The following is a 57671-nucleotide window of genomic DNA, read 5'->3' on the forward strand; positions in this document are numbered from 1 at the left end:
CCTGAACCCATAGAGATGATGATTTGTTTGTACGGATTATTTGTACAGTCACCTGCAGCAAACACTCCTGGTACGTTTGTAGCACCGTGCTTGTCTGTTACGATTTCACCGCGAACGCGTTCAACAGTTTCGCCTAACCAGTCTGTGTTTGGCACAAGACCGATTTGAACGAATACACCTTGTAATTCAACGTGTTGAACTTCTTCAGTTTCACGATCGATGTAAGAAATACCGTTTACTTTGTCAGTACCAGTAATTTCTTTCGTTTGAACGTTTTTCAGAACAGTTACGTTTGGTAAGCTGTTAAGACGTTCTTGTAATAAAGCATCAGCTTTTAATTCTGGCATGAATTCAAGAACAGTTACATGCTTAACAATACCTGCTAAGTCGATAGCTGCTTCAATACCAGAGTTACCTCCGCCGATAACTGCTACATCTTTTCCGATGAATAATGGACCGTCACAGTGTGGGCAGTATGCTACACCTTTATTTTTGAACTCAGCTTCACCTGGTACGCCAACATTACGCCAGCGAGCACCTGTAGAAACGATTACGCTCTTACTTTTCAGAATAGCGCCGTTTTCAAGTTCCACTTCAATAAGTTCTTTTTTCTCTAAACGTTTCGCACGTTGTAGATTCATTACATCGATGTCGTATTCTTTTACGTGCTCTTCAAGGCTTGCTACTAGCTTAGGACCTTCAGTGCGTTTTACGCTGATGAAGTTCTCAATGCCCATAGTATCCATTACTTGACCACCGAAGCGCTCAGCAACGATACCAGTGCGGATACCTTTACGTGCTGCATAAATTGCTGCACTTGCACCGGCAGGGCCGCCACCAACAACAAGAACATCGTATGGATCTTTATCAGAAAGCTCTGATGCATCTGGACCGTTACCCATTTTAGCTAAAATTTCTTCAAGTGTCATACGACCGCTTCCGAAAGATTCGCCGTTTAGGTAAACAGTTGGTACTGCCATGATGTCTTTGCTTTCTACTTCCTCTTTGAATGCAGCGCCATCAATCATAGTATGTGTAATACTAGAGTTAAGAACGCTCATTACGTTAAGAGCTTGTACAACATCAGGACAGTTATGACAACTTAGGCTGATATAAGATTCAAAATGATATTCGCCTTGAATGTTTTTGATTTGATCGACTAATTTTTGTTCAACTTTTGGAGCGCGTCCACTTACTTGTAGTAAAGCTAACACTAATGAAGTAAATTCGTGTCCTAATGGAATACCAGCGAATACGACACCAGTGTCTTCACCAGGGCGGTTTACGCTAAAGCTTGGTGTTCTCTCTAATTCAACTTTTTCTACTGTAATCTTAGATGACATAGTAGCTAATTCGTCTACTAGAGCTAACATATCTTTAGATACGTTATCGTCTCCTGCACTTACTTTAAGTAAAATATCGTTCTCCATTAACTGAAGGTATTGGGATAGTTGTGTTTTTATATCTGCATCTAGTATCATTTTGATCGAACTCCTTAGATTTTGCCTACAAGGTCAAGGCTTGGTTTAAGTGTTGCAGAACCCTCTTGCCATTTAGCTGGGCAAACTTCACCTGGGTTGTTACGTACGTATTGAGCAGCTTTAATTTTGTTAACAAGAATGCTTGCGTCACGGCCGATACCGTCAGCATTGATTTCCATAGATTGGATAACGCCGTCTGGATCGATGATGAATGTACCACGAGCAGCAAGACCTTCTTCTTCCATTAAAACGTTGAAGTTTGTAGTGATTGTGCGAGTTGGGTCACCAATCATAATGTATTCGATTTTGCCGATAGTTTCTGAGCTATCATGCCATGCTTTGTGAGTGAAGTGAGTGTCTGTAGATACAGAGTATACTTCAACGCCTAAGTCTTTTAGAGTTGCATATTGGTTTTGTAAGTCTTCAAGTTCAGTTGGACAAACGAATGTGAAGTCTGCTGGGTAGAAACAAACTACACTCCATTTTCCTTTTAAACTTTCGTCAGTGACTTGGATAAATTCTCCATTATGGTAAGCATTAGCTTTAAACGGTTTTACTTCTGTGCCGATTAATAACATATTAAAATTCCTCCTAAAGGTTGGTTTTGAGCATCGGAAATTAGTTTGCTCATAAAATATATTTTTTAATTAACTATAATAATTCTAATTCAATATTAATTATCATATAGAAGTGGTTATTTTGTCAAGAGAATAAACCAACTTTATACCAATTTAATTAATATTTATTCTCAATTAAGGCTGCTAGGGAATTAAAAGGTAATTTTCAAGTCATAAATTTTCAATGAGTGCTGGAAAGAGTAGTGTGTATGTTAGAGACATGGTGTAAGTATAAATTCTTAGGAAGGAAATATTTCTTAGAAGTTGTAGATTTGAAAAGGAACTGCTTACTTCTATTTTACAAAGAATTGTGAGATAAATAAAACAAAATGTATCGGAATCTTTGTGAACAATTATTGTCATCATAAATATATATAATAAGAAGTATATTGCAATGAGAAATAGAAACATTGACGCTCATTTCTAACAAGATATAATAAAAACGAGATATGTATTGCAACAAATAAGATATAGTATAGATTGAAAAAATTTCAGTCTATTATTTTTTTATGGCTTTTAGAAAACGTTTACATTTAGTGTGGAGGGGAAACCATGTCTAAGTTCACGAAGTATTTTTTAATGGAAGCTAAAGATGTGATTGCATATGTGCAAGAGAGATTACCTAAGTTCGAACATGCAAAGGGGTTAAAGTGTAAAGAAATAGGTGATGGTAATTTAAATTATGTGTTCCGCGTTTTGGATGAACAGAAGAACATTTCTGTCATTGTAAAGCAAGCTGGGGATACAGCGCGTATTTCAGATGAGTTTAAGTTATCGACGAATCGAATTCGTATAGAATCGGATGTTTTGCGATTAGAGGGAGAGTTAGCACCTGGACTTGTACCAGATGTATATTTGTTCGATAGTGTGATGAATTGTTGTGTGATGGAAGATTTATCAAGTTATACAATATTGCGCACAGCACTCATAAATCATCAAATGTTTCCGAGGCTTGCTGATGATTTAACTACTTTTATGGTAAATACTCTTCTATTAACATCAGATGTTGTAATGAATCATAAAGAGAAGAAGGAACTTGTGAAAAATTATATAAATCCTGAGTTATGTGAGATTACAGAGGACCTCGTATATTCAGAGCCGTTTACAAATCATAATAAACGCAACGAATTGTTTCAATTAAATGAAGGATGGATTAGAGAGCATATTTATAGTGATAAAGAGCTTCGTATGGAAGTAGCAAAACTTAAGTTTTCTTTTATGACGAATGCACAAGCGCTGCTTCACGGTGATTTACATACTGGTTCTGTTTTTGTAAAAAGTGATTCTACAAAGGTTATTGATCCTGAGTTTGCTTTTTATGGACCTATGGGATATGACGTTGGGAATGTAATGGCGAATTTAATGTTTGCATGGGTGAATGCAGATGCAGTGATGCAATCTGGTATGGAGAAAAATACATATATGAACTGGTTAGAATCTACCATAATAGATGTAATTGATTTATTTAAGAAGAAGTTTTTAGATGCTTGGGATATTCATGTGACAGAGGTTATGGCGAAGGAAGAAGGCTTTAACCAAGTTTATTTACAATCTGTATTAGAGGATACAGCTGCAGTGACGGGTCTTGAGTTAATTCGCCGTATTGTTGGTCTAGCGAAGGTAAAGGATATTACTTGTATTGAGAATGATGCAGCGCGTGCTAGAATGGAGCGAATTTGTCTTCAGGCAGCGAAGAAGTTTATTTTACAAGCGAATCGATATAAAACAGGTACCAGCTTTGTAGAAACGTTAAGAAAACAAATGCATAGTGCGAAGTAAGGGGAGAAGATGATGGCAGAGCAATTAATACCAATTCAGTGGAAAGATGATACTTTAGTGTTGTTGGATCAAACGGTATTGCCGAACGAAGTAGTCTATGAATCTTTTAAAACGGCTGAGGGTGTCTGGGATGCGATTCAAGTAATGAAAGTACGAGGAGCTCCGGCAATAGGAGTTTCAGCAGCCTATGGTGTGTATTTAGGGGTAAAGGAAGTTGCTGAAAGTTCGGCGGAAGAATTCATAGAGGAAGTAAAAAATGTATGTACATATTTAGCAACATCAAGGCCGACGGCAGTAAATTTATTTTGGGCGCTTGAAAGAATGGAAAGTGTAGCGAAAGAGAATGCTCACTTATCAATTGCGCAGTTGAAAGAGAGATTATTAGAAGAAGCAAAAGAGATTCATAGAGAAGATGAAGAAATTAACCGTCAAATTGGAGAACACGCATTAACATTATTCCGTGATGGCATGGGAGTATTAACGCATTGTAATGCAGGTGCGTTAGCAACGACTAAGTACGGTACCGCGACAGCTCCAATGTACTTAGCGAAAGAAAAAGGATGGGACCTTAAAATCTACTCTGACGAAACACGTCCAAGATTACAAGGTTCAACGTTAACAGCATTAGAACTGCAGCGAGTGGGAATTGATGTAACGGTCATTACAGATAATATGGCAGCAATGGTCATGTCACAAGGGAAAATTGATGCGGTAATCGTTGGATGTGACCGCGTAGCAGCAAACGGGGATGTAGCAAATAAAATTGGAACATTAGGCGTATCTATTTTAGCTAAATACTACAACATTCCATTTTATGTAGCAGCACCAACGCCGACAATTGATTTGAAAACACCGACAGGAAAAGAAATTCCAATTGAAGAAAGAGATGCTTCTGAAGTGATCAATCGTTTCGGACAATATTCTGCTCCGAAAGAAAGTAAAGTATATAATCCGGCATTTGATGTTACGCCATATGAAAATGTAACAGCGATTATTACGGAAAAAGGGATTGTGGAAGCACCGCTTACGGAGAACTTAAAAAAGCTATTTTAGTAAGTAGATATATAGTCAGTCATCATAAGCTTCATACTTAGGGGGATGTATATGTTATTACAAAACGAAAGAGAAGAAATTGTAGCGTATGGAAAGAAAATGATCTCCAGTGGTTTAACAAAGGGGACTGGGGGTAATATTAGTATTTTTAATCGTGAACAAGGGCTTGTTGCAATTAGCCCAAGCGGTTTAGATTATTATGAAACGAAGCCTGAAGATGTAGTTATATTGAATTTAGATGGTGAAGTGATAGAAGGAGAGAGAAAACCATCAAGTGAGCTCGATATGCACCTTATTTATTATAGAAATCGTGAAGATATAAATGCGCTTGTGCACACACATTCTCCTTATGCGAAGACAATTGCATCATTAGGATGGGAACTTCCTGCTGTGTCATATTTAATTGCTTTTGCAGGTCCAAATGTTCGCTGTGCACCGTATGAAACATTTGGTACGAAGCAATTAGCAGAGGCAGCTTTTGAAGGAATGATTGATCGTCGTGCAGTTTTACTTGCGAATCATGGTTTAATGGCTGGTGCAAATAATATAAAAATGGCGTTTACTATTGCAGAAGAGATTGAGTTTTGTGCTCAAATTTATTATCAAACGAAAAGTGTTGGGGAACCGAAATTATTGCCAGAAGACGAAATGGAGAATTTGGCGAAGAAGTTTGAAGGGTATGGGCAGCAGTAAAATGAAAACACCCTCAAGAAAAAATCTTGAGGGTGTTTCTTTACGCTTTCTTAAGCAACAAATACATAAAGTAAGGAGCACCAATTAAAGCAACGACAATACCTGCTGGGATGCCATTAGGATCAACGATATTTCGTCCAATTGTATCTGCTAGTAGTAATAGCCATCCGCCTATTAAAACGGCGATTGGCATGAATATTTGATGTCTTGGACCTACTAAAGATTTCGCGATATGAGGAGCCATTAGCCCGATAAAGCTAATTCCCCCTGTTACGGAAACAGCTGCAGCTGCAAGCGCAACGGCTGCAACTAATAAGTATCTGCGTTCTTTTTCAATTTCAATTCCAACACCGATTGCGACTGGTTCGTTTAATGCTAGAATGTTTAATCGATTTGCTTTATAGAAAACGAACGGAATTAATACGATTAACCATGGGAGCATTGCTAAAACGAAGATCCAGTCATCTCCCCAAATATTTCCGGCAATCCATTTTGAAATAAAGTCTACTTTCATGCGATCTGCGGATGAAATAAGGACAATCATCGCTCCAGATAGTGCAAATGAAAATCCGATACCGGTTAATGTTAATCGCACCGGCTGAAGTCCTGTTGATTTACTATATGAAAATACATAAATTAGAACAGCAGTAAGGAAAGCACCGATAAACCCAACGACTGGTAGTAAGTAAAGAAAAGAACCTACGTCAATTGGAAAGTATAAAAAGAAAATGGAAACTGCAACACCAGCTCCAGCATTGATTCCAAGAATGCCAGGTTCAGCTAAATCGTTACGTGTAATACCTTGCAGGATAGCACCAGATAAAGCGAGCGCCATACCGGCTAATAATGTAATGACAATTCTAGGTAGTCGTAAAGAATATAAAACAAATTCTTCTTTAAATGTACCTTGTCCCATTAGTGTTGGGAGTAATCGATCATAAGATAAAGATGCTGAACCGAGCCCCATTCCAACTACAATGGTTGTAATGGTCAGTATAAGTAAAGCGAGTATGATAATACGTTGTTTTCTTAGAATAGATTGCATCATGAGAAAGTTCTTCCTCCTTTACGAACGATAAATAGGAAGACTGGTAACCCTACAATAGCGACAATTGCAGCAACTGGCGTTTCGTACGGAGCGTTAATTGTACGCCCAATTGTATCTGCGAGTAGCATAAAGGACGCACCAGCGATTGCTGACATCGGTATGACAAAACGATAGTCTGGCCCAACGATTGGACGAACCATATGAGGTACCATTAAGCCGATAAATGCCATGTTTCCGACAAGCGCTACAGAAGCACCTGCAAGCAAGATAATAATGATAAATAAAATTGTTTTAATGACGATAATTTTTTGACCGAGTCCAACGGCAACTTCTTCACTGAAACTAAGGACTGTTAATTTCTTTGCAAGTAAGATAGCGATAAATATACTTATTGAAATAACCGGAATAATAATTTTTAATTGGCTCCAACTCGTTCCAATTACGCCTCCAGCCGTCCACATTGATACATCTTGTGAAATTTTAAAGTAAATGCCAACACCTTCTGAGATTGCAAGTAGAAATGCTGAAACAGCAGCACCAGCTAATACAATTCGAAGAGGGGAAAGTCCGTCCTTTTTCACCATGCCAATTCCAAATACCATAATAGCGCCAATTGCAGCGCCGATAAAGCAAGCTAGTGTTAAGTAAAGGTAGCTTATAGAAGGGTTGAAAGCAAGTGTTAGTGCAAGTGCAGCATTTGCGCCGCCAGTTAGGCCAAGTAATCCTGGATCAGCAAGAGGGTTTCGCGTTAATCCTTGCATAATTGCACCAGAAACAGCGAGTCCAGCGCCTACAAAAATAGCAGCAACTTCACGTGGTAAACGTATTTCACGAAGGATGGATAGCTTATCCCCTTTAGCAGAGGAAGTAAGTGCTAACCATACATCTTTTATAGAAGTATCCGCAGCACCTAACACCATTGCAAACATAAAAATAAGAAAGAATGCAATGATACTCAAAATTAATTTGTATGTAAAAGCGTTGGAACGTAGGTTGTCTTTCTCTTTTGTCATCAGTTTCACATCTTTTCTTTTCATAGAATAAAGGAAGAGGAATTCTTAAATTAAGAATTCCTCATGTTTGTATTATTGACCAAGAAAGCTCTTCTTGAAGAAGTCTAGCTGGAAATCTAATGTAAGTGGATCATTGAAATAGAATTCCATCATGTTTGCTTCATATACACGATTATTTTTTACTGCTGGAATGTTTTTATATGATTCTGTCTCTTGGAATGAGTTATCAGTATCTTTGTTTTTACTTACGATTAAGTAATCACCGGCGAACTCAGGTAATACCTCAGTAGATAATGCGTAGTATCCTTCTTTTAAAGCTTTTTCTTTTACTTTTTCAGGCATTTTTAATTTCATTTCTTGGTAAAGAATTTCTGTTCCACGGCCCCAGTTTTCGCCGTATACATAAAGCTGTTTATTGAAGTTTTCAACAACAGAAACTGTTGCATCTTCACCGATCTTAGCTTTAATGTCTTTTCCAGCTGTTTGTGCGCGTTTCTTGAAATCATCAACCCAAGTTTTTGCTTCTTTTTCTTTATTTAATAATTTACCGATTTCTAAGTGTTGTGTTAAGTAATCAACTTTTCCGTAAGTGTATGTTACAGTAGGAGCGATTTTCTTTAACTTGTCAACATTTTTAATATTGGATAAACCAATGATTAAATCTGGATTTAATTCTGCAATCTTTTCAACATTCTCATCTGATACTTCAGCAACATTTTTAAGCTTGCTATCAAAACGTGGGTTTTGTTTAGACCATGAATCTACCCCAACAAGATTTACACCTAATGACATTACGTTACCAGCGAATGATGATAGGACAACAACACGTTGTGGATTTGCTGGAACTTCAACTTTACCATCTTCAGATTGGTATGTAATTGTTTCTGATTTCTTACCTTTTGCGTCGCTCTTCTTGTCTGTTGAACCATTGCTACAAGCACTCATAACAAGGACGAACAGAACTGTTAGTGAAATAAGTAATTTTTTCATGGTCTTTCTCCTTTTGATAGATGATATGTAATATACAATAAATTGTTTAGCTTTGATCTTTTGAAAAGTTAGTGGTAATACAAAAGTCTTATTAACAATCTTGAACTTGAGATTTTACCACATAGTATTCACCATAGTAATAGAAGAAGATGTAATCTCACAGTTGCTAATAATTAACAAATTGATAATGATTATCACTATTGATTCTTTAAATACTATAATTTTATATAGGTGTATTGTCAATAGTGATTTTGATTGTAAATTTTGAGGAAACAGGTTATATTTTATTGAGAATGATAATCAATGATTAATAGCTGAGGAGTGAACACGAATGAATCAAGAAGAATTGTTTGATGTAACCGTGATAGGCGGAGGGCCTGCGGGGCTTTATTCAGCTTTTTATAGTGGACTAAGAGAGATGAAAACGAAAATAATAGAATTTCAACCACAGTTAGGTGGTAAAATACATGTTTATCCAGAAAAAATGATTTGGGATATTGGCGGATTATTACCGGTTACTGGCGAGAAATTAATTGAGCAACTTGTACAACAAGGATTAACATTTCAGCCTGAAGTTGCATTGAATACAAAAATAGAATCAATTATTCGTAATGAAGATGGTATTTTTACGTTGAAAACAAGCAATGGAGAAGAACATTTTTCAAAAACAGTGATCGTCGCAACTGGGAGTGGTATATTGAATCCACAAAAGTTGTCAATTGAAGGTGCAGAGAGATTCGAAGTCTCAAATTTAAATTATACAGTTAAATCGTTAAAACGTTTCAAAGATAAAACGGTAATTATTTCAGGTGGAGGGAACTCTGCAATTGATTGGGCGAATGAATTAGAACCAATCGCGAAAAAAGTGTATTTAACATATAGAAAAGAAGAATTGTCTGGTCACGAAGCACAAGTCAAACAACTTATGAACAGTTCAGCAGAATGTTTCTTTAATACATCGATTACAAAATTAATTGCTGGTGATAACCATGAAACGATTGAATATGTAGCATTAACAAATCATGAAACGGGAGAGGTTTCTCAGTTATCTATCGATGAAGTTATTATTAATCATGGATATGAACGTGACATTGCATTATTGGAAAATAGTGAGCTAGATGTCGCAATTGTAGATAATTACTTTATTGCAGGGAATGCAAATAGTGAGTCCTCGGTAGACGGATTATATGCTGCTGGAGATATTTTAAAGCATGACGGAAAATTACATTTAATTGCAGGGGCATTCCAAGATGCTGGAAATGCTGTAAATAAAGCGAAACAATTTATTCAACCAGATGCGAGTGAGTATGGTATGGTTTCTTCTCATAATGAGGTATTTAAGAAGAGAAATCGAGAATTGATTAAGCAGATGATGAAATAATAAAGGAACAAGTATACCCCCATTCACTTCTCTATTCGTATGGACGAGAGAGGTGAATGGGGGTTTTCCTGTTTATTATATCTGCAATCATTATCATGACACCGGTTTCATTAGTTCATGTGACATGAACGTTTTATTTGTAATCTCTCTAGAAAACAATGAATCTAGGTTTGGTTTATGCTGTCCCTTTCGCCTGTTCATTCGGAAATGGCATATTTAGTATAGAAGCAATGTATTGTTTTCCATGTTTTCGAGCTAATGATTCTAATATTTGGCGAACGCGTTTTGTAAGATGGCCTTGTTTTTTTATAGCCTCACAATATGCATCATAGAAAACGTATTTAGCCCAAAGGAAATCATCTTGTTGGAATAAGAAATGATTTTTGTACCATTCGCCAATTGTATGATAGCAATTGCTTTCATGTACTGCTGCACTTTGTGAAAGAATACGATCGGATAAAGACTTAGATAGATGAGAAATTGTGTTTTCTGTTTCAACTCGTAATGTTTTTTCTAACATTGTAATGATGTGACGAGTAGCCATATGTTAACTCTCCTTTGTGTAAATGGGTAATACCATTCTATATTTTAAAAAAATACTTACTATATTATTATACAATATATGGAATGCATCTACCTGCTTTTTAATTTGTATTTACAAAATCTTTTTTATTTGTTTACAAAAATAAAGTAAGATACAGTATATATATGAAAAAACTATAAAGGGATGAACACATTGTATATAACGATAGAAGAGGCTGCGGAATATTTGAATTTACCCAAATCGTATGTTGAAGATTTAATTCAGCAAAAGAAAGTTCGTGCACTGTTTGATGGAGAGCAATATTTATTAAACAAGGAACAGTTTAATACACATTTAGAACAAATGGAGAAATATAAGCAATTAGTGGAAGAAATATTAAATGAGCCAATTCCGGAAGATATGGATGTTAAAGACGAAGATTAAATTTATGAAAATCCCCCGTATTAAGATATGAAGAAATGTATCTTAATACGGGGGATTTTTGTATGAAGATATGAAAAAATCACCCGAAATCCTAGAGTTAATTTAAGGGAAAGAAGATTTTTATAGGGATTCGTACTATTAGTTAAAAGCATATTTTTTCATGGCGGGGACAAACATAGCGAACATAACCTGTACAGATACATATACTATCAGTGCAAAAGCTTATAAATTAATGGAAGGGGTTTTCTCGTGAGTTTATTCAATTGGGATTTTTTGGAAGGTTTAATTGGATCTAATGTAAGAGTAAACAGAGGTGGACCAGAATCTCAAAAAGGAACAATAGTATCAATAGGTGCGGACTACTTCGTATTACAGAATGAAAAAGGAGAGCACCATTACTATCAGCTTCGTCATCTGAAAAGCATTACAAAAAATACGAAAGATGGTGGAATAGCTGATTCTGGATGGTCGGAAGAAGACAGTGCAGAAGACTTTGAAACGCTACTTCAAAACTTCAAATACCGCTGGGTGAAAATTAATCGTGGTGGTCCAGAGAAAATTGAAGGTATTTTACAAGATGTTTCTAATGATTATGTAACGTTAATTATAAAAGAAGAAATTGTACTAATTGCACTGTCTCATATTAAAAGTGTTAATTATAATGCACCAGTAAGTGGAGAGAGCGATGAGAGTAGCGATGAGAAAAGTAATGAAAACAGCAATAATTCAAGTCGAGCTCGCGCACAAAGACAATCAAGTAGAGGAAGATAATACAGAAAGGAGGGTATGAATTTGAAGAAGGTAGTATGCTGTGATCAAATCAAAGGTTTAGTAGGTGAGAATGTAAAAGTAAATCTTCGCGGACCGGAAAGTCGAGTAGGTGTACTGTCAGTGTTAGGGAAAGATTACCTTACACTACAATTACCTCATGGAGAAGTAGTGTATTATCAGTTGAAACATGTGAAGAGTCTAGTCAGAAAAGTGAAAGAAGCGCAAGGAGACTATGATTCATGTTTCTGCTCTGATGACGATACTTTTTTAGATGTATTAAATGATTTGAAGTATACGTGGATAAAGATTAATCGTGGTGGACCAGAGTGTGTGGAGGGTTTATTAAGTGATATACATGATGGAAATATTACACTAGTAAACGGTGATGAAGTCATTTATGTAATTAATTCTCATATTAAGAGTGTAAGTCAAATAGTTAAAAACAAAAAGAATGAAGAAGAATAATGTTTAATAAATAAGAGGGGCATTATGATTGAAATTGAAGAGCGATTTCATATATCGCTGCAATTATTTCGCGATATATGAAAAGGAATTTCTTACTATTAAAAAACAGAAAAGTGCCCCCGATTATTTTTGGGAAATAGAAGAGAGAAAAGTACAATTTCATAGAAAGGAGGATATAGATGAATGAGCTGAACAAAAATATTGGAGAAAATATATACGTTAAATTAATCGGTGAAAAAAGATTTAAAGGTGTATTAATTGATGTAGGAAATGATATTGTAGTTCTTTACAATGGACAAGACTATGTATATATATCTTTATACCATGTCCAATATTATAAATTTTTGAGAGGGCATGAAGAAGAAATATTAAAACCAGATGTGGACTCTGTAATTAAGAGAGAATCACCTTCAATTTCTTTGAGGAAAGTATTAAGCACATCTAAAGGGATTTTTACAGAAATTTATGTGGCAGGAAATGCTCCAATACACGGTTATGTTACAAGTGTAATGAACGATTATATTGTTTTTTATAGCCCAGTTTATAAAACGGTGTATATATCTTTAAAGCATTTGAAATGGTTAATTCCTTATAAAGAGAACCAAGTACCTTATTCCCTCAACAAAAATGAACTCCCCGTAAATCCACTAAATATTACTTTAGCTAGAACATTTGAAGAACAGCTTATTAAAATGGCTGGGAAAATTATGGTTTTTGATTTAGGTGAGGAATATAACAAAATCGGAAAGATGGAGAAAATTGATGAAGGACATATTGAAATATTAAAAGCACGTGACGCAAAAATGTATGTGAATATTCAACATGTGAAATCTGTCCATTGTCCGTAGGCTAGTTTAAAGGGCTGGCTTTTTCTTTTATATATGCGGAAGAAAAGGTCGAGCCTATTTTTTTACCGTTATTTGGATATGAGGGGGAAAGTGAATTGAATATATAAGTATGTTACTGTTTTTACTTATAAAGAGGTAATCTTGTACTACATTATAAAAAAGATGTACGAGCTACTTTTTGTTGTATTCAATTCACTTTTTGAGTAAGTGCTGCTCAACTAATTTATTAAAGGGGTTTTATTTGTGGAGCAGTTTCCAAATTCGCTTTCGATTACGTTGCTTGGCAGTGCTGGTGGAGCAGCAAAAGCAGTGTTAGCAATTTTGAATCAAGCGGTAGTAAATGAAAAAGATCCAATTTATGAAGTGATAAAGAATGTAGATTTCCATTTGGTGGATATAAAACAAAAAGATAAAAATTATTATGATGAGTTGTTTCCAAATTTGAAAGAGCAATTTTTTTTATATGAAATGAACCTTCAAGATGTAGTCAAATTTAAACAACATTTAAAAGAAAAAAGAACGAAGGTTGTTATTGATGTTTCAGGGGCGGATACGATTAGGGTACTGAGTTGTTGTAATGAACTTGGCATTTGTTACATTAATTCGGCTTTGGAAAATGAGGCAGTAGATCAGGACAATAGTTTACTCGGTTTTCAGCTTACGGAAAGGTATACGAGGTTTGAGAAGGAGAAAGCAACATTCACAAATACAAGAGCGATTATAGGCTCAGGTATGAATCCTGGTGTTGTTCAATGGATGGTTGTGGAGCTTATGAAAGAACGCCCAAATGAAAAGCCACGAGCATGCTATATTGTAGAACATGATACGTCATTTTTGAATGATACGGCACTTATAAAGCCACATACACTTTATGCTTCATGGGCAGTAGAGCGATTTCTAGATGAAGCGATATGGAGTTATCCGATGTATATGAGTCATCATCGTCCTCTTTATTTTTATGAGGATGTATATGCTTCAGAGTACAAAGTAAAGTTAGGAGAAGAAGAGTTTTATGGTTGTTTAATGCCACATGAGGAAGTTTTAATTTTAGGGAAAACCTTCAATATGGAAGTGGGTTTTCTTTACCGAATTAATGAGTATACAACTAATTTAATTAGACAGAACTTAGATAAGGTAGAAGATTTATGGAATTGGAATCGTAAAGTATTTAATCCAGCTGAAGAACAGGTTGCTGGAGAGGATTTGGTTGGTGTGCTACTCGTTTATGAAAATAGTGAAACATATATGTATAACGTGATGAATAGCAGCCAAGTTTTTCAAAAATATAAAACGAATGCGACATACTTCCAAGTAGGGTGCGGAATTTATGCAGGTTTGTGCAGTTTACTTTTAGATCCCTTTGGACAAGGTGCTTATTACGTTGAGGAGTTATTATTAAATACGGAAAGTAAGTACGGCGAATATCTAAATTTATATATGAAGGATTTTGTAATAGGGCATAATAATTTTACTGATGGATTGCTACACGATAGGGTAAGGTGGATATAAATTGTGATTGAAAAGGAAGGAGCTGTATCTCCTTCCTTTTAGTATTAGAAGGTTATATATTGCTCTGAAAGCAATTTCATACGTATAATTTAAGGGGATAACATGTGAAATGTCATTTTTGTATTGATCAAGAGGAGTTTTTATATGAACAAATACAAGAGCTTGATTTATGAAGAAAGAGAAGCTTTAAAAGTATTTATATTATTATTCTATATTATATTCTTTTTATATGACGTTATCTATTATTTTGTTTATCCTGCTATGAATATTAACGAAGCAAGGATAGGTTGGCCAGAAGGTGGTATGGGAATAGGCGTATATATATTAGTAATATCTTTGTTTCCTATTTCAATATATCTTCGAAAACAAGGGTATGTATATTTTGTAAAATATTTATTTTTAATTGGATATATGCTTATTGACATTATTAATAACTTAATGATTTATTTACACAGTGATCGTGTTTTTGAAAATGGAAATATGGTTGAAATATTTTTAATTTTATTTGCACCGATTTTCGTGAATAGAAAATATTTTTATTTCGTTTCCTGTAGTGTAATTGGTAAATATGTATTTTTCACGTTGATATTACAAGATATAAAAGTTGTGATTCCGCTTGTTTTATGTGTATTCTTTTTTATTATTTCACATTCTCTGTTAAAACGTTTCCAGTCTTATGTAAGAACAGTTGTTAAGATGATGAGCAATATGAAAGAGACCGAAAATTTAGCTCTTATTGGGACCATGTCTACAACAATTGCTCATGAAATTCGAAATCCATTAACAGCTTTAAAAGGATTTACACAAATTCAAAAGGAAAGAAATCTTGAGGATACGCTGAGCTATGAGATTATGCTGCAAGAAATTGAGAGAATTAATGAGTTTGTTAGTGAATTGATGTTATTAGGAAAACCGAAACCAACAAATTATGAATGGTGTAATATACGGGAAATCCTTTTATATGTTGTACAGTTAATGGAAAGTTATGCGACTCAATATAAAGTGAAATTTCATTTGCAAGTAGATGGAAATTTACCTGTTATAAATGGTGATGATAAACAATTAAAGCAAGTGTTATTAAACATTATCAAAAATGGAATAGAATCGATGCCAAAGGGTGGAGATATTCAGATTCGTGCATATAAAAAAGGTGGAGAGAATTTGTGTATTTCTATTGAAGATCAAGGTTTTGGGATAGAAAATGAGAAGATAGAAAAGATCGGAAAAGCTTTTTATACAACAAAAGAGAATGGTACAGGTCTTGGACTAATGATTACATATAAAATTATTGAAGAACATCAAGGGAGTATCGCGATTCAAAGTAGTATGGGTGTAGGAACGAAAGTGGAAATTTATTTACCAACAGTGTAGTGCAGTAGACGAAATTACTTTTCAGAAAAGTGTTCTTGTTGTGTAAATATAAACATTTTATAAAATGTTTCAAGAAGGGTTTTTTTTATAAAACACTTCGTTTATAATGGAGGAAAATATCGACATAGAGCTTTTAGCTCGTGTAACGGTTCGGTAGTGTGATGAAAAGAAAAGAAGGGGTGCACGCGCATCCTTTTTTCTATGCGGATATTATGAAAGAGGTGGTATGATGGAATTAACATTAAATTCGACTGTATGTTTACACACGATTCAATTTCGAAAAGAGAAATTGAATTATATTGTAAAAGATACAATTACAGGAGAAACATATGAAATGCCGCCACTTTGGATTGATGCACTAGCAATGATGCGAGACGGCTTTTTATTGGGAGAAATTGAGGAGAAATTAAAAGAAGAGTATCCGGCTGAAGAAGTAAATATGGTAGCATTTACGAGGCAATTGTTAGAGCTAGAACTTGTCGAAATGGTGGATGGAGAAGAGATAACTTGTACAAAGAAGAAAGATAAAGACTATTTAGCTTGGTTACGCCCAAGAGTGGAACAATTCTTTTTAAATTTAAATAAAAAATATAAAAGCAAAGGTCAAAAATGATCTTTGCTTTTTTTGTAGGCGTGTTTAAAAAATAACAGCGAATGCTCTTGCGAAAGCACCGTCACTATCTTTAATTTTTAAAGGTGCTGCTGAGAAAAAGAAACGTTTCGCTTTAATAGCATCTAGATTTGTTAAGTTTTCAATTAAGTAAATGTTATTCCCTAGTAATATGTGGTGAATCGGTGATGTTTCTGTCGTTACCTCATCAGGGGAAATAAAATCTAAACCGACTGATTTTACTTTTAATTGAACCAGTTCTTCAGCTAATTCTTCGGAAAGATAAAACGCTTCTTTCTCATAAGCTGCTGTATTCCACTTATTAGATAGATTGGAATGGAAAATGACAATATCATCTTCTTTTATATCGGTATTATGCAATACTTCCTTAGGTAACTTTCTCTCTTGGATATGAGTTACATCGATAAGAACGGCCTCACCTACAAATTGTTTTAGGGGTAATTGATCAATAGTGGTTGCACCTGAAATGAAATGCGCAGGGGCATCGCAATGTGTACCTACATGAACGACAGAATGAAAATCTGTAACTTGATAGCCCGTCTCTTCAACGTTTGTAATTGCTTCTAGTTGGATTTTTGGTGTTCCAGGAAATTGAGACATATTGTTTTCAAATGTTTGTGATAGGTCGATTACTTTCATTTTAAATACCTCCAATATATGTTTTAAAATATAAAAAACTCATCTTTCATAATCAAGAAAGATGAGTTTTGCACACAATGGTTAAGTTTTATCTTTCAAAATGCATTGCATTTTGCAGGAATTAGCACCTATTCAGTTTGTATAAACTGAGGTTGCTGGGCTTCAAAGGGCCGGTCCCTCTGCCTCTCTTGATAAAGATATATTCAGTTTTAATATTTCGATTTTTTTAATAATTAAATTGTAATTCATTTCCTTTTTTAGTGCAATATAAAATAGGTATTCACCCAAATAAGGTGGCTCGCATATTGTAGCTTATGTAAATAGAATGCTGCGAAGGAGTGAGTGCAGTGACAGGTAATGTATTGAATTATTATGCTGGTGGAAATACAGCTAGAGGATTTCATAATTTATACGAAGAGAATTTAAAAGGGCTAGACAGGTTGTTTATTTTAAAGGGTGGTCCAGGAACTGGGAAATCTTCTTTAATAAAGGCAATAGGTCGTGAATGGGTTGAAAAGGGATATGATATTGAACTTTTACATTGTTCTTCTGATAATAAGTCAGTTGATGGAGTGATTATCCCAAAATTAAAAGTAGGAATTGTTGATGGAACATCACCGCATGTTATTGAGCCTAAAATGCCAGGGGTTGTGGAAGAGTATATTAATTTAGGAGTTGCTTGGGACTCAGATAAATTAAGAAAGCAGAAGTTAGAAATTGAACGATTTGTATCAGAAGCGAGCAAGGCTTTCAAATCTGCTTACGGATGTTTTCAAGAGGCATTAGTTATACACGATGAGTGGGAGAAAATATATATTAATAATATTGATTTTAACAAAGCAAATGGACTAACAGATCAATTGATTCAGAAATTATTTACAAATAAAAAGGGGAAACAATCGATTGTGAAACATCGTTTTTTAGGAGCTGCTACACCGAAAGGAGCAGTTGATTTCGTTCCTAATTTAACAGAAGGATTACCACATCGTTATTTTATAAAAGGACGCCCTGGCTCTGGAAAATCAACAATGCTCAAAAAGTTAGCGCAGGCAGCAGAAGAAAAAGGGTTTGAAGTTGAAGTGTATCATTGCGGATTTGATCCGAATAGTCTTGATATGGTTATTGTAAGAGAATTAGGATTTGCAATTTTTGATAGTACCGCACCACATGAATATTTTCCAAGTCGCGTGGGTGATGAGATTATAGATATGTACGCTCTTATTGTTACACCGGGGACGGATGAAAAATATGCTAAAGAAATTCGTGACGTTTCCATTCAATATAAGGCAAAAATGAATGAGGCGATGTCTTTCTTGGCAAAAGCGAAATCAGTTCGTGATAAATTAGAACGAATTTATATTGCTGCTATGGATTTTTCAAAAGTGGATGCATATAAAGAGGAAATTCAAAAAGAGTTTGAACGAATTACCGCTACTGTAATTGAAAAGAGAAAGTAGGATTTATTGAACTGTCAGAAAATTTCTGGCAGTTATTTTAGTATGTAGTAAAATTGGTAATATATTTGTCGAATTTCCAAGGAAATAATCAAAAAATGGGGATGGTATGAAATGAGAGGGAAAATTGAATTAGAGCTAGAAAGAATTGAGCAAGAGAATGATGTGGAAATTTTATTTGCAGTGGAATCAGGGAGTCGTGCTTGGGGATTTCCATCGAAAGATAGTGATTATGATGTTAGGTTTGTTTATATACATCCAGTAGAATGGTATTTATCAATTCATGATAAACGAGATGTAATTGAATATCCGATTAGTGATGATTTAGATATAAGTGGCTGGGATATTAAAAAGGCATTGCAACTATTCGCGAAGTCAAATCCAGCTTTACTTGAGTGGATTCAATCACCAATTTTTTATTCGAAAAACTCTAATTTTCCAGAGCAGCTTCAGCAAATGAGTGAAAAGAATTTTGATCCAAAGGCAACGATATATCATTACTTACATATGGCTTCAAAAAATTATCGTGAATTTTTGCAAGGCGAGAATGTAAAGTTGAAAAAGTACTTTTATGTATTACGTCCTATTTTAGCTTGTCAATGGCTAGAAGAGAAAGGGACATTACCTCCAGTAGAATTTGACCGATTAATTACAGAAATATCTATAGAACGTAGTGTGTTGAATGAGATTGAGAAATTGTTAGTAAAGAAAAAAGCAGGTACGGAATTAGATGTTGGATTGAAAATTCAGGTGTTAAATCAATTTTTAGAAGAACAAATTGATTATTATCAGCAATACGTGAAAGGGATTGAAAAGGGATTAGGGATTGATATTGAGAGTTTGAATACACTATTTAGAAACATGTTGTTTGAAGTATACCAAAAAGAGCACAAATAAATTTGTGCTCTTTTTTATCCCGCGATTTGTGGGAGCCTACTGCCCGTAAGCGCCTAATTGGTGTGGGCTAATAATCAGCTGGGATGCACCCCACCACTGATTAAAGTTTCACTTTATTTTGTAGGAATAAAGAAAACAGATATAGCTGCGATAAGACCTGCAAAGGAGAATAAGTAAAAATTCCACGCCAAGTCATATTGCATTGTCATAATAATACCGACAAGAATAGGGCCAGCAATCGCACCAACTCGGCCAAGTCCAAGTCCCCATCCTAAGGAGGTAGCTCGTATATGTGATGGGAAGTATTGTGTTACATAAGCATTTAATATTTGAGTAATACCGACTGATCCAATTCCAGCAAGACCAACTAAAAGATAAATGATTGTAACAGATGGTTGAATTGTTAACAGTCCAATACATATGGCTGCCATAAGATAGGAGATGCTAATAACAATTTTTGCTCCTATACGGTCGGCAATCGCCCCAGCAAATAATGCGCCGATAGCTGCAGTAATATTTAGTATAAGTAGAAATGATAAACTAGATCCAAGAGGATATCCTGCTTGGCGCATCATCTGTGGTAACCAAGTATTTAAACCGTATATTAAAAACATTCCCATTATATAAGTGATCCAAAAAAGTAGCGTTGCTTTTATGTATTCTTTTGAGAATAACGTAAGAAATCCATTTTTCTTTTGTATATTAGATGGTGTTCCAGGAATTTCATCTTTTACATGGAATTCAATTTGAAAGCGATCAAGAATTTTGTTCACTTCTTCTTGTCGATTCCGCGATAATAAAAATTGAATGGACTCAGGTAAATAACGAATAATGAAAGGAATGAGGAGTAGTGGAATCATTCCGATGCCAAACATAATTCTCCATCCGAAATCTTCTAACATAAACATGGATAAAATAGCACCTAACACGACACCTAAAGGATAGCCGGTAAACATAAGAGCATAAATAAAAGATTGCCGTTTTTTTGGTGAATATTCAACAGTAAGTGCTGAAGCCGTTGGGATAACACCGCCTAATCCGATTCCTCCGATAAATCGAGATATCCCAAAGAATTCAGGAGAAGGAGCAATTGCAGCTAAGCCCATTGTGATAGAAAAAAGAGCTAAACAGCATATAAGTGTCCACTTTCGTCCAATTAAATCTGTAATGGTTCCGACTAGAATAGCGCCAATAAACATCCCAAATAGAGCATAGCTAGCAATTGTTCCAGCTTGAGCTGGTGATAGTGCCCAGCTGTTGTCTTCTAGAAGCTTTGGCAGAACGGCGCCGTAAATACCTAAATCATATCCGTCAGCTAGAATGGCGAGCCAACAAATAAAAACAACAAGTTTTGTAATAGAGCTTGAAGAGATAGTTTCTGGAGGTTCTAGATGAGGTGGAGCAGAAGGTTGCATAGTATTCACTCCTTTTATTTGTAGATGAATATATTATTTTATTTAATGTTAATATTTCCCTTCTTATGTCGAAATTTATATGAAAAGGTGTCATGAAAAACAAAGAAGTTCAACAGGTTTCTTGTTGAACTTCTTTGTTTTTTTACTCGTTATCAACTCGTTTTAATGGTTGATCTGCAGGACCTTCAATAACGTCGCCCTCAATTGAAAAACGGGAACCATGGCAAGGGCAATCCCACGTACAATCACCGTTATTCCATTCAACTTCACAGCCGAGGTGCGTACAAGTGGTGTCGACGATATGTAATTTTCCTTCTTTATCTTTATAAGCACCTGCGCGTTTCCCATTTACATGTACTACAGATCCTTCGCCAACTTCAAGATCTTCTGGTTTACGTAATGCGGTTTCAATTTTTCCTTCAATTAAATGTTTAGCAACATCAATGTTCTGTGAGAGAAATGTTTTTATATCCGGATTTGCATGAAATCGTGATGGTGCAAACAGCTCTTTATATGGGCTGTGGACTTTTAGAATGGAGTCCTTCAGTAAATGGGCTGCAGCAGTTCCAGTTGTCATTCCCCATTTGCGATATCCAGTTGCAACAAATATATTTGGATTCCTTTCGTTAATATGTCCGATATAAGGAAGCTTGTCTAGAGTAATCAAATCTTGTGCTGACCATCTATAGGAAACTTCATCTACTCCAAAAGTTGATTCAGCAAAAGAATAGAGTGCTTCATAATGAAGCATCGTATTTATTCCCTGTCCCGTTTTATGGCTCTCTCCGCCAATCAAAATCAACTTTTCTCCATCGTTTGTTATATAGCGTAAGGAGCGTTTTGGATCATCAATACTTAAATACATGCCACCTGGATAATCTGTTTTTGCTTTTATTGCAAGAGCATAGGAGCGTTCTGCGTACATTCGCGTAAAGAAAAAGCTATTAGCATCATAAAAAGGAAAATGAGAACAAGAGACGACGTATTCACAAGTGATGCGATGCCCCTCCTTTGTAATTACTTGTGGATAATCTCCTTTTTCTACATCCATAGCTGTTGTTTGTTCATAGACCTTTCCGCCCATTTCCACAAATTTTTCTAAAAGTGTTTTCAAATAACGGAGGGGATGGAATTGTGCTTGATTTTTCATTACAAGTGCAGATTGTATTGGAATAGGAATCGATAGAGATTGAACATAGTCACAAGGTATATTTAATTTTTGATAAGCTTCATATTCTTTCGATAAATTTCTTAAACCATTATCAGTAGTTGTATATAAGTATGAATCTTCATTTGAAAAATTACAGTCGATTTTATATGTTTGCACAGTGTCATTTATGAATTGTAGAGCATGATTATTTGATTCGTAGTAAAGCCTGGCTTTTTCCACACCGAAATGATTTATTAATTCGTCGTAAATAAGATCATGTTGTGCTGTTACTTTTGCTGTTGTATGCCCAGTTGTTCCATTTAAAATAAGACCAGAATCAATTAAAACAACGTCGATTCCTTCTTTTGCAAGTAAATAGGCAGTGGTAATACCTGTAATACCAGCACCGATAACAGCAACTTTCGTCTTTATATTTTCGGATAAACGAGGGAAAGTAGGAAACGGAGTAGATTCAATCCAATAAGATAACGGCAGTTGTGGAAATGTATCACTTGTCATTGTGGAAACCTCCTGATTTTAGAACAATTTTCCTTTTAATATTTCCATATTATATGAAATTCATGTGCGTTATTTTAGAAGGAGTCTACTTTTATTAAAAGAGGGATTAAATTATTTTAATATAATTAATTTGATAGGGCATTATGAAGAAGTAGGATTTATATAAAACTAAATTTAAGTGATTCCGTTTGCTGATTATATAGAGACTTCTTGAATGAGATAGAGTACATTGTGTTTAAGTATATGTATATATATAGTGGATAAATCCTTATGAAATCTATACTTTTTCTTTAGTGAAATAAAGTATGATTATAAAAGTATAACCAACTTTTATTACTAGGTCATAAAAGTTGTTGACAATATAGAAATTCTATTGTTATGATTCATCATGTGGAAAGGTTGATAGAGAGTAAAAAGAGAAATGTTTTTCATTGATAATAAAAGCGAAAAATAAGTGACGATAGAGTGAGTATATTTTCCTTATAATAGATGCTTTTTGGATCACCTAGTAAAATCAATCTGGAAGCGAGAATTAATATATGCAAGTTGCGCAGGGCGCGGCATAAGAAAGGGGCAAAAGGATGAAGGAGCTTCATACGTTTGGGTGGTATGCAGCGCGTGTATCACCACATTTGCCGAAAAAAGCATTTAAACCAGTTCCTACTCGTTTATTTGGTGGACTGGCTTATTTACTTGTGGCATTAGCGGGGTTAATAGCGATTGGTGTATTTGAATTGAATGTGTGGGCAAATCTAGGGATTGCGATTGTTCTCGGATTATGTTTTGCTTCACTTGGGTTTTTAGGTCATGAAATTTTACATGGAACAGTTGTAAGAAAGGCATGGCTTCGTGATTTCTTAGGTGCGATTGCATTTATGCCACTATCAACAGGACCAAAACTTTGGAGAAAATGGCATAATGCAACACATCATGTTCATACACAGCATGAAGAGAATGATCCAGATGCATGGCCGACACTTGAGAAGCTTAAAAAGAGTAAGTTTTTGAGTTGGGTATATCGTATGCCGCTTCATGTACGTTCTTTCTTTAGTTTTCTGTCACTAACAATTCAATTTACATTGCATTCAACTCGAATGTTCTTTCATTTTATAAAGGAATTTAAGTCATCCAACCAAAAATCTGTATGGCTTCAACTCCTTTTGCCTTGGACTGTTTGGATTAGTCTATTGTTTATTATGGGACCAGCAAAATGGTTATTTGCATATGTGATTCCGTTGTTAATTGCTAACTTCATTGTAATGGCATATATCGCAACAAATCACCGCTTAAATCCAATTGTTCCAGTAAATGATCCTTTAGCAAACTGTTTATCAGTAACAGTGCCGCGTTGGGTAGACGTTTTACATTTCAATTTCTCATACCATACAGAACATCATCTGTTTCCTGCTATGAGTTCTAAATACTATCCATTAGTAAAAGATAAAATTAAAGAAATGTGGCCAGAACGCTATCACGAAATGCCGATGACGAAAGCATTGGCAGCGCTTTGGAATACACCACGTGTGTATTATCACGGAAGTGAATTAGTTGATCCGCATAGGGAGCATTTCTATGGTTCTTTAGGAAATGGCCTAGATCCTCATAATATTTCATATCGTGAGGAACATATAGAGGAAAACGAGACTATAAAAAAGGTAAATCAATAAGCATAGATATATTTTACGATGAAAAAGCAAGCTCTTTTAGAGCTTGCTTTTTGTTATAAAGAAACTTCTTTTTTGTTTTTTGTCTTGACTTGGACAGAGTTAGTTTCTTTTCGTTGTAGTCGTTTTTCTAAAAGATTAACAAGGTAAGTGAATAGAAGAACAAGTACGAGATAATATAAACCAACGATTACATATGTATCTAATTGTTGGAAATTACTTGCGGCAATTGATAAACCTGATCCCCATAATTCGGACATTCCTACATAAGCAACGAGTGACGAATCTTTTAATCCAATGATGAATTGGTTCCCTAGAGGAGGAAGCGATAGGCGAAATGCTTGTGGTAATATAATACGGCGCATCGCTAAAGGGTAAGGCATGCCTAAAGAGCGAGCAGCTTCTAATTGTCCACGGTCAACGGATTGAATGGATCCACGGAAAATTTCGGTAATATATGCACCGTTATGAATTGCTAAAGCAATTGCTCCTGCCCAAAAAGGGGTGAATACAACAACAGATGTAATACCAAAATAGAGAATTGCGATTTGAACAATTAAAGGTGTACCACGAATAATGGCGATGTATACATGAGCAATACTATTTAAAACTTTATTGTTAGAGATTCGAAAAAAAGCGAATAGTAATCCAATTAATGAGCCGAGTACTAGGGAAGTTAATGTTAATTGTAATGTGATAATAGTAGCTTTTAAAAGTGTGGGGTAGGTAGAGATAAAAATTTCAAACATGCGTTTCACCTCATAGTGTATAGATTTTAGTAGGGAATGAAATACCCCACATAAAAAGTGGGGCATGATTTATGGAATCTTTGAATAGTTAACTTACTTCGTTTTTGCCTCTTCTCCAAGAATATTACGACCAAACCATTTTTTACTAATCTTTTCGTACGTACCATCTTTAATGATTTCATTTAAAGCTTTATTTACTTTCTCAACCATTTCTTTATCATCTTTGCGAATAGCAATTCCCATTTCATCAAGATTTAATGGTTTTCCAGCTTCTTTTATATTTGATTTACCTTTTTTAATCATTCGAAGACCAACCATTTGATCAGTGATTACTGCGTCAACACGCCCAGGCTCTAAGTCCATAAGAGCGGTAATATCACTATCGTATTCTGTAATTTGATCTGTATGTTTTGCAACAAGAGTTTTAAAGGTACTAGCTTTTACAACACCAATTTTCTTTCCTTTCAAATCTTCTGGAGAAGAGATAGATGTATTCTTTTTAGCTACGAAAATCTGGGCACCAGAGCGATAATATGGGTCTGAGAAACTAACAGCTTTTAATCGTTCTTCTGTAATGGCCATACTTCCTAATATCGCATCATATTTTTTTGATTGTAGACCTTGAATTAGCGTTTCCCACGGATTTGTAATAGGGGTGGGTTTCATTCCCATCTTTTTCGCGAGCGCCTCACCTATTTCTACATCAAATCCGGCAAGTTTTCCGTCATTTTCTTTATAGTTAAAAGGTTTGTATAATCCACTCATCGCATAACGAAATTCCTTTTCACCATTTGATGAAGTAGTCGAACTTTCCTTACTACAGGCTCCTAGTATGAAGGATGTACATAGTGTAATACTCGCAACAATAGTTAATAGTTTTCTTTTCATAAAACCCCTCCTATATATTGATCATACGGATGGTTTTAAGTATGTTATCGAGATATTTTATTTGGACAATTAGTTGTGCACCGTATGAATGTATTTCTTTACGTTTGAAATAGAAGTCACATTATAAAACGTTACGTAAAAATTGTTTTGCTCGTTCATGTGATGGAGCTGAAAAGAATTGCGCTGGTGGAGCATCCTCTACAATTTTCCCGTCATCCATAAAGATGACGCGATCAGCTACATCTCTTGCGAAATTCATTTCATGAGTAACAATAACCATTGTCATTCCTTCTTCAGCAAGTTCTTTCATAACTTGCAACACTTCTCCAACGAGTTCAGGGTCTAAGGCTGAGGTAGGTTCATCAAATAGCATAATTTTAGGATTCATAGCAAGAGCTCGTGCAATCGCAACGCGTTGTTTTTGACCACCTGACAGTAGGTGAGGAGTTACATCCGCCTTATCTTGTAGGCCGACTTTTTGTAGGAGTTGATTACCAACATCCTTCGCGTCTGCTGTCTCCAATTTTTTTACGTGAATAGGTGCTTCTATGATGTTTTCTAGTGAGGTCATATGAGGAAAGAGGTTAAAATGCTGAAAAACCATACCGACATTTTCACGGACTTTGTTTAAGTTTGAATGCTTTGGATCAATTCGTTCACCTTGTAAATGAATTTCACCTTCATCGTACATTTCTAAAAAGTTCAGACAGCGAAGTAATGTACTTTTGCCGGAACCACTGGCACCGATTAAAACAACAACTTCTTTTTCTTTTACTTCTAAATCGATTCCTTTTAAAACATCAAGTGAACCAAATGATTTTACTAGATTTCGAACTTGAATCATACAAAACCCCCAGTCAAAAATATATTTACAAATGTTGCCCCTTATTTCTGTTATTAGTCATAAATTGTCAGAATCCTTTATTTTTTTGGCGAAATTTGATATTCAAGGAAATTATGATTTTTTAAATTTTTATATCTTTCTATAGTGAAAATATGGATAACAATATATAGGTATTACTTATATTGCTTAAAATAAGGGGGAAAGAAGAGATGGAAAAAGAAAGGAAAACATTTTCCTTTGGTTTACGTATACAGCTTATGCTATTTACGACAGTTTTAGCTTTCATTACATATTCAACAAGCATATTTTTTATTTACGTTATATATGATTATTTTCAAATTTATGTAAGTCTAACTGTTTATAATATTATCGTTATGTTATTAGGTATGGTCTGGAATTTTAGCATATGGAGCAGCAATTTTTTTAATTAAACCACTTCGGAAGTTGGAAGAAGCTGCAAGGAAAGCTACAGAATTAATTTTACAAGAAATGTCATCAAGTATTATGGAAGTAGCCGATGTTACGAAGCAAATTAGTAGTTGTATGAATGAACAAGTAAGTCACATTCAGCAAACAGGATCACAAACAAAGGCTGTAGCAGCAATTGCAGAGGAAACGTCAGCTGGTTCACAAGAAGTGGCGCGTGTGACGCTACGGTGGTAATCGATCAATTATTAAAAGATTTAGAGAAGCAAGCAGCCGATTTAAAACAAACGATTGAACGGTTTTCGATGTAAAAGAGAAGAACAGAATGCTGTTCTTCTTTTTTTTATTTAGCTAGATTTAATATCTACAGTTAAAAAGTATAAACTATGAACGTTTCCGCAACATTCCCTTTTGTCTCTTTCGGATGAAAATTATAGCGAGCTATAATATTAAAAGGGGTGTCTTTTATGAAAAAAGAAAAAAGACAACGATTAATTAAACAATTTGTAAAGGAATATGAAATAGATAAGCAAGAAAGATTAGTAGAATTGTTAGCAAAAAAAGATGTATTAGTAACACAAGCTACAGTTTCTCGAGATATTCGTGAGTTAAACTTAATGAAGGTACCTTCTCAAGAAGGATTAATGATATATAAATTTTTCTCAGAAGAGCATTTACAAACTGATATAAAGTTAAAGAAAAAATTACGAGAGGTTGTTGTAAAAATTGATTGTGTAGATCAATTAATGGTTATTAAAACATTACCCGGTAATGCACATGTTATTGGTGTTTTGTTTGATGAGTTAGATTGGAAAGAAAAAATAGGATGTATATGTGGAAATGATACATGCCTTATAATTTCTCAGTCGAAATCAGATAGGGAGATTTTAGAAGAAAGGTTAAATTTAATTATTTAGATGCAAAATCCTGTTTTTAATAAAAATTAAAAACAGGATTTTTGTTTAAATACGGAAGTTAAATATTCAACATATATGCGTAATATATGTATTTTTTTATTGAAAAAGCGGGATGAAGTGTTATAAAAATACAAATTTATATGATTTTAAAAAAATAACTTGTTTAATATTTCACAATGATAATGTGGATGCTTTCACAAAGATAAAAGCGTGTAGCATTTATTATGTACTTGTAAGACATCAAACATATTTAAAAGGAGGTACAACAAATGAAGCATCCGATACATGTTACTTCAGAGATTGGGGAATTACAAACGGTTTTATTAAAACGACCTGGTAAAGAAGTGGAAAACTTAACGCCAGATTATTTACAGCAATTATTATTTGACGATATTCCATACTTACCAATTATTCAAAAAGAGCATGATTATTTTGCACAAACATTACGCAATCGGGGTGTTGAAGTTCTTTATTTAGAAAAACTAGCTGCTGAGGCGTTAGTAGACAAAAAACTTCGAGAAGAATTTGTTGATCGTATTTTACAAGAAGGACAGGCTGACGTAAATGTTGCACATCAAACTTTAAAAGAATATTTACTTTCCTTTTCAAATGAAGAATTGATTCAAAAAATTATGGGTGGTGTACGGAAAAACGAAATTGAAACAAGTAAGAAAACACATTTATACGAGTTAATGGAAGATCACTATCCATTTTACTTAGACCCAATGCCTAATTTATATTTTACTCGTGATCCAGCAGCTGCCATGAGTGATGGCTTAACGATAAATAAGATGAGAGAACCGGCGCGTAGACGTGAATCATTATTCATGGAGTACATTATTAAATATCATCCAAGATTTGCAAATCACAATGTGCCAATTTGGCTAGATCGTGATTATAAGTTTCCAATTGAAGGTGGCGACGAGCTAATTTTAAATGAGGAAACAATTGCAATTGGAGTATCTGCCCGCACTTCAGCTAAAGCAATTGAACGTTTAGCTAAAAATCTCTTTAGTCGACAAAATAAAATTAAGAAAGTGTTAGCAATAGAAATTCCAAAATGCCGAGCATTTATGCATTTAGATACAGTATTTACAATGGTCGATTATGACAAATTTACAATTCATCCGGCCATTCAAGGACCGAAAGGAAATATGAATATTTATATTTTAGAAAAAGGCTCAGATGAAGAAACTCTTAAAATTACACATCGTACTTCTTTAATGGAAGCATTAAAAGAGGTATTAGGCTTAAGTGAATTAGTTCTTATCCCTTGTGGAGGAGGAGATGTAATTGCTTCTGCTCGTGAACAATGGAATGATGGCTCGAATACATTAGCGATTGCGCCGGGAGTAGTTGTTACATATGATCGCAACTATGTATCCAATGCTTTATTACGGGAACATGGTATAGAAGTTATTGAGGTGCTAAGTTCGGAATTATCTCGTGGTCGTGGAGGTCCACGTTGCATGAGTATGCCGATTGTTCGTAAAGATATTTAGTATAAATAACGGAGAAAGCAGGGATGAATTATGTTAATGACTAGACCTAATGTAAAAGGAAGAAGTTTTCTAGCTGAAAAAGATTTTACACAAGAAGAATTATTATATTTTCTAGATTTAGCAGCAGAATTAAAAGAGAAAAAGAAAAATGGTATCCCGCATCGTTATTTAGAAGGAAAAAATGTAGCGCTCTTATTTGAAAAAACTTCAACTCGTACACGATGTGCATTTACAGTAGCATGTACAGATTTAGGTGCAAACCCTGAATATTTAGGGAAAGGTGATATTCAGCTTGGGAAGAAAGAATCTGTAGAAGATACAGCAAAAGTGTTAGGACGCATGTTTGACGGAATTGAGTTTCGTGGATTTAATCATGAAACTGTAGAATCTTTAGCACAAAATTCTGGTGTGCCGGTTTGGAATGGATTAACAGATATGTGGCATCCAACACAAACACTTGCAGATTTATTAACAATTAGAGAACATGTAGGGAAATTAAAAAATGTGAAGCTCGTTTACGTTGGAGATGGACGAAATAATGTCGCTAATAGCTTACTAGTTGGTGGAGCGATCGTTGGAATGGATGTACGTATTTGTACACCGGAATCTTTATGGCCAGAACAGGAAGTAATTGATTTAGCAAAAAAATATAACGAACGGGTAATGGTAACAAGTAATGTTAAAGAAGCTGTTGAGGGTGCGGATGTAATCTATACAGATGTATGGGTATCTATGGGGGAAGAAGAAAAATTTGCTGAACGTGTCGAGTTATTGAAACCTTATCAAGTAAATATGCAAATGATTAAAGAAACAGGAAATGAAAATATGATTTTCTTACATTGTTTACCTGCATTCCATGATGTTGAAACGATGTATGGTGAGGAAGTTTATGAAAAGTATGGGTTGAAAGAAATGGAGGTAACTGACGAAGTATTCCGCAGTAAACATTCAAAAGTATTTGATCAGGCTGAAAATAGAATGCATACAATTAAAGCTGTTATGGCAGCTACTTTAGGAAACATGGAGTAGAGAAGAAAGGGGATTTTCCTTTCTTCTTTCCCCTCCTTTAGGCACTATCATTCACTATTGCGTTAGTATTGTTATTGCAATTAAAGAGAGGTGAGTGGAATGGGTGAAGATAAGAAATTAGGATTGTTTACTTTAACGGCTCTTGTAGTTGGTTCTATGATTGGCGGTGGAGCATTTAATTTAGCAAGTGATATGGCAAAAGGTGCTGGTGCTGGAGCCATTATTATTGGTTGGGTTATAACAGGAATTGGGATGATTGCGCTTGGATTATCTTTTCAAAATCTAACTGTAAAGCGGCCAGATTTAGATGGTGGTATTTTTAGTTATGCAAAAGCAGGATTTGGTAATTTTATGGGGTTTAATAGTGCGTGGGGATATTGGCTATCTGCCTGGCTTGGTAATGTAGCTTACGGCACATTATTGTTTTCTTCATTAGGTTATTTCTTCCCAATCTTTGAAGGCGGTCAAAATGTAGCATCCATTATTGGTGCAAGCGTATTATTATGGTGTGTTCACATGTTAATTTTACGTGGAGTTCAATCAGCAGCACTTGTGAATTTAGTAACTACAATCGCAAAATTAGTACCTGTATTTGTATTTATTGTTATAGGAATCTTCGCGTTTCATATTGATACGTTCCTAGATGGATTTTGGGGACAAACTGGTTCTTTTTCATGGGGAGCGGTTGGCAGCCAAGTTAAAAGTACAATGCTTGTAACTTTATGGGTGTTCATTGGGGTAGAAGGGGCTGTTGTTTTATCTAGTCGAGCAAAAAATAGAAGTGATGTAGGGAAAGCGACGGTTATTGGCTTAATTGGTACACTCATCATTTACATTTTAATTACATTACTGTCTCTTGGACTTATGCAACAAGCAGATATTGCTAATTTGAAAAGTCCAGCTATGGCTTATTTATTTGAAAGCGTTGTTGGAAAATGGGGTGCTATCTTTATTAATTTAGGTTTAGTCATATCTGTATTAGGTGCTTGGTTAGGATGGACTTTACTTGCTTCTGAAATTCCGTATTTAGCTGCTAAAGACGGAGTATTTCCAAAATGGTTTGCAAAAGAAAATAAAAATAAGGCTCCAATAAATTCATTATGGATAACAAATGGCTTAATTCAAATGTTCTTATTAACATTCGTCGTTTCCGATCAGGCGTATAACTTTGCATTCTCGTTAGCATCTTCAGCTATTTTAATCCCATATGCTTTTTCAGCATTTTATCAACTGAAGCATAGCTTAAAGTCTGAAGAAGCGGATCGAAATAAAAATATAATAATTGGTTTGATAGCAAGTATTTATGGCGTGTGGTTAGTTTATGCAGCTGGTTTAGATTATTTATTACTAACAATGACTTTATATGCACCAGGTATTTTTATTTTCTACAATGTTCAAAAGCAAAAGAGTTCGAAGCAAATATTTACTCGAGTGGAATTAGCATCGTCGGTAGCGATTGGTGCTTTAGCATTCTTTGCCATTTATGGATTGATTACAGGAAGTATTACTTTATAAAGCGCTGTGAAAATGAAATCAATTGGAGGGTTGAAATATGGCACGAAGAAAAATTGTAGTTGCACTAGGGGGAAATGCGATACAGTCTGGAAAAGCTACTGCGGGAGCACAGCAAGAAGCGTTAGAAAAAACAGCGGAACAACTTGTGGAAATAATGGAAAATGATGTAGATATAGTAATTGCACACGGAAATGGCCCACAAGTGGGGAATATTTTATTACAGCAAAAAGCTGCAGAAACGGAAAAGACACCTGCAATGCCATTAGATACTTGTGGTGCAATGAGTCAAGGGATGATTGGATATTGGATGGAAAATGCGATTGAAAAGGCATTGAAAAAACGGAATATAAAAAAAGACGTAGCAACGGTTATAACACGCGTTGTCGTGGATGAAAAAGATGAGGCATTTAAAAATCCAACTAAACCAATTGGTCCTTTTTATACAGAAGAAGAAGCCAGAAGATTAATGGAAGAAACAAAAGCAGTGTTTAAAGAGGATGCTGGCAGAGGGTGGAGACGTGTTGTTCCATCACCGAAGCCTGTAAGTATTCATGAGCATAAGGTGATTAATTCTTTGGTCGAGGATGGAAATATAGTAATAGCTGTTGGCGGTGGTGGAATTCCAGTGATTGATTCCGAAGAAGGGCTAAAAGGAACTGAAGCGGTTATCGATAAAGATTTCGCTGCGCAGAAACTAGCTGAATTAGTAGATGCCGATACGCTAGTAATTTTAACTGCAGTTGATCATGTGTATGTAAATTATAATCAACTGAATCAAAAGAAATTAGAGCATGTCACAGTGAATCAATTAGAAGAATACATGGAAGAACAACAATTTGCTGCGGGAAGTATGCTTCCAAAAATTGAAGCTGCTATTAATTTTGTTAATACAAATCCAAAAAGAAAAACAATTATTACGTCTTTAGAAAAAGTATATGAAGCACTAGAAGAAAAAGCTGGTACTATTATTTCTAAACAGGATGTATGCATGTATGTTTAAATAATTATGTACTCTACTTATTGGTAAAAAAAGAATGAAGTTAGTAACTTCATTCTTTTTATTTATTAATATTTTTTGTACTCATTGTTCATAAAGTTTTCATGATGAAATCTGAATATATAAGTTAATTATGATAAAATTTAATTTGAATACGCTTTCTTGATTTTTCGCTCCAACATACAGCAAGAGAGAGGGAATTTTATGAATAGACGGAACGTAGTTAAAGATTTAAAGCAGTTTGAATTATTTGCTCATTTAACAGAAAAGAAATTGAAAGGTTTGACGGAGTTTGTCTATTGGCGAACTTATAAAAAGGGTCAATTTTTATTTTTAGAAGGGGATTCAAGAGAAAGAATTTACTTCATGTTAGATGGATTTGTAAAGTTAGAGCGGGTAAATCAAAGTGGGAATTTATTATATGAGGACTATGTAAAGCGGTATTCTATTTTTCCTTATGGTGGTATGTTTACAGACAGAGGATATAACTATACGGCAGAAGCGATGACAGATGTAGAAGTATACTATATTCCGACAGTAATTTTCGAAGATATGGTGAAATCTAGTAGGACGCAATTAATGTACGTTGTTCAGCAATTATCATCGATATTAAAACTAAACGAAAATCGAGTGCAAAATATTACAATTCCTAATGCACAAGATCGAGTCATTCAAACATTAAATTATTTAATGCAGGATTTAGGAGAACAGAGTGGCGAAACGATTGTAATTTCCTGCCCACTTACAACAATTGAAATATCGAAAATATCTGGTACGTCTCGAGAGACGGTTAGTGGCGTATTAAAACAATTAAAAAATGATAGTATTGTTACAATTCTGGATAAAAAAATTACAATACATAATCCAACATATTTTGAGGAAATCTCTATGTGAAAATTGCATATTGATTTTCTAATTCATACTGTATATTAGTAAAGTTCTTTATATATTTATAAGGAGCTTTTTTACGTTATCCTCTATAAAAAGATTGTATAGTATGGTAATAATAGCTAAAATCGATAATAAAAAAGCAAAGGGAAGGGGAGAAATAATGGTCCGAATTGAGTATGATCGATTAGTAGCTATTTGTTACAGTATAGGGGTTTTGTTATTATTAAAAATTCCAAACGATAATGAATTAATTGGGGAAAAACTATTCAATTTCTATAAGGTTCCGGTACATACATATATTTATATGGATTATAAAGTCTCAAATATATTGATTGTTTCTTTCGTACTACATGTAATTGCATTTATATTATTCGTAAAATGGATAGGAAAACAGGAATCTAGTACATTTAGAACAATGAATAAGGTAAAAGTAGTAGGCATTAGTATTTTGATTTTAATGATGCCGTTTATTTTAAATAACATCCTCCAGACATTGAATAAAACATGGTATTATGCAGGGAAAACAGGGGTAGAAGCAATAGAATATAAAAAAGAAGATAGCCAGTGTAGAATGGAGAAAAATGGAGAGGATATCGAACAAAAGTGCATTGTTACTTTAAAAAATTATCGTAATCATTCACAAGCATTAAAAGTTGTTTTATATGATAATGCAAACGAGAATTCAAAAAGTTATCAAGTACCGAAACCAGTCTATTTACAAAAACATGAGACAAAACAATTCGAATTTCAAATTCCTGTTGTTTATAATAGCGATATTGAAAAAAATAAAGTACCAAATATTAAATTACATTCATTGCATGAAAATGATAGGAAATACAATTAATCCGTAATTGAAAGTTTATGAGTAGGAGTAATAATTTGAATCGATATAGAACATTAACTTGAATCATCCAACATGCTATAAGGCAGCGAACATGTTGGATGATTTTTTATTTTATTCCTCCTTTTTTACGTATGAAAAGGGGGAATACTTTGTTGAAAGTGAAAAACGTTGCAAGGGTCATATGCAGTCTTCACTTTACGTAGTCTTTGAAAATTAGAGCCATAATAACTAGTTTGCCAATTTTTTATGTCGATATCGGGCCAATTGACATAGTCGCCTAGTGTATAAGGATCTAAACTTTCTCGTAAGTCTTTAACCCAGCGTATATTTCGATTTTCTTCATCGTCGCATTTCCAAGAGGTAATATATTCTTGAACAATAATTGCCTTGCGATGGAAATAAGCGGTTTCATTAGGGGAAATATTTTCTACAGCACCTACGAGTGATTGGTGCCAAATGCTTGCCTCTTTATTTGGTGCATGAGAAAGAAAATATTTCATGATTTGAATGCCTTTAAGGGGAATAGGTTTATATACATAGGAACCAGAACGCTTGAATTTTTCAGGAATATTACCACTGTTAAAGAATTGGACGGCCTTTATATAAGGAACTTCATCTATAAAGAGAGAAGGATTACCAGTTTCAAGAAGAGGGGATAATAGGGGATAGAGTTCAGAAGGAGAGCCAACAAATTCACCTTTTACCTCAATTTTATTTCTTTGTTTGGAGAATAATTCGATAGATGAAGTGAGACGTTCATCTATATAAGGGGCCCAGTTTTGCCAAGCTTGAAATGCAGAAATAAAGTCTTTCCACTCCCATGTAAGTGAGAAAATGGATACGTTTTTTATAGGGTGGACTCGAAAGGTTAAGGAAGTAACAATGCCGAAATTTCCACCGCCACCGCCGCGGCATGCCCAAAACAAGTTAGGGTTTTCTTGTTCGTTTGCGCGAATGATTTTTGCGCCCAATTTACCGCATGCTTGTACCATTTCAACTTCTACTAATTGGTCACATGTTAATCCGAATAAGCGTGAAAGCATACCGATGCCACCGCCAAGCGTTAACCCAACAACCCCAACACTTGCACTTGTGCCAGCTGGTATTGTAACACCATATTTCCAAAGCTCTTTATAAACAGTACCAAGATTTGCACCAGCTTCAATTGTTGCTGTTAACTTCTCTGTATTAACAGTAATTCGATGCATTTCACTCACATCAATAATAAGTCCGCCATTTAAAAGAGAGAAATTTTCATAACTATGCCGCCCACTTCTTAAGCGAAAAGGTATATGACGTTCGCGTGCCCATTTTAAGGCGTTACACACATCATTTTTATTTTGACAAAAAACAATAATACAAGGGAGTTTTGGAATACTTAAATTTAAATTTATTCGGGCCACGTCATAGTCAGGATCTGAAGGTACGACGACACGACCGGTTAATTTTGTATGTTTCAATTTATAGCTCCTTCCTAAAATAATTCAGGCTTTTTATTAATATATGAAAAAGGTCTGTAATACGCGTGGACAAGGAGAGGAGAAGAATGAGATTTGCCTTGGCGAGAAATAAATAAAGCATAAGAAGAAGGAATCTACATAGAGTTCAATGAAAACAGTTGCAAACTATTCATATTTTGTTATGATAGTGTTACGAAAACGTTTGCATAAAATTCCGATGGGATGCAAAAGGAGAGAATTAGTATGAATAAGACATGGTGGAAAGAAGCTGTCGCTTATCAAATTTATCCACGAAGCTTTATGGATTCAAATGGTGATGGTATTGGAGATTTACAAGGTATTATTGCAAAGCTGGATTATTTAAAAGATTTAGGTATAGATGTAATTTGGATTTGTCCAATGTATAAGTCACCTAATGATGATAATGGCTATGACATTAGTGATTATCAAGATATTATGGATGAGTTTGGTACGATGGAAGACTTTGATGCTTTACTAGATGAAGTTCATAAGCGTGATATGAAGCTTATTATTGATTTAGTTATTAATCATACGAGTGATGAACATCCGTGGTTTATTGAATCTCGTTCATCTAAAGACAATCCGAAGCGTGATTGGTACATTTGGCATGATGGTAAAGACGGCGTAGAACCAAACAACTGGGAAAGTATTTTTAATGGTTCGGCATGGGAATATGATGAAGTAACAGAACAATATTATTTACATTTATTCTCACGTAAACAACCAGATTTAAACTGGGAGAATAAAGAAGTTCGTGAAGTGTTATACGATACAGTTAATTGGTGGCTTGATAAAGGGATTGATGGTTTCCGTGTTGATGCAATTAGCCATATTAAAAAAGAAGATGGCTTCAAGGATATGCCAAATCCAAAAGAATTGAAATATGTACCATCTTTTGATAAACATATGAATGTGGACGGTATTCAACCTTTATTAGAAGAGTTAAAAGAAAATACATTTTCTAAGTACGATATTATGACTGTTGGAGAAGCGAATGGTGTCAAGATTGAAGATGCTGAGCTTTGGGTTGGAGAAGAGCAAGGTAAATTCAATATGGTATTCCAGTTTGAACATTTAAGCTTATGGGATGCAGAAAAGAAGAAAGACCTTGATGTTGTAGGATTGAAAAAGGTATTAACGAAATGGCAAAAAGGATTAGAAAATAAGGGATGGAATGCTTTATATATCGAGAATCACGATAAGCCACGTATCGTTTCAACGTGGGGAGATGATAAACAATATTGGCGTGAAAGTGCAACAGCTCTAGGAGCGATGTATTTCTTTATGCACGGTACACCGTTTATTTATCAAGGACAAGAAATTGGTATGACAAATGTTCAGTTACCAAATATTGAAGATTACGATGATGTAGCAATTAAAAATTTATATCGAGAGAAAATTGCAGAGGGCGTATCACATCAAGATATGATGGAAATTATATGGGCTTCTTGCCGTGATAATTCACGTACACCTATGCAGTGGAACGATGAGATGAATGCTGGTTTCACAACAAGTGCACCTTGGTTTGGCATGAATCCAAATTACAAAGAAATTAATGTTGAAAAGCAAAAAAATGACGAAAAGTCTATTTTCAATTTCTATAAGAAAATGATTGCCTTGAAAAAAGAGCATGATGTATTGAATTATGGTACGTACGATTTACTTTTAGAGGACGATCCACAAATTTATGCGTATACACGTACATTACAGGATGAAAAAGTCATTGTAATTAGTAATATCTCAAAAGAGGAAGCTGTGTATAATGAGCCTTTATTCGCACTAGAACGCAAACGTTTGCTTTTAAATAACTATGAAGTTGCAGAACATGAACAAGTAACTACAATCACGTTAAAACCTTATGAAACAAGGGTTTATCGCATTTTATAATAAAAAAGGATGCTCTTTGAGCATCTTTTTTTATGAAAAAAAATAAATTTCTATTGCAATGTGAAAACGCTTTTATTAAAATAGATTTATGAAAACGGTTGCGCAATAAAAAATAGGGATATAAGGAATCGTTTTCATAAGAGAGACAGAAATTATAATTTAAATCATTATGTTGTTATAAATAAAGGGGAGGAAGAACAGATGAAAATTACGTCTTTTGATTTTTGGCAAAAGTTCGGGAAGGCATTATTAGTTGTTGTAGCTGTAATGCCAGCAGCGGGCTTAATGATTTCCATCGGGAAGTTAATTGGGATGTCTGCTGGGGATATTAACGCAGTTCATACAATTGCTCGCGTAATGGAAGACATCGGTTGGGCAATTATTACAAATTTACACATTTTATTCGCAGTAGCAATTGGGGGATCTTGGGCGAAGGATCGCGCAGGTGGTGCATTTGCAGCACTATTAGCATTCGTCTTAACAAATAGAATTACAGGAGCTATATTTGGCGTAAACGCTCAAATGTTAGCGGATTCAAAAGCAACAGTTTCTTCATTATTAGCAGGAGATTTAGTTGTAAAAGATTACTTTACTTCTGTACTTGGTGCACCAGCATTAAACATGGGAGTTTTCGTAGGGATTATCACAGGTTTCCTAGGAGCTACTTTATATAACAAGTATTATAACTATAATAAACTGCCACAGGCATTAGCATTCTTTAATGGAAAACGATTCGTACCATTCGTTGTAATTGTTTGGTCTACAGTCACTGCGATTGTATTATCACTTTTATGGCCGTTTATCCAAAGTGGATTAAATGAATTTGGTCGTTGGATTGCAGCATCTAAAGATAGTGCGCCAGTTGTTGCGCCATTTGTATATGGAACTTTAGAACGTTTATTATTACCATTTGGATTACATCATATGTTAACGATTCCGATGAACTACACAGAGCTAGGCGGAACATACACGATGTTAACTGGCTCAAAAGCTGGACAAATCGTAGCGGGACAAGATCCATTATGGCTTGCATGGATTACAGATTTAAATAACTTATTAGCAAATGGAGATACGAAAGCATATAACGATTTATTAAATAACGTTGTGCCAGCTCGTTTCAAAGCAGGACAAGTTATCGGCTCAACAGCAGCACTAATGGGGATCGCGTTTGCGATGTTCCGTAATGTTGATAAAGAAAAACGTGCAAAATATAAACCAATGTTCTTATCAGCAGCATTAGCAGTATTCTTAACAGGTGTAACAGAGCCAATCGAATTCATGTTCATGTTTATTGCTCCAGTATTATATGTTGTATATGCAATTACAACAGGGCTTGCATTCGCATTAGCAGATTTAATTGATTTACGTGTTCACGCATTCGGATTTATTGAGTTAATTACACGTACACCAATGATGGTTAACGCAGGTCTAACAAGAGATTTAATCAATTTCGTTATCGTTTCATTAGTGTTCTTCGGTCTTAACTTTACATTATTCAACTTCTTAATTAAAAAGTTCAATTTACCAACACCAGGTCGTGCGGGTAACTATATTGATAATGAAGATGAGTCATCAGAAGGAACAGGAAACGTACAAGATGGTTCATTAGCAACAAAAGTTATCGATTTATTAGGTGGAAAAGAAAATATTGCTGACGTAGATGCTTGTATGACACGTTTACGTGTAACAGTAAAAGATTTAGATGTTGTTGCACCAGAAGCACAATGGAAACAAAATGGTGCTTTAGGACTTATCGTAAAAGATAAAGGTGTACAAGCAGTATATGGCCCGAAAGCTGACGTATTAAAGTCAGACATTCAAGATATGTTAGGTGCGTAATAATATGAAATTGCTAACTTTAAATTGTCACTCTTGGCAAGAAGAGAATCAAATTGAAAAAATAAAGTATCTTGCTAAAGTAATTCAAGAAGAAGATTATGATGTGATCGCATTGCAAGAAGTAAGTCAGTCTATACAAGCTGAAAATGTATGCGGTAACAAGAAAAAAGATAATTTTGGACTTTTACTGCTAGAAGAGTTAAGAGCATTAAATGTAAAAGAATACAATATTATTTGGGATTTCTCTCATATTGGATATGATGTGTACGAGGAAGGATTAGCAATTATAACAAAGCACAACATTGTAAAGGAAGATACGTTCTTTATCTCAGAAAATAAGGATACAACGTATTGGAAAACACGCAAAATTGTAAGTGCAACAATTGCTTATAATGATAAGAATATAACGTTTTATTCTTGCCATCTTGGCTGGTGGAATGATGAAGAAGAATCATTCAAAGACCAAGTTGATCGTTTAATGGAGCGTGTAAATAGCAATGAACTTTCCTTCTTAATGGGTGATTTTAATAACAATGCTCGTTTGGAAGGAGAGGGTTATGAGTATATGATGCAAAAAGGTTTATATGACACATATGAACTAGCGATAGAGAAGGATGAAGGAACAACTGTCCAAGGTGAGATTGCTGGTTGGGATGAAAATAAACATAATTTGCGAATCGATTTAATATTGTGTAACCAAAGTAAAACAGTTTATTCTTCAAAAGTTATTTTTAATGGCACAAACCGAAATGTAATTTCAGATCATTTCGGTGTAGAGATGCAATTAGACATATAATAGAAGAAATCCTCACAGATTATAAAAAGCTGTGAGGATTTTTTAATGAATACAAGTATTTCCAAGAGAAAATACTTGTATTTTTTATGACATTTCCTATATATTTGTTATTACTGAATGTAAAACCAATTTGGTCATTTTGTATTCATGTTTTCACTTACTTCGTTATATAATGAAGTAAGTGAAATATTTAATAGGGAAAATAATGCATTTTCGTTTAATCCACGATGTAGAAAGTGATATAATTGCAAAATGTATGTATCATTTTCTAAAGAAGGAAAAATATATAATTAGGTGATAACTTTTATGAAACAAATTTGGCGTATTTATAAGACAGATTTACGGAATGTAGCCAAACATTGGGCTGCAATTGTTATTGTTTTAGGGTTAATGATTTTACCATCGTTATATGCATGGTTTAACATCAAAGCTTCTTGGGATCCTTACGGAAATACGAAAGGAATCCAGATTGCAGTTTCTAACCAAGATGTTGGATCAAATTTAAGAGGGAAAGATATTAATATCGGGAAAGAAATTGTAGATTCACTTAAGAAGGACAAAAATTTCGGGTGGAAGTTTGTTGATGAAAAGCAAGCAATTTATGGAGTAGAGCGTGGAGATTATTCCGCAAGTATTACTATTCCAAAAGATTTTTCTGAAAAGATTGCAACAGTCTTGAATGAAAATCCACAGAAGCCGGAAATTGATTACTATGTAAATGAAAAGGTGAATGCCATTGCACCGAAGATTACAGCTAAAGGTGCATCGGGTCTTACAGAAGAGGTTAGTAAAAACTTTGTTAAAACAGCAAACGGTGAGATTTTTAAAATCTTCAATGACCTTGGAATCGATTTAGAAACAAACTTACCGAGTATCGAGAAAGTAAAAGATCTTGTATTTAAGTTAGAAGCGCAGTTCCCAGAAATGAATACACTTATGGATAAGGCGTTAGATGATGCAACTCGAGCAGAAGATGTTGTGAAAGTAGCGCAAAAAGAGCTGCCAGTTGTAGAAAGTGTTATGAATGATGGTCAAGAAGCGTTAGGGAATTTAGATAAGTTCTTTGCAAACAACGATCAAACATTGCAAAATGCTCCTGGGACAATGAGAAATAATTTAACTGTAGCAAAAGATGTAATGGATAAAGCAAATGCTGTTACGAACTTTTTAATGAACCCAGGGGTAGACCTTTCTGGTATGAAGGGATTACCTGAGTTTCCAGCGCGTCCGGATCTTTCAAAGTTGAATGATGAAGGTTATAAAAATATTGCAAGAAATCTTAATCAAACAGTGAATAATGTTTTAAACTCGGCGCGTGCAGGAACATCATACGGGAAAAGTGTTGTAAACGGATTACAAAATGGCCAGTTTGATCCGGAAAAGGCAAAGCAAGATCTTAATGCGGTTTCTGAGAATCTTCAAGGTCGTACAGATAGTGTTGCGTACCTTATCAATGTATTTACTGAACTTCAAAAATCGGCTACGACTGATTTTGGTCAAAGCTTTTTCCAAGGGCGAGTGGATCGCTTAACTAAGCTGAAAAGCGGTATGGAAAATGCAAATAACGGTATTAAAGATATTGTAAATGTTATTGGCACAGGACAAGAAGTAAAGAAAGATGTAACAGATGCAGCAAATCAAAAATTAGATGCAGCAAATGGATTAATTGATCAAGCTGAAAAAGATTATAATGAAACATTTGTAGCAGATTATAAAAAAGCAGTTAGCACAGTTGATCAAGCGAAAGCTGATGCAAATGAAGCATACGACACTGTGAAAAATGAATATGATAAGGCAAAAAATACTTTTGAAGGTGTTATAGCAGACGTAAATAATAGAGGTGTTAATGGATTAGATAGCACAAAAGTAGCTTTAAACGATTTAAATGGTCAATTACAAGCTACTAAGAATCTAATTGGTGATGCGATTCCGGTTCTAGAAAGCACAAATAAGGTATTAGCAGATGTAAATAGTGACAAAAACCTTAATAATGGAATTGCAAAATTGAATAAAGCACAAAATACTGTTCAAAAAGGTATAGATGCAACGAATAAGGCAACTACACTAATTAACAATGGACAGAAGCCTACAAAAGAGGTTGTAGAAAGTATTAATGAAGCAACTAAAAATGCTTCAGCTCAATTAGGAGATTTCTTAGCAACATATGATTCAGAAATCGTTCCAAACTTTAACACAGCAATTGAGCGTACGAAACGTATGTCTAAAAACACAACTCAAATTTTAAGCGAAGCAGACAAAAAGCTTCCAGATGTTAAAAAATTACTAGAAGATTCATCAAAAGGCTTAGTAGACGGTAGAAAGAAATTAGCAGACATTAAAGCTGAAATGCCGGAGACTGAGAAAAAGATTAAAGAATTAGCAGATAAAATTCGTGATTTTGAATCTGAAGAGGATATAAAAGACATCATACGCTTATTAAAGAATGATGTTGAAAAGCAAAGTGACTACTTTGCAAATCCAGTAAATTTAAAAGAGAATAAATTATTTGCAATGCCGAACTACGGTTCAGCAATGTCACCATTCTATACAGTGCTTGCATTATGGGTAGGCGCATTATTAATGGTTTCGTTATTAACGGTAGAAGTACACGAAGAGGGCGCGAATTATAAGAGCCATGAAGTTTACTTCGGACGTTTATTAACATTCTTAACGATAGGTCTTTCACAAGCGTTTATCGTATCAATGGGAGATATATTCTTACTCGGTACGTACGTAGTCGATAAGTTCTGGTTTGTGTTATTTAGTTTATTTATCGGTGGAGTCTTTGTTTGTATCGTATACTCACTCGTTTCTATTTTTGGAAACGTTGGGAAATCGATGGCGATTATTTTACTTGTACTACAAGTAGCAGGATCGGGTGGTACGTTCCCAATTCAAATGACACCACCATTCTTCCAAGCGATTTATCCGTTCTTACCATTCACATATGCAATTAGTGCAATTCGTGAAACAGTTGGCGGAATGCTTTGGGATATAGTAATAAGAGATTTACTTGTGTTAAGTGTTTTCGTAGTAGTTATGATTATTGCTGCGTTATTACTGAAAACACCAATTAACAAATCGAGTGAAAAGTTTGTTGAGAACGCAAAAGGAAGTAAAATTATTCATTAAAAATAAAAGGTTCCTACCGATAGTGGTAGGAACCTTTTTGTTTAATCAAATTTTAATTTCTTTAATGCTTCTGCGAATGGATTGTTTAATGGTTCTTCTTCTTTGTTCTGTTGTTTCATATATTTTTGAACGTCGCGCTTATCAGCTTTGCTGCCGGATTCTTTTTTACGTCTCTCTTGGAATGTAGAAAGTTTCTCACGATAGCCACATTTACATGCGAAAATTTGGCCCGCTCCTTCACCACGTAGTTCTAGTTTCTTCTTACATTGCGGACAACGAGCGTTTGTTGTACGAGATACATTTTTACGATGACCACACTCACGGTCTTGGCAAACGAGCATTTTACCTTTTTTGCCGTTTACTTCTAACATCGGTTTACCGCAGTCTGGACAAGACTTCGTTGAAATGTTGTCATGTTTATATTTTTTATCACTCGATTTAATTTCAGCAACAATTTCTTTCGTATAGTTCTTCATTTCTGAAATGAATACTTCTTTCTTTAATTTTCCTTTAGCGATAGCTTCTAACTTTTGCTCCCATTCACCAGTTAGTGTAGGAGATTTCAGTTCTTCTGGCACTAAATCAAGTAACTGACGGCCTTTTGAAGTAATATGAATATCTTTACCACGTTTTTCAAGTAAGAACGAATTGAATAACTTGTCGATAATATCAGCACGCGTTGCTACAGTACCTAATCCACCAGTTGACTTTAACGTGTCAGCAAGTTGTTTGTTTTGCGTATCCATGTATTTTGTTGGGTTTTCCATCGCTGAAAGTAATGTTGCTTCATTAAAGCGTGCAGGTGCTTTCGTTTGACCTGATGTTTGGACAATTAGTTTTATGTTTAATGTATCGCCTTTTTCGATTCGAGGTAAGATTTGTTCTCTTACATCATCGATTGCATCATCATCTTCAAATCGATTTTCATAAACCTCTTTCCAACCAGCATGTAAAATCGTTTTTCCGCGTGCGATGAACGTTTCGTCACCAATTTTCGTGCGCAATGTTAGTTGTTCATATTCAAAGACCGGGAATAAAACAGCTAAGAAACGTTTTACAACTAAGTCATAAATTTTACGTTCTTTATCTGTGAAAGCTGAGAAGTTTACATAGCTCTCTGTTGGAATAATTGCGTGATGATCACTTACTTTACTATCATCAACAAATGATTTATTAGATTTTACAGGTTTCTGCAATACTTTATGTGCTAAAGGACGGTATTCTCCAACTCCACAAGCCTTCAGACGCTCTGGAAGTGTTCCGACAATATCAGATGAAATATAGCGTGAATCTGTACGAGGGTACGTTAAAACTTTATGCTGTTCATATAATTTTTGCATAATGTTTAATGTTTCTTTCGCAGAGTAACCAAATATTTTATTCGCATCACGTTGTAGCTCAGTTAAATCGTAAAGACCAGGAGCGAACGATTTCTTTTGTTTTTTATCAATGTCTACAACAGTAGCGTTTTGTTTACTAATTTTGTTCACGATTGCATCAATTTTTTCTTTATTAAAGCTACGGCTATTTCCTTTTGTATCTTGCCAAGTTAGCTTTAATCTCTCAGCTGTTTGAGCTTCGATACCATAGAAAGTTTGAGCTTTGAAATGTTTGATTTCATCTTCACGGCTTGCAATCATGGCTACAGTAGGTGTTTGAACACGACCACAATTTAGTTGGGCATTAAAGCGAGTAGTTAATGCTCGAGTCGCATTAAGCCCGATATACCAGTCAGCCTCTGAACGTGCGACAGCCGAAGCATATAGATTTTCATATGCTTTTCCTGGTTTTAAATTTGCGAAGCCATCTTTAATTGCTTTATCGGTAACAGATGAAATCCATAGACGTTTAATCGGTTTCTGCATTTTAACTTTATCGATAATCCAGCGTGCGACCAACTCTCCCTCACGACCGGCGTCAGTAGCTATAATGATTTCATTTACATCTTTTCTAATAAGCTGACTTTTCACAGCGTTAAACTGTTTCCCTGTTTGTTTAATAACTGTTAGTTTTAAACGCTCCGGTAGCATTGGTAAATCTTCTAAATTCCACTGTTTGTATTTTACATCATAGCTTTCTGGATCAGCTAATGTAACGAGATGACCTAAAGCCCAAGTAACAATATATTTACTACCTTCAAGATAGCCGTTCCCTTTTTTATCACATTTCAGTACACGTGCGATATCACGTGCAACAGAAGGTTTTTCAGCAATTACAATACTTTTTGCCATATTTAAAAACATCCTTTCAAATTTCCATACGTTAAATATAGCATACATCTTTGTTCTATTCAGTCTCGCGGAAGGTTTGAGTTATTTGTGATGAAATATACCGGGGAGAGTTTTACTTATGTAAATAAAAGATTTATATAAATATCAGATTTTAAAGGGTATCCATTGACATTGTAAATGAATTTTATTTTTATTATATAAAGGCGAAAAATGGTTGAACCAGGAGAGTTAAGATCTCTATCATTCTTAAAAGGAAAGAACTTGTTATTTTATTAGAATAAGAGTAGACTTTGAAGTAGATGAATAAGTAACACATGGGAGTTTGTGGATGCAAACTGAGAGTATGACTAATCCGTCATTGACCATTTGAACCTGTTGGATAATGCCAGCGTAGGGAGAGTGTAAAAGCACATGTTCAGGCACTTTGCGTACGCGCAAAGTGCCTTTTTGTGTATCTCCCATCATTATAGTTAGGGGATGAGAAGGATGAATATGAAAGAAATTAGTAAAGTAGTGGATTTGGTGAGAGAGTCTAATCCGCTCGTTCATAATATTACAAATGTTGTTGTAACAAATTTTACAGCTAACGGTTTGTTAGCGTTAGGGGCATCGCCTGTAATGGCGTATGCAAAAGAAGAAGTAGCGGAAATGGCTAGCATTGCTGGAGCGTTAGTATTAAATATGGGGACACTTCGTCCTGAAGAAGTAGAAGCAATGTTGCTTGCTGGTAAATCAGCAAACACGAATGATGTACCAGTATTATTTGATCCAGTTGGTGCAGGCGCAACTTCTTATCGGACAGAAGTTGCGAGACATATTCCGGCTGAAATCGATTTAGCGATTATCCGCGGAAATGCAGCTGAAATAGCGAACGTTATTAATGAAAGATGGGAAATTAAAGGGGTAGACGCCGGTGCTGGAAATGGCAATGTAGTAAGTATTGCAAGGCAGGCAGCAGACGAATTGAATACAGTTGCGGTGATTACTGGAAAAGAAGACGTTGTTACAGACGGAGAGCGAACTATTCTTATTCGAAATGGTCATCCCATTTTAACGAAAGTTACGGGAACTGGTTGTTTACTAACTTCTGTAATAGGAGCATTTGTAGCAGTAGAAAAGGATTATGTAAATGCAGCAGTAGCGGCATTAACTTTTTATGGTGTAGCTGCGGAACTGGCAGCTGCTAAGACAGTGGAAAAGGGACCTGGTAGTTTCCAAATTGAATTTTTAAATCAGTTAGCGAATACAACTTCAGATGATATTGAGAAGTATGGGAAGATTGAGGTTATACAGTAAGGAGGGGAACTAGATGTCGCGTATTACAATGGATAAAATGTCTAGGTTATTACCAGTATATTTTATTATGGGAAGTAACAATTGTACGAAGGAGCCAATACAAGTATTGAGAGATGCACTTGAAGGCGGTATAACAATTTTTCAATTTCGTGAAAAGGGGGAAGGCGCTTTAACGGGAGAGAAACGTATTTGTTTCGCAAAAGAACTACAAGAAATTTGTAAGGAGTATGGTGTACCATTCATCGTAAATGATGATGTGGAACTAGCTCTTGAGTTAGATGCAGATGGCGTGCATGTTGGACAAGATGATGAAGGAATTACTTCTGTTCGTGAAAAAATGGGAGATAAAATTGTTGGTGTATCTACCCATACAATTGAAGAAGCATGCTGGGCAATTGAAAACGGAGCTGATTATTTAGGTGTTGGCCCTATTTTCCCAACGAGTACGAAAAAAGATACGAAAGCAGTTCAAGGAACGAAAGGTTTAACCCACTTTAGAGAACAAGGAATTATGATACCGATTGTTGGTATCGGTGGGATTACGATTGAAAATACCGCTTCGGTTATAGAAGCCGGTGCGGATGGTGTCTCTGTTATTTCTGCGATTAGTTTAGCGGAATCTGCGTATGAGAGTACGAAGAAGCTAGTAGAGGAAGTAAGTAAGAGTTTGTAGAAAAATGCTATGTAGTATTAAAACGCTACATAGCTTTTTGTTTGTTTTTGATATTAAAAATTAGAAATAGGGAGGAGATTGTTTGAAACGGAATAGGTTTGTAGAGTTGCAAAATGAGTTGTTTCGTTTATTTGAAAAAGGGGAATTTGATGCCGTTTATAGATGCATAGATGAAACGAAAAGGGAGTTTCCTGAAAGAATGGATAAAACGAGTTTTTGGCAAGCTTGTGCATATTCAGTGGAAGGTAAGCATGAAGAGGCAATTGCTATTCTTAATGAAGCCATACAAAGGGGAATTTGGTGGAACCCATATACACTCATGCATGATGAAGATTTAAAAGGATTACAGGATAAAATAGATTTTAAGCCAATAGTCAAAAAGTGCGAAGAGATTTTGAAGGGGCATCAGATGATGAGTCAGTCAAAATTATTTACTTATGGAAATGAAAAAGCGCAGGCAGGTATATTTTCTTTACATTGGAGAGGATCAAACATAAATGATTTTGCACCATATTGGTGTGAAGAAGAAATACTACGTGAGTATATGTTAGGTTTTTCTCAATCCTCACAAATATATGGAATGAATTCTTATAGCTGGGATAATCATGAGATAGCTATAAAAGATGTTATGAAAAGTTTTAATGATTTTACAAATAAATATAACTTGGAAGATATCATCATCGCGGGAGCTTCTCAAGGGGGGAATATAGCAATAGAGTTAGCGTTAAAGAATATGTTAGCGACTCAAAAGTTTATTGCGGTTATACCTGCTATTCGAGATGTAGAGGCAATTGAAAGTATCGTTATATCGAATGATATAACGAATGTGAAAGGATATATTGTCACGGGAGATAAAGATCAATTTTATGAAAACACACTTCAAGTAATGTCTATGTTCGAGAAATATAATGTGAACTGTAAATTAATTGTGAGAAAAGGATTAGGTCATCTTTTCCCAGAGGACTTTACACAAATAGTAAAGAACATAATGGAAGAATGGACGGTTAAAAATATTTAAACAAACGTTTGATTAAAAAAGCACAAACCCTTTAAAATTGTAGGTTTGTGCTTTTATTTAAAACATAATTGAAATTAAGAGCATTCCAATTCCAATAGAAGTGAATGTTGCAATTAGGCCCGGAATCATAAAGCTATGATTTAATACATATTTACCGATGCCTGTTGTACCAGTGCGGTCAAAGTTAATTGCAGCAACGATTGTCCCGTAGTTTGGAATGAAGAAGTATCCATTTACTGCAGGGAACATTGCAATTAGTAAAGCTGGTGGAATACCAAGTGATAGTCCAAGTGGCATTAAAGCACGAACTGTTGCTGCTTGGCTATACAGTAAAATAGATAGAATGAATAATGCGATAGCAAATAGCCATGGTGCACTAGTCACTAAGTGCTGAATTGATCCTTGAATCATATTTAAGTTTCCGTTAAAGAAAGTATCTCCCATCCAAGCGATACCGAAAATAGCAACAACTGCTGTTGCCCCCGCTTTAAAGACGTTACCAGACACAATGCTTTCTACATTTGGTTTACAGAAAATAATAATAAGAGCTGCAATAGTTAACATAACCATTTCAATTGTGTTTGGCATGGAAAGACGAGCTAACTTCCCGTCAACCATCCATCCCGGACGAAGAGCTTCAAATGAACCAAGAAGTACGACAAGGAAAGTTCCTACTAGGAAAAGGATAACTGATAATTTAGCACCTTTTACACCCACAAATTCTTTTTTCTCTTCAAGTTTAGGGATCATTCCCTCTTTTAATCGCTTCAAGTATTCAGGATCTTCATTTAATTCTTTTCCCATTTTACTAGCAACGAATGCAGCTACCATACAAGCGATGAAAGTAGAAGGGATGCTGACTTTTAAAATATCTAACAAGGTGATTTTATAGTCGGCTAACATTGCTAAAAGTGCAACTGTTGCAGCCGATATTGGACTAGCTGTAATTGCCTGTTGGGAAGCGATAACGGCAATTGACATTGGTCGTTCAGGTCTAATTCCTGATTCGCGAGATACTTCGGCGATAACGGGAATTACAGAATAAGCGACATGACCAGTTCCCGCGCATAGCGTGAATAAATAAGTAACAATAGGAGCAAAAAATGTAATGCGCTTTGGATTTTTTCGTAATGCTTTCTCAGCGAGATGGACAAGGTAATCCATTCCTCCAGCAGCTTGCAAAGCACCGGCAGCTGTAATTACTGCTAAAATCATAAGCATTACATCAATAGGAGGAGCTGTAGGTTGTAAGTGGAAGACGAAAACAAGTATTGCCATACCAACGCCACCCATTACTCCTAGACCAACTCCGCCTAAGCGTGCGCCAATAAAAATGCAGAGTAGTAACGTAAGAAATTGTAGCCAAAACATGATAAACTACCTCCGAAATTAGTAAGTTAAGATATATTCGAATAGTTTAATTTGAATGAAAATTAAATGAATATCCAGAATAATCCTTGTGTTGTATACGTTTTTTATTATATAACACAAGAAATGTAACATTCACGAACTTTGTTAAATTATTTCGAAAAAATAATACATTAAAACTTTATATTTACATCTTTAAATAGGTGGACATTTTAATTTTTGTGTTGTAATATTTGGAAGAGAATATTTTAATTCTCATAGAACTCCCATATCGTTCAACTCGTTCAGCGAGAAAGGCAAACTTATGGAAACATGAGGACGCAAAACTACAGGGGCTAAGGTCAAACGACTATGCTAGCCAGTTACCGGACGGATAGGGTTGGTCTTGACCAATGCTTTTTCATTGGTCTTTTTTTATTTATAAACAAATGAGAACTGTTATCATTTATTAATAAGGTTTATATTTTAATAGTTTTACTTTATATTAAGTTAATTAAGAAAGGTGATGTTAATGAAAAAATATTGGCACAAGCTATCATTTCTTCAAAAAAATGTATTGTTAACTGTGTCAGTTATTTTGACGCTTGTTGGTACTATGGGAGCGTTAAGTTTTAACATGTTTCAAAATAGTGTGATGTCTATATTTGAAAGGCATTCTTTTGAAACAGGAGATACGGTGTTACATAAATTAGACGCAGAAATATTGAGAGATGTTGCAAAAGACCCAACGGCAGAAAGAGAAAAAAGAGAGAAATTAACAGAGAAATTAGATGAATCAACGAAAGAATTGAACAGTGTTGGACAAACGTATGTTGTTGGAGCGAAAAAAAATGAAAAAGGTGAGTTACAAATCGTCGGTTTGTCTACAGGTTTAGCAAATGTTGTTGAAGTAAAGCCGGGAGACTATTATAAACAACCAGATCGTTGGATGAAAGCATATGATAAAGTAATGAGCACGAAAAAAGCAAATATGACAGAAGTATATGAAGACGAATTAGGATCATGGGTAACGATATTAGAGCCAATTAAAGATGGAGAAGATAATATTGTGGCAATTGTTGCAGCCGATGTAGATGCCTCTATTGTTCCTATTACAAAGGAAAAATTCATTGTACAAGGTTTAATGTTTATTTGTATTTCTGTTTTAATTGCAACTGTTATTCAATTCTTAATTGTACGTAACGCACTTGCTCCATTGCGAGATTTACGTGAAGGATTACGCAAAGTCGGTGAAGGTGATTTAAGTATTAAATTAGAGGAAAGACCAGATGATATTGGTATTATTAATGCGTATTTTAATAATACCATCGAGAAGTTTAAAGGAATTATAGATAAAGTGAAGCAGACAGCAGAACAGGTTTCTTCATCTTCACAAGAATTGTCAGTGAGTACGAAAGAGAATAGCATGGCAGTCCAAGGAATCGTAAGTTCTATGGTTGAGTTAAGAGCTGGCGCTCAGTCACAAGAAACTTCAGTACCACAGTATTTAGGTATTGTATGTGAAATGGAAGATAAGATGGAAGAGATAACGAATGCTGCAAAACAAATGGCGAAAGAGTCTGAAGGTATGGAGCATCACTCAGTAAAAGGAAATGGTGTTATTGAACAGACGATTAATCAAATGAACATAATACAAAATACAGTACAAGATTTATCTTCTATCATTTATTCTTTGGAAACAAGATCAAAAGAAATTAGTGATATTGTAACAGTAATTACAGGTATTTCAAATCAAACTAATTCGCTAGCTTTAAATGCTTCTATTAAAGCTTCGCGTGCTGAGGAAACCGGAAGGGGATTTGCGGTTGTTGCTGATGAAGTGCGTAAATTAGCAGAGCAGACGGAAGCATCAGCAAAAGATATAGCAAAATTAATAGGGGAAACACAAGCTGAAACGGAAGAAGCTGTTGTTTCAATGCAGAAAGCTTCAAAAGAAGTAGAATCTGGAATTAAACTTGTTCAAAGTAGTGGTGCTTTCTTTGAAAAAATTTCAAAGTCAGCACAATCTGTTACAAATCAAGTTAGAGTTGTTTCTAGCAATTCAAGTGATATATTGCATAATAGCCAAAATATTGTTCGTGTTGTAAATGAACTATCACTTATCGCAAATACGTATGCGAATAGTAGTAATATTGAAGAAAGCATGAAAGAACAGGAAATGTCTGTACAAGATATTGCTGAATTAGCTAGTTCTTTAAGCTGGCTTTCACAGGAGTTACAAGAGTTAATTGGGGAATTCAAAAGTTAAATGAAATGATTATACATGCTTTTGTTTGTTCAATAAAATAAATCATGCTACAATGAAAACGAATTAAGAACCGGGGAGCCAATTGGCTGAGAGGATGTAAGTATACATCGACCCTCAACCTGATCTGGATAATGCCAGCGTAGGGAGTTACTTTAAAGTGATGTAGCATAAGTTATTATAGAATAACTTGTATACAAGGCTTTCCTACATGGTAGGAAAGCCTTTTCTTTTTTTGAAACATATTTTGTAAGGGGGATTTTATTATGTCACAACAAGTTACAATTTCATTTTCAGTAGTACCACAAGCGAAGAACAAAGATGTGTATTCCGTTGTTGATAAAGCAATTGAAGTTGTACAACAATCGGGAGTTCGTTATGAAGTAGGAGCAATGGAAACAACGTTGGAAGGAGAATTAGATGTACTTCTTGACGTCATTAAACGCGCGCAACAAGCTTGCGTCGATGCTGGAGCAGAAGAAGTAATCACTTCTATTAAAATTCACTATCGTCCAAGTACGGGCGTAACGATTGACGAAAAAGTTTGGAAGTACCGTGATGAATATGCAAAACCAGAAGCGATCTAAAATAATTACAACAATTTGGCTGATCCTTCTCATTGCTATATGGGAAGGATCTGTTTCATTATTTAAAATTGAGCCGTGGATTTTACCAAAGCCGTCAGCAATTGTGCAAGAGTTAATTGGAATGAAAGATTTACTATTACCGAATACGGTGCAAACGTTACAGGAAGTAATAATTGGGTTGCTTTTTGCAATTATACTTGGGACGAGTATTGCTATCATTATGGATGTTATCCCTTTATTTCGGATTTTAATGAATCCGTTGCTCGTTATTTCGCAAACAATTCCAATCGTTGTGCTCGCACCATTATTTATTATTTGGTTTGGGTACGGAATGTTGCCAAAAGTAATGGTTGTTATTCTTGTTTGTTTCTTCCCAATTGCGCTTAGCATTTTAGAAGGTTTCCAAACGGTAGATAAAAATATGCTGAAGTTGCTACAAACGATGAAGGCGACAAAGTGGCAAATTTATCAGAAAGTAAAATTTCCAGCGGTGCTCCCGTACTTTTTCTCAGGTTTAAAAATAGCTGTTACATATAGTGTGATGGGAGCGATTATTGGAGAATGGCTTGGAGCGAGTGAAGGATTAGGGGTTATGCTCACGAGAGCGACAAAATCCTTTTTAACAGCTCGTGTATTTGGTGTTGCAGCGATTATCGTTATGGTGACATTATGCCTGTACTTTATTGTTGAATTTATGGCAAGAATAACAGCACCATGGATATACAGAAAGGGTGGCAGAAAATGAAAAAAGGTTTAAAAATTATGTTAGCTGCATTATTAGCAGTTGGTGTTGCCGGGTGTAATCCGGCGAAGAAAGAAGAAAGTTCAAGTAAAGATAAAAAAGTAAAAGTCGTTTTAGATTGGTTTCCAAATACGAATCATACTGGCTTATATGTAGCGCAAACGAAAGATTATTACAAAAAGCAAGGGCTTGATGTAGAAATTATCCAGCCTGGTGATAATGTAACGGCAGAGCAGATGATTGCTTCTGGGAAAGCGGACTTTGCGATAAGCGCACAAGAAAATGTAACGTTAGCTCGTGTTGAAGGAATCCCAGTTGTTTCTGTTGGTGCAATTATTCAGCATAATACCTCTGCTTTTGCATCGCTAAAAAAAGATAATATGACGTCACCGAAAGATTTTGAAGGTAAACGTTATGGAGGCTGGGGAGGACCAGCAGAAGAAGCGACGTTAAAAACGATTATGGAGAAACATCAAGCTGATTTTAATAAAGTCGAAAAAATTATTCTTGGACAAACAGACTTCTTCAAATCAATCGGTCGTGATGCAGATTTCGAATGGATTTATTACGGATGGGATGGAATTGAAGCGAAGCGTCAAGGAAAAGAGTTAAATACGATTATGGTGAAAGACTTAGATCCAGCGCTTGATTTCTATAGTCCTGTTATTATTACAAGTGAAAAACATACGAAGCAAGATAAAGATTTTGTGAAAAAGTTTATGACTGCAACGACAGAAGGTTATGATTTTGCAATTAAAGAACCGAAAGAAGCTGCAGATATTTTAATTAAAGCTGTTCCAGATGTGAATAAAGAATTAGTGAAAGAAAGTCAAAAGTGGTTAAGTACAAAGTATCAAGATGATGCAAAAGCGTGGGGAGTACAGAAGGAAGAAGTTTGGACGAATTACATGAATTTCTTATATGACAACAAAGTTATTAAGAAGAAAATTGATGTGAAAGATGCCTTTACAAATGAATTCCTTCCAAGTGAAAAATGAGTGGATTATTAATAAAAGAGGTTGTAAAAGCTTTTGATGGAAAGAATGTATTAAAAAATATTAGTGCTTCTATACATGAGGGGGAATTCGTCTCTTTTGTAGGTCCAAGTGGTTGTGGGAAAAGTACTTTGTTAAATATGATTGCGAGTGTTGAAGAGCCAACGAGTGGAGAGGTATTTTATAACGAGGAACATGTGAAAAAACAAGATGTTGTAAGTTATATGCCGCAACAAGATTTATTACTACCGTGGCGATCAGCTTTGCAAAATATAGTACTTCCATTGGAAATCGAAGGGAAGTCTAAAAAGCAAAGGCTAGCAGAAGGAATGGAAGCATTAAAGCAGTTTGAGCTAGATGAATATGCGAATCATTATCCAGATGAGTTATCAGGTGGCATGCGTCAAAGAATTAGTTTCCTTCGCACATATTTATGTGAAAAGCCAATTATGCTGCTGGATGAGCCTTTTGGAAAATTAGATGCATTTACAAAAATGGAAGTACATAGTTGGCTTTTAAATTCTTGGCATCAAGAAAAGCAGACAATTGTTATGGTTACACATGACTTAGATGAGGCAATTTTACTTTCTGATCGCATATTTATTTTATCTCAAAGACCAGCATCAATTGTTGGAGAGGTACAAGTGAAGTTACTTAGGCCACGAACGATGGATATGTTAACATCACTTGAGTTAAAGAAGGATAAGGAAGAAATTTTAAGAGTATTAGCTCCTTACATGAAAAAATAGAAAAAAGTCTTTTAACAGCTTTTGGTATGATGACTGTTAAGAGGCTTTTTTTTTAGGAGGAGGAAAATGAAATCTATAGAAAAAATGGTCGATTCATTAACAGCTGATAATCTTGAAGAAGGAAAGGTTGTATTAAAAAATCATATTTTATTAATGAAGTATGGTATGGAGCATCACGAATTAAAAGAAGAATTTATATTTGGAAATCATTAACGCTAACCTTTACAAGGCCATACGCATTAGAAAAGATGTATAAATAAATTTACGCAGAATATGAAAAAACTGAGAAGGAACAAAAGAAAAAATAGAGAATAGAATATAAGAGAGTAGTTTATACTCTTAATATAACAAATTTTAAAGGAGTGAAAGGATAAAATGACTTTATCAACTGTTCTTCAAATGGTTTTAGCTTGATATGGGAGAAGTCTGCCCATTTTTAACAAATAAGCTAAATTGAAGACAGCAGGTAAAGAACCTTAATCCTTTCTTACGATAATATGTAATGGGTAAGGTGTATTCACCTTACCCATTTTTTATATGTATAACTAAATAAGGCTTTATACTGTTGTTCTCTCTATTTAGCTTATGGATCATAAGAAAAGGAGAGAGAAAAAATGAGTATATTAACAGTAGAAAATGTAAGTCATTCATATGGTGAGAAAACCATTTTATATAATACATGCTTTCGATTATTAAAGGGTGAACATGTTGGGCTAGTAGGGAAAAATGGAATTGGAAAATCAACATTATTACGCTTGTTAACAGGAGAACTTATACATGATGATGGGAAAATTGAATGGTTTCCACATGTGAAGATTGGCTTTTTACAACAACATATCGATTTGCAAGAAGGTATAACAATTGAAGAATACTTGCAGAGTGCGTTTTCTAATCTGTATGAGTTTGAACGTGAAATGTTAAAACTTACAGAAGAGATGGCTGGAGCAGGAGAAGTAGGGAAATTGTTAGTAAGGTACGGAGAGTTACAAACTATATTGGAGAATTCTAATTTTTATCAAATTCATACAGAAATTGAAGAAGTAGCAACTGGCTTAGGGTTGTTTGAAGTAGGAATGGAAAAGGATGTTTCAAAGTTAGGCGGTGGTCAACGGACAAAGTTATTACTTGGTAAACTCCTTTTAGAAAAAGCGGATGTTTTATTATTAGATGAGCCAACTAACTATTTAGATACACCTCATATAGAATGGTTGCAATCATATTTACAAATGTATGAAAAAGCTTATATTATCATTTCGCACGATGAAGTATTTTTGAACAATATTACGAAAGTTATTTACCATCTAGATGAGCGCACAATTAAGCGCTATGTAGGTGATTATAATAGTTTTGTGCGTAATTATGAACTGCAAAAGAAACAATTACAAGCAGCATATACGAAACAGCGAAAGGAAATTGCACATTTAGAGAGCTTTATTCAAAAAAATAAAATTCGTAAAGCGAAACAAGCAAAAAGTCGTGAAAAAGTATTAGAGAAAATGCAAAAGGTTGAAAAGGTTAACGATGTACCTCGCGCTCGTTTTGATTTTAATGTTTATACTGAGCCAGTGAGTCGTATATTACAGGTAGAGAAACTGAAAATTGGTTATGGTGAACCGTTATTTTCGGAATTGAATTTTCAAGTGAAAAAAGGGGAAAAGATTGCGATTATTGGTCA

50 protein-coding genes, 1 pseudogene and 4 riboswitches (1 of these 55 running past the window's edge) are annotated in these 57671 nt (G+C 34.9%); of the genes and pseudogenes, 36 read left to right on the plus strand and 15 right to left on the minus strand.

Going from position 1 to position 57671, the window contains the following annotated elements; all coding sequences use genetic code 11:
* Positions 1-1481: alkyl hydroperoxide reductase subunit F (gene ahpF, locus BAU27_RS25385; protein ID WP_071772367.1), on the minus strand; the 1481-nt coding region annotated here is incomplete at its 3' end.
* A gap of 14 nt (positions 1482-1495) precedes the next feature.
* Positions 1496-2059, minus strand: a complete 564-nt coding sequence (gene ahpC, locus BAU27_RS25390) for an alkyl hydroperoxide reductase subunit C (RefSeq protein WP_000924420.1) — start codon at positions 2057-2059, stop codon at positions 1496-1498.
* 591 nt (positions 2060-2650) lie between these two features.
* On the opposite strand from ahpC, the gene mtnK reads away from it, so the two are divergent.
* From mtnK to BAU27_RS25405, 3 genes are read left to right on the plus strand one after another with little or no spacing between them, the layout of a single operon-like run.
* Positions 2651-3877 carry an S-methyl-5-thioribose kinase gene (gene mtnK, locus BAU27_RS25395; protein ID WP_071772368.1) on the plus strand — a complete coding sequence of 409 codons (1227 nt, stop codon included), beginning with the start codon at positions 2651-2653 and terminating at the stop codon, positions 3875-3877.
* A 12-nt stretch (positions 3878-3889) separates the two neighbouring features.
* Positions 3890-4930 carry an S-methyl-5-thioribose-1-phosphate isomerase gene (gene mtnA, locus BAU27_RS25400; protein ID WP_071772369.1) on the plus strand — a complete coding sequence of 347 codons (1041 nt, stop codon included), beginning with the start codon at positions 3890-3892 and terminating at the stop codon, positions 4928-4930.
* Positions 4931-4981: 51 nt separating this feature from the next.
* Positions 4982-5623, plus strand: a complete 642-nt coding sequence (locus BAU27_RS25405; protein ID WP_071747236.1) for an L-fuculose-phosphate aldolase — start codon at positions 4982-4984, stop codon at positions 5621-5623.
* Between the two features lie 40 nt (positions 5624-5663).
* On the opposite strand, the gene BAU27_RS25410 is transcribed toward BAU27_RS25405, so the two are convergent.
* Genes BAU27_RS25410 through BAU27_RS25420 form a run of 3 tightly spaced genes read right to left on the minus strand, consistent with a single transcriptional unit; the run spans position 5664 to position 8674 of the window.
* A complete protein-coding gene (locus BAU27_RS25410) occupies positions 5664-6671 on the minus strand; it encodes a FecCD family ABC transporter permease (RefSeq protein ID WP_071772370.1) in 1008 nt (335 codons plus the stop codon).
* Complete coding sequence (locus BAU27_RS25415) at positions 6668-7708, minus strand: FecCD family ABC transporter permease (protein ID WP_071772371.1); 1041 nt, start codon at positions 7706-7708, stop codon at positions 6668-6670. The genes BAU27_RS25410 and BAU27_RS25415 overlap by 4 nt, the downstream gene beginning before the upstream one ends.
* Before the next feature lie 48 nt (positions 7709-7756).
* Entirely contained in the window at positions 7757-8674 is a 918-nt protein-coding gene (locus BAU27_RS25420; protein WP_071772372.1) for an iron-hydroxamate ABC transporter substrate-binding protein, read from the minus strand.
* Between the two features lie 331 nt (positions 8675-9005).
* Between BAU27_RS25420 and BAU27_RS25425 the strand changes: the two genes are divergently transcribed.
* On the plus strand, positions 9006-10055 hold the full coding sequence (locus BAU27_RS25425) for an NAD(P)/FAD-dependent oxidoreductase (protein WP_071747240.1): 1050 nt from the start codon (positions 9006-9008) through the stop codon (positions 10053-10055).
* A 175-nt stretch (positions 10056-10230) separates the two neighbouring features.
* On the opposite strand, the gene BAU27_RS25435 is transcribed toward BAU27_RS25425, so the two are convergent.
* Positions 10231-10599 carry a hypothetical protein gene (locus tag BAU27_RS25435; RefSeq protein WP_071747242.1) on the minus strand — a complete coding sequence of 123 codons (369 nt, stop codon included), beginning with the start codon at positions 10597-10599 and terminating at the stop codon, positions 10231-10233.
* A gap of 183 nt (positions 10600-10782) precedes the next feature.
* On the opposite strand from BAU27_RS25435, the gene BAU27_RS25440 reads away from it, so the two are divergent.
* From BAU27_RS25440 to BAU27_RS25470, 7 genes are all read left to right on the plus strand, one after another.
* Positions 10783-11022: a helix-turn-helix domain-containing protein gene (locus BAU27_RS25440; protein ID WP_080018159.1), complete on the plus strand. Its 240-nt coding sequence runs from the start codon at positions 10783-10785 to the stop codon at positions 11020-11022.
* 249 nt (positions 11023-11271) lie between these two features.
* Positions 11272-11793: an LSm family protein gene (locus BAU27_RS25445; protein ID WP_071747243.1), complete on the plus strand. Its 522-nt coding sequence runs from the start codon at positions 11272-11274 to the stop codon at positions 11791-11793.
* A gap of 21 nt (positions 11794-11814) precedes the next feature.
* Positions 11815-12258: a spore coat protein gene (locus BAU27_RS25450; protein WP_071772373.1), complete on the plus strand. Its 444-nt coding sequence runs from the start codon at positions 11815-11817 to the stop codon at positions 12256-12258.
* Between the two features lie 179 nt (positions 12259-12437).
* Complete coding sequence (locus BAU27_RS25455; RefSeq protein ID WP_071747245.1) at positions 12438-13106, plus strand: LSm family protein; 669 nt, start codon at positions 12438-12440, stop codon at positions 13104-13106.
* 243 nt (positions 13107-13349) lie between these two features.
* Positions 13350-14615 (plus strand): S-adenosylmethionine decarboxylase related protein, encoded by a 1266-nt coding sequence (locus tag BAU27_RS25460; RefSeq protein WP_071747246.1) that lies wholly within the window; start codon positions 13350-13352, stop codon positions 14613-14615.
* Between the two features lie 144 nt (positions 14616-14759).
* Positions 14760-15986 carry an ATP-binding protein gene (locus BAU27_RS25465; RefSeq protein ID WP_071747247.1) on the plus strand — a complete coding sequence of 409 codons (1227 nt, stop codon included), beginning with the start codon at positions 14760-14762 and terminating at the stop codon, positions 15984-15986.
* Positions 15987-16215: 229 nt separating this feature from the next.
* Positions 16216-16599: a hypothetical protein gene (locus tag BAU27_RS25470; protein ID WP_071747248.1), complete on the plus strand. Its 384-nt coding sequence runs from the start codon at positions 16216-16218 to the stop codon at positions 16597-16599.
* A 24-nt stretch (positions 16600-16623) separates the two neighbouring features.
* On the opposite strand, the gene BAU27_RS25475 is transcribed toward BAU27_RS25470, so the two are convergent.
* On the minus strand, positions 16624-17256 hold the full coding sequence (locus BAU27_RS25475; RefSeq protein WP_071735259.1) for a cyclase family protein: 633 nt from the start codon (positions 17254-17256) through the stop codon (positions 16624-16626).
* A gap of 85 nt (positions 17257-17341) precedes the next feature.
* Positions 17342-17454, minus strand: a riboswitch (SAM riboswitch).
* A 149-nt stretch (positions 17455-17603) separates the two neighbouring features.
* Here BAU27_RS25475 and BAU27_RS25480 point away from each other — a divergent pair.
* Together BAU27_RS25480 and BAU27_RS25485 are read left to right on the plus strand one after the other, a co-directional pair.
* On the plus strand, positions 17604-18713 hold the full coding sequence (locus BAU27_RS25480) for a PRK06851 family protein (protein WP_071772374.1): 1110 nt from the start codon (positions 17604-17606) through the stop codon (positions 18711-18713).
* 111 nt (positions 18714-18824) lie between these two features.
* A complete protein-coding gene (locus tag BAU27_RS25485; RefSeq protein WP_071772375.1) occupies positions 18825-19607 on the plus strand; it encodes a nucleotidyltransferase domain-containing protein in 783 nt (260 codons plus the stop codon).
* A 113-nt stretch (positions 19608-19720) separates the two neighbouring features.
* On the opposite strand, the gene BAU27_RS25490 is transcribed toward BAU27_RS25485, so the two are convergent.
* Together BAU27_RS25490 and BAU27_RS25495 are read right to left on the minus strand one after the other, a co-directional pair.
* Positions 19721-21022 carry an MFS transporter gene (locus tag BAU27_RS25490; protein WP_071772376.1) on the minus strand — a complete coding sequence of 434 codons (1302 nt, stop codon included), beginning with the start codon at positions 21020-21022 and terminating at the stop codon, positions 19721-19723.
* 142 nt (positions 21023-21164) lie between these two features.
* On the minus strand, positions 21165-22691 hold the full coding sequence (locus BAU27_RS25495; protein ID WP_071747251.1) for an FAD-dependent oxidoreductase: 1527 nt from the start codon (positions 22689-22691) through the stop codon (positions 21165-21167).
* Between the two features lie 581 nt (positions 22692-23272).
* Between BAU27_RS25495 and desB the strand changes: the two genes are divergently transcribed.
* Positions 23273-24358 (plus strand): Delta(10) desaturase DesB, encoded by a 1086-nt coding sequence (gene desB / locus BAU27_RS25500; RefSeq protein ID WP_071772377.1) that lies wholly within the window; start codon positions 23273-23275, stop codon positions 24356-24358.
* A gap of 53 nt (positions 24359-24411) precedes the next feature.
* Here desB and BAU27_RS25505 read toward each other — a convergent pair whose 3' ends face one another.
* From BAU27_RS25505 to BAU27_RS25515, 3 genes are all read right to left on the minus strand, one after another.
* Positions 24412-25104, minus strand: coding sequence for an amino acid ABC transporter permease (locus BAU27_RS25505; protein ID WP_071772378.1), 693 nt, complete (start codon positions 25102-25104; stop codon positions 24412-24414).
* Positions 25105-25197: 93 nt separating this feature from the next.
* Positions 25198-25992, minus strand: coding sequence for an ABC transporter substrate-binding protein (locus tag BAU27_RS25510; RefSeq protein WP_071772379.1), 795 nt, complete (start codon positions 25990-25992; stop codon positions 25198-25200).
* 121 nt (positions 25993-26113) lie between these two features.
* Positions 26114-26836, minus strand: a complete 723-nt coding sequence (locus tag BAU27_RS25515; protein WP_000616929.1) for an amino acid ABC transporter ATP-binding protein — start codon at positions 26834-26836, stop codon at positions 26114-26116.
* A 209-nt stretch (positions 26837-27045) separates the two neighbouring features.
* Here BAU27_RS25515 and BAU27_RS31325 point away from each other — a divergent pair.
* From BAU27_RS31325 to BAU27_RS25560, 8 genes and pseudogenes are all read left to right on the plus strand, one after another.
* Positions 27046-27573, plus strand: a pseudogene (locus BAU27_RS31325) (hypothetical protein).
* A gap of 156 nt (positions 27574-27729) precedes the next feature.
* The gene (argR, locus tag BAU27_RS25530; protein ID WP_071772382.1) at positions 27730-28179 is read left to right on the plus strand and encodes an arginine repressor; all 450 of its coding nucleotides are present in this window, start codon (positions 27730-27732) and stop codon (positions 28177-28179) included.
* 269 nt (positions 28180-28448) lie between these two features.
* Positions 28449-29681: an arginine deiminase gene (arcA, locus tag BAU27_RS25535; RefSeq protein ID WP_071772383.1), complete on the plus strand. Its 1233-nt coding sequence runs from the start codon at positions 28449-28451 to the stop codon at positions 29679-29681.
* 30 nt (positions 29682-29711) lie between these two features.
* Complete coding sequence (argF, locus tag BAU27_RS25540) at positions 29712-30710, plus strand: ornithine carbamoyltransferase (RefSeq protein WP_071772384.1); 999 nt, start codon at positions 29712-29714, stop codon at positions 30708-30710.
* 99 nt (positions 30711-30809) lie between these two features.
* Positions 30810-32225, plus strand: a complete 1416-nt coding sequence (arcD, locus tag BAU27_RS25545; RefSeq protein ID WP_071747259.1) for an arginine-ornithine antiporter — start codon at positions 30810-30812, stop codon at positions 32223-32225.
* A 37-nt stretch (positions 32226-32262) separates the two neighbouring features.
* Positions 32263-33225, plus strand: coding sequence for a carbamate kinase (gene arcC / locus BAU27_RS25550; protein WP_071772385.1), 963 nt, complete (start codon positions 32263-32265; stop codon positions 33223-33225).
* A 201-nt stretch (positions 33226-33426) separates the two neighbouring features.
* On the plus strand, positions 33427-34116 hold the full coding sequence (locus BAU27_RS25555) for a Crp/Fnr family transcriptional regulator (protein ID WP_071747261.1): 690 nt from the start codon (positions 33427-33429) through the stop codon (positions 34114-34116).
* Positions 34117-34273: 157 nt separating this feature from the next.
* The gene (locus tag BAU27_RS25560; RefSeq protein ID WP_071772386.1) at positions 34274-34957 is read left to right on the plus strand and encodes an ABC transporter permease; all 684 of its coding nucleotides are present in this window, start codon (positions 34274-34276) and stop codon (positions 34955-34957) included.
* A gap of 125 nt (positions 34958-35082) precedes the next feature.
* Here the strand turns inward: BAU27_RS25560 and BAU27_RS25565 are convergent, their stop codons facing one another.
* Positions 35083-36417: an FAD-binding oxidoreductase gene (locus tag BAU27_RS25565; RefSeq protein WP_071747263.1), complete on the minus strand. Its 1335-nt coding sequence runs from the start codon at positions 36415-36417 to the stop codon at positions 35083-35085.
* Between the two features lie 243 nt (positions 36418-36660).
* On the opposite strand from BAU27_RS25565, the gene BAU27_RS25570 reads away from it, so the two are divergent.
* The 4 genes from BAU27_RS25570 (at position 36661) to BAU27_RS25585 (ending at position 44092) form a co-directional block, all read left to right on the plus strand.
* Positions 36661-38325: a glycoside hydrolase family 13 protein gene (locus BAU27_RS25570; RefSeq protein WP_071747264.1), complete on the plus strand. Its 1665-nt coding sequence runs from the start codon at positions 36661-36663 to the stop codon at positions 38323-38325.
* Positions 38326-38526: 201 nt separating this feature from the next.
* Positions 38527-40164, plus strand: coding sequence for a PTS transporter subunit IIBC (locus tag BAU27_RS25575; protein WP_071747265.1), 1638 nt, complete (start codon positions 38527-38529; stop codon positions 40162-40164).
* Between the two features lie 4 nt (positions 40165-40168).
* On the plus strand, positions 40169-40960 hold the full coding sequence (locus BAU27_RS25580) for an endonuclease/exonuclease/phosphatase family protein (protein WP_071747266.1): 792 nt from the start codon (positions 40169-40171) through the stop codon (positions 40958-40960).
* Positions 40961-41266: 306 nt separating this feature from the next.
* Complete coding sequence (locus BAU27_RS25585) at positions 41267-44092, plus strand: YhgE/Pip domain-containing protein (RefSeq protein ID WP_071772387.1); 2826 nt, start codon at positions 41267-41269, stop codon at positions 44090-44092.
* Between the two features lie 41 nt (positions 44093-44133).
* Here BAU27_RS25585 and topB read toward each other — a convergent pair whose 3' ends face one another.
* Positions 44134-46323, minus strand: a complete 2190-nt coding sequence (topB, locus tag BAU27_RS25590; protein WP_071772388.1) for a DNA topoisomerase III — start codon at positions 46321-46323, stop codon at positions 44134-44136.
* A 304-nt stretch (positions 46324-46627) separates the two neighbouring features.
* Positions 46628-46737: riboswitch (TPP riboswitch) on the plus strand.
* A 72-nt stretch (positions 46738-46809) separates the two neighbouring features.
* Between topB and thiM the strand changes: the two genes are divergently transcribed.
* The 3 genes from thiM (at position 46810) to BAU27_RS25605 (ending at position 49310) form a co-directional block, all read left to right on the plus strand.
* On the plus strand, positions 46810-47619 hold the full coding sequence (gene thiM / locus BAU27_RS25595; RefSeq protein ID WP_071747269.1) for a hydroxyethylthiazole kinase: 810 nt from the start codon (positions 46810-46812) through the stop codon (positions 47617-47619).
* A gap of 13 nt (positions 47620-47632) precedes the next feature.
* Positions 47633-48292: a thiamine phosphate synthase gene (thiE, locus tag BAU27_RS25600; RefSeq protein WP_071747270.1), complete on the plus strand. Its 660-nt coding sequence runs from the start codon at positions 47633-47635 to the stop codon at positions 48290-48292.
* An 82-nt stretch (positions 48293-48374) separates the two neighbouring features.
* Complete coding sequence (locus BAU27_RS25605) at positions 48375-49310, plus strand: alpha/beta hydrolase (protein WP_071747271.1); 936 nt, start codon at positions 48375-48377, stop codon at positions 49308-49310.
* A 57-nt stretch (positions 49311-49367) separates the two neighbouring features.
* On the opposite strand, the gene BAU27_RS25610 is transcribed toward BAU27_RS25605, so the two are convergent.
* Positions 49368-50681: an anaerobic C4-dicarboxylate transporter family protein gene (locus BAU27_RS25610; protein ID WP_071772389.1), complete on the minus strand. Its 1314-nt coding sequence runs from the start codon at positions 50679-50681 to the stop codon at positions 49368-49370.
* A 282-nt stretch (positions 50682-50963) separates the two neighbouring features.
* Positions 50964-51048, plus strand: a riboswitch (cyclic di-GMP riboswitch).
* Between the two features lie 141 nt (positions 51049-51189).
* Between BAU27_RS25610 and BAU27_RS25615 the strand changes: the two genes are divergently transcribed.
* The 7 genes from BAU27_RS25615 to BAU27_RS25640 form a co-directional block, all read left to right on the plus strand.
* Positions 51190-52926, plus strand: a complete 1737-nt coding sequence (locus BAU27_RS25615) for a methyl-accepting chemotaxis protein (RefSeq protein WP_071772390.1) — start codon at positions 51190-51192, stop codon at positions 52924-52926.
* A 61-nt stretch (positions 52927-52987) separates the two neighbouring features.
* A riboswitch (TPP riboswitch) is annotated at positions 52988-53089 on the plus strand.
* 100 nt (positions 53090-53189) lie between these two features.
* Positions 53190-53510, plus strand: coding sequence for an MTH1187 family thiamine-binding protein (locus BAU27_RS25620; protein WP_000082898.1), 321 nt, complete (start codon positions 53190-53192; stop codon positions 53508-53510).
* Positions 53482-54255, plus strand: coding sequence for an ABC transporter permease (locus BAU27_RS25625; RefSeq protein ID WP_071747274.1), 774 nt, complete (start codon positions 53482-53484; stop codon positions 54253-54255). Before BAU27_RS25620 ends, BAU27_RS25625 begins: the two co-directional genes overlap by 29 nt.
* Positions 54252-55250 (plus strand): ABC transporter substrate-binding protein, encoded by a 999-nt coding sequence (locus tag BAU27_RS25630; RefSeq protein WP_071747275.1) that lies wholly within the window; start codon positions 54252-54254, stop codon positions 55248-55250. The genes BAU27_RS25625 and BAU27_RS25630 overlap by 4 nt, the downstream gene beginning before the upstream one ends.
* The gene (locus tag BAU27_RS25635; protein WP_071772391.1) at positions 55247-55996 is read left to right on the plus strand and encodes an ABC transporter ATP-binding protein; all 750 of its coding nucleotides are present in this window, start codon (positions 55247-55249) and stop codon (positions 55994-55996) included. The genes BAU27_RS25630 and BAU27_RS25635 overlap by 4 nt, the downstream gene beginning before the upstream one ends.
* A 66-nt stretch (positions 55997-56062) precedes the next feature.
* Complete coding sequence (locus tag BAU27_RS32485; protein ID WP_175546560.1) at positions 56063-56209, plus strand: hypothetical protein; 147 nt, start codon at positions 56063-56065, stop codon at positions 56207-56209.
* A gap of 401 nt (positions 56210-56610) precedes the next feature.
* Positions 56611-57671, plus strand: the 5' portion of a protein-coding gene (locus BAU27_RS25640; RefSeq protein ID WP_071772392.1) for an ABC-F family ATP-binding cassette domain-containing protein. The gene runs 472 nt beyond the window's last position; 1061 of the gene's 1533 nt are visible here — the first part of the coding sequence; the start codon lies at positions 56611-56613; the stop codon falls past the right edge of the window.

The organism is Bacillus sp. NH11B, from assembly GCF_001884205.1.
Lineage (GTDB): Bacteria > Bacillota > Bacilli > Bacillales > Bacillaceae_G > Bacillus_A > Bacillus_A proteolyticus.

Coding starts and splice junctions, on each gene's coding strand:
- ahpC (WP_000924420.1), bottom strand. CDS start 2,059: ATGTTATTAATCGGCACAGAAGTAAAACCGTTTAAAGCTAATGCTTAC.
- mtnK (WP_071772368.1), top strand. CDS start 2,651: ATGTCTAAGTTCACGAAGTATTTTTTAATGGAAGCTAAAGATGTGATT.
- mtnA (WP_071772369.1), top strand. CDS start 3,890: ATGGCAGAGCAATTAATACCAATTCAGTGGAAAGATGATACTTTAGTG.
- BAU27_RS25405 (WP_071747236.1), top strand. CDS start 4,982: ATGTTATTACAAAACGAAAGAGAAGAAATTGTAGCGTATGGAAAGAAA.
- BAU27_RS25410 (WP_071772370.1), bottom strand. CDS start 6,671: ATGATGCAATCTATTCTAAGAAAACAACGTATTATCATACTCGCTTTA.
- BAU27_RS25415 (WP_071772371.1), bottom strand. CDS start 7,708: ATGAAAAGAAAAGATGTGAAACTGATGACAAAAGAGAAAGACAACCTA.
- BAU27_RS25420 (WP_071772372.1), bottom strand. CDS start 8,674: ATGAAAAAATTACTTATTTCACTAACAGTTCTGTTCGTCCTTGTTATG.
- BAU27_RS25425 (WP_071747240.1), top strand. CDS start 9,006: ATGAATCAAGAAGAATTGTTTGATGTAACCGTGATAGGCGGAGGGCCT.
- BAU27_RS25435 (WP_071747242.1), bottom strand. CDS start 10,599: ATGGCTACTCGTCACATCATTACAATGTTAGAAAAAACATTACGAGTT.
- BAU27_RS25440 (WP_080018159.1), top strand. CDS start 10,783: ATGAACACATTGTATATAACGATAGAAGAGGCTGCGGAATATTTGAAT.
- BAU27_RS25455 (WP_071747245.1), top strand. CDS start 12,438: ATGAATGAGCTGAACAAAAATATTGGAGAAAATATATACGTTAAATTA.
- BAU27_RS25465 (WP_071747247.1), top strand. CDS start 14,760: ATGAACAAATACAAGAGCTTGATTTATGAAGAAAGAGAAGCTTTAAAA.
- BAU27_RS25470 (WP_071747248.1), top strand. CDS start 16,216: ATGGAATTAACATTAAATTCGACTGTATGTTTACACACGATTCAATTT.
- BAU27_RS25475 (WP_071735259.1), bottom strand. CDS start 17,256: ATGAAAGTAATCGACCTATCACAAACATTTGAAAACAATATGTCTCAA.
- BAU27_RS25485 (WP_071772375.1), top strand. CDS start 18,825: ATGAGAGGGAAAATTGAATTAGAGCTAGAAAGAATTGAGCAAGAGAAT.
- BAU27_RS25490 (WP_071772376.1), bottom strand. CDS start 21,022: ATGCAACCTTCTGCTCCACCTCATCTAGAACCTCCAGAAACTATCTCT.
- BAU27_RS25495 (WP_071747251.1), bottom strand. CDS start 22,691: ATGACAAGTGATACATTTCCACAACTGCCGTTATCTTATTGGATTGAA.
- desB (WP_071772377.1), top strand. CDS start 23,273: ATGAAGGAGCTTCATACGTTTGGGTGGTATGCAGCGCGTGTATCACCA.
- BAU27_RS25505 (WP_071772378.1), bottom strand. CDS start 25,104: ATGTTTGAAATTTTTATCTCTACCTACCCCACACTTTTAAAAGCTACT.
- BAU27_RS25510 (WP_071772379.1), bottom strand. CDS start 25,992: ATGAAAAGAAAACTATTAACTATTGTTGCGAGTATTACACTATGTACA.
- BAU27_RS25515 (WP_000616929.1), bottom strand. CDS start 26,836: ATGATTCAAGTTCGAAATCTAGTAAAATCATTTGGTTCACTTGATGTT.
- argR (WP_071772382.1), top strand. CDS start 27,730: ATGAAAAAAGAAAAAAGACAACGATTAATTAAACAATTTGTAAAGGAA.
- arcA (WP_071772383.1), top strand. CDS start 28,449: ATGAAGCATCCGATACATGTTACTTCAGAGATTGGGGAATTACAAACG.
- argF (WP_071772384.1), top strand. CDS start 29,712: ATGTTAATGACTAGACCTAATGTAAAAGGAAGAAGTTTTCTAGCTGAA.
- arcD (WP_071747259.1), top strand. CDS start 30,810: ATGGGTGAAGATAAGAAATTAGGATTGTTTACTTTAACGGCTCTTGTA.
- arcC (WP_071772385.1), top strand. CDS start 32,263: ATGGCACGAAGAAAAATTGTAGTTGCACTAGGGGGAAATGCGATACAG.
- BAU27_RS25555 (WP_071747261.1), top strand. CDS start 33,427: ATGAATAGACGGAACGTAGTTAAAGATTTAAAGCAGTTTGAATTATTT.
- BAU27_RS25560 (WP_071772386.1), top strand. CDS start 34,274: ATGGTCCGAATTGAGTATGATCGATTAGTAGCTATTTGTTACAGTATA.
- BAU27_RS25570 (WP_071747264.1), top strand. CDS start 36,661: ATGAATAAGACATGGTGGAAAGAAGCTGTCGCTTATCAAATTTATCCA.
- BAU27_RS25575 (WP_071747265.1), top strand. CDS start 38,527: ATGAAAATTACGTCTTTTGATTTTTGGCAAAAGTTCGGGAAGGCATTA.
- BAU27_RS25580 (WP_071747266.1), top strand. CDS start 40,169: ATGAAATTGCTAACTTTAAATTGTCACTCTTGGCAAGAAGAGAATCAA.
- BAU27_RS25585 (WP_071772387.1), top strand. CDS start 41,267: ATGAAACAAATTTGGCGTATTTATAAGACAGATTTACGGAATGTAGCC.
- topB (WP_071772388.1), bottom strand. CDS start 46,323: ATGGCAAAAAGTATTGTAATTGCTGAAAAACCTTCTGTTGCACGTGAT.
- thiM (WP_071747269.1), top strand. CDS start 46,810: ATGAATATGAAAGAAATTAGTAAAGTAGTGGATTTGGTGAGAGAGTCT.
- thiE (WP_071747270.1), top strand. CDS start 47,633: ATGTCGCGTATTACAATGGATAAAATGTCTAGGTTATTACCAGTATAT.
- BAU27_RS25610 (WP_071772389.1), bottom strand. CDS start 50,681: ATGTTTTGGCTACAATTTCTTACGTTACTACTCTGCATTTTTATTGGC.
- BAU27_RS25615 (WP_071772390.1), top strand. CDS start 51,190: ATGAAAAAATATTGGCACAAGCTATCATTTCTTCAAAAAAATGTATTG.
- BAU27_RS25620 (WP_000082898.1), top strand. CDS start 53,190: ATGTCACAACAAGTTACAATTTCATTTTCAGTAGTACCACAAGCGAAG.
- BAU27_RS25625 (WP_071747274.1), top strand. CDS start 53,482: ATGAATATGCAAAACCAGAAGCGATCTAAAATAATTACAACAATTTGG.
- BAU27_RS25630 (WP_071747275.1), top strand. CDS start 54,252: ATGAAAAAAGGTTTAAAAATTATGTTAGCTGCATTATTAGCAGTTGGT.
- BAU27_RS25635 (WP_071772391.1), top strand. CDS start 55,247: ATGAGTGGATTATTAATAAAAGAGGTTGTAAAAGCTTTTGATGGAAAG.
- BAU27_RS32485 (WP_175546560.1), top strand. CDS start 56,063: ATGAAATCTATAGAAAAAATGGTCGATTCATTAACAGCTGATAATCTT.